Origin of the sequence: Undibacterium sp. Ji83W (assembly GCF_049340385.1) — a bacterium.
In the GTDB taxonomy this organism is placed as follows: Bacteria; Pseudomonadota; Gammaproteobacteria; order Burkholderiales; family Burkholderiaceae_D; genus Undibacterium.
Genome location: NZ_JBMPOZ010000028.1, coordinates 1 through 56,866 on the forward strand (window position 1 = coordinate 1; position 56,866 = coordinate 56,866).

Annotated in this window: 55 protein-coding genes (1 of these 55 cut by a window edge); 27 read left to right on the forward strand and 28 right to left on the reverse strand. The window is 50.6% G+C overall.

Translation table 11 applies throughout. The features are described from left to right. Positions 1-243 precede the first annotated feature (243 nt). The 4 genes from ACO0LD_RS28625 to dusB form a co-directional block, all read right to left on the reverse strand. On the reverse strand, positions 244-525 hold the full coding sequence (locus ACO0LD_RS28625) for a GIY-YIG nuclease family protein (RefSeq protein ID WP_423012406.1): 282 nt from the start codon (positions 523-525) through the stop codon (positions 244-246). Between the two features lie 93 nt (positions 526-618). Beyond that, positions 619-2,184: a bifunctional phosphoribosylaminoimidazolecarboxamide formyltransferase/IMP cyclohydrolase gene (gene purH, locus ACO0LD_RS28630; RefSeq protein WP_423012408.1), complete on the reverse strand. Its 1,566-nt coding sequence runs from the start codon at positions 2,182-2,184 to the stop codon at positions 619-621. 47 nt (positions 2,185-2,231) lie between these two features. Next, the gene (locus ACO0LD_RS28635; RefSeq protein WP_110258221.1) at positions 2,232-2,465 is read right to left on the reverse strand and encodes a helix-turn-helix domain-containing protein; all 234 of its coding nucleotides are present in this window, start codon (positions 2,463-2,465) and stop codon (positions 2,232-2,234) included. Between the two features lie 92 nt (positions 2,466-2,557). After that, entirely contained in the window at positions 2,558-3,568 is a 1,011-nt protein-coding gene (gene dusB / locus ACO0LD_RS28640; protein ID WP_423012410.1) for a tRNA dihydrouridine synthase DusB, read from the reverse strand. 334 nt (positions 3,569-3,902) lie between these two features. On the opposite strand from dusB, the gene ACO0LD_RS28645 reads away from it, so the two are divergent. Further along, the gene (locus ACO0LD_RS28645) at positions 3,903-5,231 is read left to right on the forward strand and encodes an NAD(P)/FAD-dependent oxidoreductase (RefSeq protein ID WP_423012412.1); all 1,329 of its coding nucleotides are present in this window, start codon (positions 3,903-3,905) and stop codon (positions 5,229-5,231) included. Positions 5,232-5,336: 105 nt separating this feature from the next. Here the strand turns inward: ACO0LD_RS28645 and ACO0LD_RS28650 are convergent, their stop codons facing one another. Continuing rightward, entirely contained in the window at positions 5,337-6,917 is a 1,581-nt protein-coding gene (locus ACO0LD_RS28650; RefSeq protein WP_423012414.1) for a hypothetical protein, read from the reverse strand. Positions 6,918-7,301: 384 nt separating this feature from the next. Here ACO0LD_RS28650 and ACO0LD_RS28655 point away from each other — a divergent pair, with 384 nt between their 5' ends. The 3 genes from ACO0LD_RS28655 to ACO0LD_RS28665 are packed head-to-tail and all read left to right on the forward strand — an operon-like array spanning position 7,302 to position 9,762. After that, a complete protein-coding gene (locus ACO0LD_RS28655; RefSeq protein ID WP_423012416.1) occupies positions 7,302-7,958 on the forward strand; it encodes a hypothetical protein in 657 nt (218 codons plus the stop codon). 11 nt (positions 7,959-7,969) lie between these two features. Next, on the forward strand, positions 7,970-9,022 hold the full coding sequence (locus ACO0LD_RS28660) for a sensor histidine kinase (protein WP_423012418.1): 1,053 nt from the start codon (positions 7,970-7,972) through the stop codon (positions 9,020-9,022). Continuing rightward, complete coding sequence (locus ACO0LD_RS28665; protein WP_423012420.1) at positions 9,019-9,762, forward strand: LytR/AlgR family response regulator transcription factor; 744 nt, start codon at positions 9,019-9,021, stop codon at positions 9,760-9,762. The genes ACO0LD_RS28660 and ACO0LD_RS28665 overlap by 4 nt, the downstream gene beginning before the upstream one ends. A gap of 129 nt (positions 9,763-9,891) precedes the next feature. Here the strand turns inward: ACO0LD_RS28665 and ACO0LD_RS28670 are convergent, their stop codons facing one another. The 7 genes from ACO0LD_RS28670 to tyrS all read right to left on the reverse strand — a co-directional run bounded on the left by ACO0LD_RS28670 (position 9,892) and on the right by tyrS (position 15,138). Further along, a complete protein-coding gene (locus tag ACO0LD_RS28670) occupies positions 9,892-10,512 on the reverse strand; it encodes a hypothetical protein (RefSeq protein ID WP_423012422.1) in 621 nt (206 codons plus the stop codon). 188 nt (positions 10,513-10,700) lie between these two features. Then, positions 10,701-11,078 (reverse strand): ArsR/SmtB family transcription factor, encoded by a 378-nt coding sequence (locus ACO0LD_RS28675; protein WP_423012424.1) that lies wholly within the window; start codon positions 11,076-11,078, stop codon positions 10,701-10,703. Continuing rightward, positions 11,065-11,544 carry an SRPBCC family protein gene (locus tag ACO0LD_RS28680; RefSeq protein WP_423012426.1) on the reverse strand — a complete coding sequence of 160 codons (480 nt, stop codon included), beginning with the start codon at positions 11,542-11,544 and terminating at the stop codon, positions 11,065-11,067. Before ACO0LD_RS28680 ends, ACO0LD_RS28675 begins: the two co-directional genes overlap by 14 nt. After that, on the reverse strand, positions 11,541-12,032 hold the full coding sequence (locus ACO0LD_RS28685; RefSeq protein WP_423012428.1) for an SRPBCC family protein: 492 nt from the start codon (positions 12,030-12,032) through the stop codon (positions 11,541-11,543). Before ACO0LD_RS28685 ends, ACO0LD_RS28680 begins: the two co-directional genes overlap by 4 nt. A gap of 512 nt (positions 12,033-12,544) precedes the next feature. Further along, positions 12,545-13,213 (reverse strand): histidine phosphatase family protein, encoded by a 669-nt coding sequence (locus tag ACO0LD_RS28690; protein WP_423012430.1) that lies wholly within the window; start codon positions 13,211-13,213, stop codon positions 12,545-12,547. Between the two features lie 26 nt (positions 13,214-13,239). Beyond that, positions 13,240-13,686: a D-aminoacyl-tRNA deacylase gene (dtd, locus tag ACO0LD_RS28695; protein WP_423012432.1), complete on the reverse strand. Its 447-nt coding sequence runs from the start codon at positions 13,684-13,686 to the stop codon at positions 13,240-13,242. Between the two features lie 183 nt (positions 13,687-13,869). Next, complete coding sequence (tyrS, locus tag ACO0LD_RS28700; protein WP_423012513.1) at positions 13,870-15,138, reverse strand: tyrosine--tRNA ligase; 1,269 nt, start codon at positions 15,136-15,138, stop codon at positions 13,870-13,872. A gap of 267 nt (positions 15,139-15,405) precedes the next feature. On the opposite strand from tyrS, the gene ACO0LD_RS28705 reads away from it, so the two are divergent. From ACO0LD_RS28705 to ACO0LD_RS28730, 6 genes are all read left to right on the forward strand, one after another. Then, a complete protein-coding gene (locus ACO0LD_RS28705) occupies positions 15,406-16,776 on the forward strand; it encodes a peptidoglycan DD-metalloendopeptidase family protein (RefSeq protein ID WP_423012434.1) in 1,371 nt (456 codons plus the stop codon). A gap of 18 nt (positions 16,777-16,794) precedes the next feature. Beyond that, complete coding sequence (locus ACO0LD_RS28710; protein ID WP_423012436.1) at positions 16,795-17,328, forward strand: GNAT family N-acetyltransferase; 534 nt, start codon at positions 16,795-16,797, stop codon at positions 17,326-17,328. Between the two features lie 53 nt (positions 17,329-17,381). Next, positions 17,382-18,524 carry an anhydro-N-acetylmuramic acid kinase gene (locus ACO0LD_RS28715; protein ID WP_423012438.1) on the forward strand — a complete coding sequence of 381 codons (1,143 nt, stop codon included), beginning with the start codon at positions 17,382-17,384 and terminating at the stop codon, positions 18,522-18,524. Between the two features lie 146 nt (positions 18,525-18,670). Then, a complete protein-coding gene (locus ACO0LD_RS28720; RefSeq protein WP_423012440.1) occupies positions 18,671-19,321 on the forward strand; it encodes a DsbA family protein in 651 nt (216 codons plus the stop codon). After that, on the forward strand, positions 19,318-20,235 hold the full coding sequence (locus ACO0LD_RS28725) for an aldo/keto reductase (RefSeq protein WP_423012442.1): 918 nt from the start codon (positions 19,318-19,320) through the stop codon (positions 20,233-20,235). Before ACO0LD_RS28720 ends, ACO0LD_RS28725 begins: the two co-directional genes overlap by 4 nt. A 261-nt stretch (positions 20,236-20,496) precedes the next feature. Beyond that, complete coding sequence (locus ACO0LD_RS28730; RefSeq protein ID WP_423012444.1) at positions 20,497-22,830, forward strand: putative bifunctional diguanylate cyclase/phosphodiesterase; 2,334 nt, start codon at positions 20,497-20,499, stop codon at positions 22,828-22,830. 415 nt (positions 22,831-23,245) lie between these two features. On the opposite strand, the gene ACO0LD_RS28735 is transcribed toward ACO0LD_RS28730, so the two are convergent. The 3 genes from ACO0LD_RS28735 to ACO0LD_RS28745 all read right to left on the reverse strand — a co-directional run bounded on the left by ACO0LD_RS28735 (position 23,246) and on the right by ACO0LD_RS28745 (position 26,486). After that, positions 23,246-24,133 carry a LysR substrate-binding domain-containing protein gene (locus tag ACO0LD_RS28735; protein ID WP_423012446.1) on the reverse strand — a complete coding sequence of 296 codons (888 nt, stop codon included), beginning with the start codon at positions 24,131-24,133 and terminating at the stop codon, positions 23,246-23,248. Between the two features lie 189 nt (positions 24,134-24,322). Next, positions 24,323-25,747 (reverse strand): FAD-binding oxidoreductase, encoded by a 1,425-nt coding sequence (locus ACO0LD_RS28740; protein WP_423012448.1) that lies wholly within the window; start codon positions 25,745-25,747, stop codon positions 24,323-24,325. Between the two features lie 184 nt (positions 25,748-25,931). After that, complete coding sequence (locus ACO0LD_RS28745) at positions 25,932-26,486, reverse strand: hypothetical protein (RefSeq protein WP_423012450.1); 555 nt, start codon at positions 26,484-26,486, stop codon at positions 25,932-25,934. 148 nt (positions 26,487-26,634) lie between these two features. Between ACO0LD_RS28745 and ACO0LD_RS28750 the strand changes: the two genes are divergently transcribed. Together ACO0LD_RS28750 and ACO0LD_RS28755 are read left to right on the forward strand one after the other, a co-directional pair. Further along, positions 26,635-27,186 carry a cob(I)yrinic acid a,c-diamide adenosyltransferase gene (locus tag ACO0LD_RS28750; protein ID WP_423012452.1) on the forward strand — a complete coding sequence of 184 codons (552 nt, stop codon included), beginning with the start codon at positions 26,635-26,637 and terminating at the stop codon, positions 27,184-27,186. 54 nt (positions 27,187-27,240) lie between these two features. Continuing rightward, positions 27,241-28,524, forward strand: coding sequence for a hypothetical protein (locus tag ACO0LD_RS28755; protein WP_423012454.1), 1,284 nt, complete (start codon positions 27,241-27,243; stop codon positions 28,522-28,524). A gap of 241 nt (positions 28,525-28,765) precedes the next feature. Here the strand turns inward: ACO0LD_RS28755 and ACO0LD_RS28760 are convergent, their stop codons facing one another. Both ACO0LD_RS28760 and ACO0LD_RS28765 read right to left on the reverse strand, forming a co-directional pair. Then, complete coding sequence (locus ACO0LD_RS28760; protein WP_162060769.1) at positions 28,766-29,548, reverse strand: 3-hydroxybutyrate dehydrogenase; 783 nt, start codon at positions 29,546-29,548, stop codon at positions 28,766-28,768. Positions 29,549-29,566: 18 nt separating this feature from the next. After that, positions 29,567-30,316, reverse strand: a complete 750-nt coding sequence (locus tag ACO0LD_RS28765) for an acetoacetate decarboxylase (protein WP_423012456.1) — start codon at positions 30,314-30,316, stop codon at positions 29,567-29,569. A gap of 396 nt (positions 30,317-30,712) precedes the next feature. Here ACO0LD_RS28765 and ACO0LD_RS28770 point away from each other — a divergent pair, with 396 nt between their 5' ends. Beyond that, complete coding sequence (locus ACO0LD_RS28770; protein ID WP_423012458.1) at positions 30,713-31,360, forward strand: DsbA family oxidoreductase; 648 nt, start codon at positions 30,713-30,715, stop codon at positions 31,358-31,360. Between the two features lie 108 nt (positions 31,361-31,468). On the opposite strand, the gene dxs is transcribed toward ACO0LD_RS28770, so the two are convergent. The 3 genes from dxs to ACO0LD_RS28785 form a co-directional block, all read right to left on the reverse strand. Further along, positions 31,469-33,313, reverse strand: a complete 1,845-nt coding sequence (dxs, locus tag ACO0LD_RS28775) for a 1-deoxy-D-xylulose-5-phosphate synthase (protein ID WP_423012460.1) — start codon at positions 33,311-33,313, stop codon at positions 31,469-31,471. A 369-nt stretch (positions 33,314-33,682) separates the two neighbouring features. Continuing rightward, positions 33,683-34,570, reverse strand: coding sequence for a polyprenyl synthetase family protein (locus tag ACO0LD_RS28780; protein WP_423012462.1), 888 nt, complete (start codon positions 34,568-34,570; stop codon positions 33,683-33,685). Continuing rightward, positions 34,567-34,860, reverse strand: a complete 294-nt coding sequence (locus ACO0LD_RS28785) for an exodeoxyribonuclease VII small subunit (RefSeq protein ID WP_423012464.1) — start codon at positions 34,858-34,860, stop codon at positions 34,567-34,569. Before ACO0LD_RS28785 ends, ACO0LD_RS28780 begins: the two co-directional genes overlap by 4 nt. Positions 34,861-35,339: 479 nt before the next feature. On the opposite strand from ACO0LD_RS28785, the gene ACO0LD_RS28790 reads away from it, so the two are divergent. The 3 genes from ACO0LD_RS28790 to ACO0LD_RS28800 all read left to right on the forward strand — a co-directional run bounded on the left by ACO0LD_RS28790 (position 35,340) and on the right by ACO0LD_RS28800 (position 38,964). Continuing rightward, positions 35,340-37,652, forward strand: coding sequence for a DUF1631 family protein (locus ACO0LD_RS28790; RefSeq protein ID WP_423012466.1), 2,313 nt, complete (start codon positions 35,340-35,342; stop codon positions 37,650-37,652). 290 nt (positions 37,653-37,942) lie between these two features. Beyond that, positions 37,943-38,524 (forward strand): hypothetical protein, encoded by a 582-nt coding sequence (locus ACO0LD_RS28795; RefSeq protein WP_423012467.1) that lies wholly within the window; start codon positions 37,943-37,945, stop codon positions 38,522-38,524. A gap of 17 nt (positions 38,525-38,541) precedes the next feature. Continuing rightward, a complete protein-coding gene (locus tag ACO0LD_RS28800) occupies positions 38,542-38,964 on the forward strand; it encodes a DUF7684 family protein (protein ID WP_423012468.1) in 423 nt (140 codons plus the stop codon). A 64-nt stretch (positions 38,965-39,028) separates the two neighbouring features. On the opposite strand, the gene ACO0LD_RS28805 is transcribed toward ACO0LD_RS28800, so the two are convergent. Together ACO0LD_RS28805 and ACO0LD_RS28810 are read right to left on the reverse strand one after the other, a co-directional pair. Then, the gene (locus tag ACO0LD_RS28805; protein ID WP_423012469.1) at positions 39,029-39,985 is read right to left on the reverse strand and encodes a lipase secretion chaperone; all 957 of its coding nucleotides are present in this window, start codon (positions 39,983-39,985) and stop codon (positions 39,029-39,031) included. Between the two features lie 68 nt (positions 39,986-40,053). After that, positions 40,054-40,986 (reverse strand): lipase family alpha/beta hydrolase, encoded by a 933-nt coding sequence (locus ACO0LD_RS28810; protein ID WP_423012470.1) that lies wholly within the window; start codon positions 40,984-40,986, stop codon positions 40,054-40,056. 599 nt (positions 40,987-41,585) lie between these two features. Between ACO0LD_RS28810 and ACO0LD_RS28815 the strand changes: the two genes are divergently transcribed. The 7 genes from ACO0LD_RS28815 to ACO0LD_RS28845 all read left to right on the forward strand — a co-directional run bounded on the left by ACO0LD_RS28815 (position 41,586) and on the right by ACO0LD_RS28845 (position 46,866). Next, complete coding sequence (locus tag ACO0LD_RS28815; RefSeq protein WP_423012471.1) at positions 41,586-42,269, forward strand: fatty acid hydroxylase family protein; 684 nt, start codon at positions 41,586-41,588, stop codon at positions 42,267-42,269. Continuing rightward, positions 42,241-42,396 carry a hypothetical protein gene (locus ACO0LD_RS28820; protein WP_423012473.1) on the forward strand — a complete coding sequence of 52 codons (156 nt, stop codon included), beginning with the start codon at positions 42,241-42,243 and terminating at the stop codon, positions 42,394-42,396. Before ACO0LD_RS28815 ends, ACO0LD_RS28820 begins: the two co-directional genes overlap by 29 nt. Before the next feature lie 47 nt (positions 42,397-42,443). After that, the gene (locus ACO0LD_RS28825) at positions 42,444-43,124 is read left to right on the forward strand and encodes a GntR family transcriptional regulator (protein ID WP_423012475.1); all 681 of its coding nucleotides are present in this window, start codon (positions 42,444-42,446) and stop codon (positions 43,122-43,124) included. 20 nt (positions 43,125-43,144) lie between these two features. Continuing rightward, positions 43,145-43,603 carry an SRPBCC family protein gene (locus tag ACO0LD_RS28830; RefSeq protein ID WP_423012477.1) on the forward strand — a complete coding sequence of 153 codons (459 nt, stop codon included), beginning with the start codon at positions 43,145-43,147 and terminating at the stop codon, positions 43,601-43,603. A gap of 308 nt (positions 43,604-43,911) precedes the next feature. Beyond that, complete coding sequence (locus ACO0LD_RS28835) at positions 43,912-45,012, forward strand: aromatic ring-hydroxylating oxygenase subunit alpha (RefSeq protein ID WP_423012479.1); 1,101 nt, start codon at positions 43,912-43,914, stop codon at positions 45,010-45,012. Positions 45,013-45,071: 59 nt separating this feature from the next. Further along, positions 45,072-45,992, forward strand: coding sequence for a DMT family transporter (locus ACO0LD_RS28840; RefSeq protein ID WP_423012481.1), 921 nt, complete (start codon positions 45,072-45,074; stop codon positions 45,990-45,992). Positions 45,993-46,020: 28 nt separating this feature from the next. Next, a complete protein-coding gene (locus ACO0LD_RS28845) occupies positions 46,021-46,866 on the forward strand; it encodes a sulfurtransferase (protein ID WP_423012483.1) in 846 nt (281 codons plus the stop codon). Between the two features lie 181 nt (positions 46,867-47,047). Here the strand turns inward: ACO0LD_RS28845 and ACO0LD_RS28850 are convergent, their stop codons facing one another. Further along, positions 47,048-47,749, reverse strand: a complete 702-nt coding sequence (locus tag ACO0LD_RS28850) for a ZIP family metal transporter (protein WP_423012515.1) — start codon at positions 47,747-47,749, stop codon at positions 47,048-47,050. On the opposite strand from ACO0LD_RS28850, the gene ACO0LD_RS28855 reads away from it, so the two are divergent. Continuing rightward, the gene (locus ACO0LD_RS28855) at positions 47,685-47,819 is read left to right on the forward strand and encodes a hypothetical protein (protein ID WP_423012517.1); all 135 of its coding nucleotides are present in this window, start codon (positions 47,685-47,687) and stop codon (positions 47,817-47,819) included. The two genes, ACO0LD_RS28850 and ACO0LD_RS28855, sit on opposite strands and share 65 nt — an antisense overlap. A gap of 247 nt (positions 47,820-48,066) precedes the next feature. Here the strand turns inward: ACO0LD_RS28855 and ACO0LD_RS28860 are convergent, their stop codons facing one another. From ACO0LD_RS28860 to ACO0LD_RS28875, 4 genes are all read right to left on the reverse strand, one after another. Then, positions 48,067-50,067 carry an ankyrin repeat domain-containing protein gene (locus ACO0LD_RS28860; protein WP_423012485.1) on the reverse strand — a complete coding sequence of 667 codons (2,001 nt, stop codon included), beginning with the start codon at positions 50,065-50,067 and terminating at the stop codon, positions 48,067-48,069. A gap of 122 nt (positions 50,068-50,189) precedes the next feature. After that, positions 50,190-51,542 carry a glutathione-disulfide reductase gene (gene gorA / locus ACO0LD_RS28865; protein WP_423012487.1) on the reverse strand — a complete coding sequence of 451 codons (1,353 nt, stop codon included), beginning with the start codon at positions 51,540-51,542 and terminating at the stop codon, positions 50,190-50,192. An 81-nt stretch (positions 51,543-51,623) separates the two neighbouring features. Further along, the gene (locus tag ACO0LD_RS28870; RefSeq protein WP_423012489.1) at positions 51,624-52,505 is read right to left on the reverse strand and encodes a dienelactone hydrolase family protein; all 882 of its coding nucleotides are present in this window, start codon (positions 52,503-52,505) and stop codon (positions 51,624-51,626) included. A 125-nt stretch (positions 52,506-52,630) separates the two neighbouring features. Then, the gene (locus tag ACO0LD_RS28875) at positions 52,631-53,038 is read right to left on the reverse strand and encodes a lysozyme inhibitor LprI family protein (RefSeq protein WP_423012491.1); all 408 of its coding nucleotides are present in this window, start codon (positions 53,036-53,038) and stop codon (positions 52,631-52,633) included. A gap of 220 nt (positions 53,039-53,258) precedes the next feature. Here ACO0LD_RS28875 and ACO0LD_RS28880 point away from each other — a divergent pair, with 220 nt between their 5' ends. Genes ACO0LD_RS28880 through ACO0LD_RS28890 form a run of 3 tightly spaced genes read left to right on the forward strand, consistent with a single transcriptional unit; the run spans position 53,259 to position 56,064 of the window. Next, entirely contained in the window at positions 53,259-53,957 is a 699-nt protein-coding gene (locus ACO0LD_RS28880) for a hypothetical protein (RefSeq protein ID WP_423012493.1), read from the forward strand. A 56-nt stretch (positions 53,958-54,013) separates the two neighbouring features. Beyond that, positions 54,014-54,631 carry a hypothetical protein gene (locus ACO0LD_RS28885; protein WP_423012495.1) on the forward strand — a complete coding sequence of 206 codons (618 nt, stop codon included), beginning with the start codon at positions 54,014-54,016 and terminating at the stop codon, positions 54,629-54,631. 50 nt (positions 54,632-54,681) lie between these two features. Continuing rightward, complete coding sequence (locus ACO0LD_RS28890; protein WP_423012497.1) at positions 54,682-56,064, forward strand: M16 family metallopeptidase; 1,383 nt, start codon at positions 54,682-54,684, stop codon at positions 56,062-56,064. A gap of 41 nt (positions 56,065-56,105) precedes the next feature. On the opposite strand, the gene ACO0LD_RS28895 is transcribed toward ACO0LD_RS28890, so the two are convergent. Next, on the reverse strand, positions 56,106-56,866 hold the 3' portion of the coding sequence (locus ACO0LD_RS28895) for a M14 family zinc carboxypeptidase (protein WP_423012499.1). It continues 148 nt past the right edge of the window; only the last 761 of its 909 coding nucleotides appear in the window; its start codon lies off the right edge, out of view; it ends in the stop codon at positions 56,106-56,108.

Below are 56,866 nucleotides of genomic sequence, written 5' to 3' on the forward strand. Positions count from 1 at the left end.
TGGCAAACTTGGTTAATAGAATATCCTTCTATCTTGAAATTCGTCATTCCTGCGTAGGCAGGAATCTAGTGTCGTTTGTGGTATACCGAGGTGCTAATTGCTCAAGAAGATATTTCTTGCATGCTGACGTTGATAGTATTTACAGATGGTATTCGTGATCAGTCAACGCCACTAGGCTCCTGCCTGCGCAGGAGCGACGTCAATTAAGTGCGGGGGATTTAACGAATCACGTTTCTGTCAGAGTCAAACAATATCCAAATACAAATCCCGCCAATAAGGATTGCTCTCTTCAATCAACCTGATCTTCCATTCCCGCTTCCATGCCTTGATCTGCTTTTCACGCTGAATGGCAGAAAGAATCGAATCGACCTGTTCAAACCAGACCAGTTGATGAACCTTATGTCGGGATGTAAAGCTGTCAACGAAATCGTTCTTATGCTGATAAACACGAGCTATCAAATCGTTGGTAACACCGACATATAAAGTACCATTTCGAGCACTGGCCAGGATATAGACGTAAGCCATAAAGGTGAGAATGCAGAATAAAAAACGGCTCTGGGTGAACAGAGCCGCTTTAAGCAGAATCGCTAATTGATCAATGTTGCAATCAACATCATATCAATGACGGAAATGACGCGTACCGGTGTACACCATAACGACACCACGTTCATCCGCAGCATCTATCACTTCCTGGTCACGCATGGAACCACCCGGGTGGATCACGCAAGTTGCACCAGCATCCACCACTACATCCAGACCATCACGGAAGGGGAAGAAGGCGTCAGACGCGACTGCAGAACCAGTCAAAGTCAAACCAGCATTTTGCGCTTTGATGGAAGCAATGCGGGCAGAGTCTATGCGGCTCATCTGGCCCGCGCCTACACCCAGTGTCATACCATTGCCACAGAAGACGATGGCGTTTGATTTCACATACTTGGCCACGCGCCAGGCGAACATCATGTCAGCCATTTGCTGTGGCGTAGGCTGCAATTTCGAGACGACGCGCAGTTCTTCCTGCAAGACATTTTTGGCATCCGGTGCCTGCACCAGCAAGCCACCACCGACGCGTTTCATATCATATTGATTGAAGCCCGCACCCAGGGAAATCTCCAGCAAACGCACGTTTTGTTTCGCAGAAAAAATTTGTTTTGCTTCCGCAGTGAAGGACGGCGCAATCAGCACTTCAACGAATTGCTTGGCGACGATTTCGGCTGCCTTGCCATCGAGTTCGCGATTGAAGGCGATGATGCCGCCAAACGCAGAAGTCGGGTCTGTCTGCAATGCCTTGCTATAGGCTTCAAATGGTGTCGTGCCCAAAGCCACGCCGCAAGGATTGGCATGCTTGACGATGACGCAGGCAGATTCAGCGAAAGACTTCACGCATTCCCAGGCTGCATCGGCATCAGCGATATTGTTGTAAGACAGTTCCTTGCCTTGCAATTGCTTGTAGTTGGCCAGCGAACCTTCCAGGGATTTCAAGTCGCGGTAAAACGCAGCGGACTGATGCGGATTTTCACCGTAACGCATTTCCTGCACTTTTTCAAAATGCAGGTTCAGGGTTTGCGGATAAGCGCTGCGTGTGGTGTGTGCCTTGTCTTCACCCAGGCTGGTCAGGTAATTGGTAATGGCACCATCGTATTGCGCGGTGTGGGCAAATACTTTTTTCGCCAGAGTGAACTTGGTGTCATAGCTGACGACATTTTGATTTGCCTTCATCTCTGCCAGCACGACGGCATAATCAGCAGGATCGACAATGACGGTGACGTCTTTGTGGTTCTTGGCAGAAGAACGCAACATGGTAGGGCCGCCGATGTCGATATTTTCTATCGCATCTTCGAGTGAGCATTCGCCCTTGGCGACAGTTTGCTGGAACGGGTACAGGTTGACCACCACCATGTCTATGGTAGGGATGCCATGCTGTTCCAGTGCCGCCACATGTTCAGGAAAATCACGGCGCGCCAAAATGCCGCCATGCACTTTAGGGTGCAGGGTCTTGACACGGCCATCGAGCATCTCGGGGAAGCCGGTGTAGTCAGCTACTTCGGTAACAGGCAGGCCATTGTCAGCCAATAACTTGGCTGTGCCACCCGTGGACAAGAGCTTGACACCGAGCGCAGACAATTCACGTGCAAATTCGAGCACACCGGTCTTGTCGGAGACGGAAATGAGGGCTTGTTTGATCATGATTTTTGATGTGAGTAAGGAAATCGGTGTCAAGCCTCGCGGATGGGTCAGAGCAAACCGTGTTGCTGCAATTTCTTGCGCAAGGTATTCCGGTTAATGCCCAACATATCGGCGGCTTGTGACTGGTTGCTGGAGGCGCGCGTCATGACCATTTCTAACATCGGTTTTTCAACGGCTAACACGACCATGTCGTAAATATTGGATGCGGGTTGCTCGCCTAGGTCACGGAAATATTTTTCCAGATTTTTGTGGACGGCGTCTTGAATGCTATCTTTGCTCATGCTGTTTTTATCACTGTTCGGTTATGCCAGGCGGCGGGTAGTCCATGCTTCATGGACGGCAAGACAAATTGTTTTTGTAAAAGTGCTTTGTCTTATGCTGCCAGTTTTTCTTCAAAGGGGCGGTATTGTAACCGCTCCCCAGCCATGTGATCAAAAAAACTGCTGACGGCGGCAAGTTGTTCATCACAATCCGTCAGTAAGTTCATTTGTTGCCGGAAATCTTCACCACCTACCAGGTCTTGCACATACCAGCCTATGTGTTTGCGTGCCGTTCGTACGCCAAGATAGTCACCATAGAAGGCATAGTGCGCTTTCAAATGGGCATCCATGAGTCCACGAACTTCAGAAATCAAGGGGGCGGGTAAATGCTCTCCGGTATCGAGGAAATGGGCGATCTCGCGAAAGATCCACGGTCGGCCTTGCGCCGCCCGGCCTATCATGATGGCATCCGCACCAGTGGCCTCTAATACATATTTGGCTTTTTCCGGTGTGGTGATGTCGCCATTGGCAACTACGGGAATATTGACTGCAGCCTTGACGGCAGCAATGGTCTCATATTCGGCATCACCCTTATAAGCATCGGCACGGGTGCGCCCATGCAGGGTCAGCATTTGTATGCCAGCCGCTTCTGCCATGCGGGCAATGTTCAGGGCATTTTTATTTGCCCTGTCCCAGCCGGTACGAAACTTCAGCGTGACGGGCACATCGACTGCACCGACTACCGCATCCAGTATCTGACCAACCAGGCTTTCATGCTGCAACAAGGCAGAACCACACCAGGCATTACAGACTTTTTTGACCGGGCAGCCCATGTTGATATCGATGATTTGCGCACCTTTATCGACATTATGTTTGGCACATTCGGCCAGCATTTGTGGATCAGCACCGGCAATCTGCACGGCCTTGGGTTCCATTTCGCCTTCATGGTTGGTACGGCGCGTGGATTTTTCTGTTTCCCAGAGCTTGGGATTGGACGCTGCCATTTCAGACACGGCATAGCCTGCACCCAGTTCTTTGCATAACTGACGGAAAGGCCTGTCAGTCACGCCAGCCATGGGAGCAACAAAAATATTATTACGCAGCACGTAAGAGCCGATTTGCACGATCAGGGAAGGGGGAAATTCGAAGAAGCGCTATTCTACCTGAATCCTGCCTAAATATTTGGCAAAATCGTTACCACTCGTAAGGAATATTTTTATCTATATGACATGCTGATGCGATAGTATAAATCTAGCAAAACCAGATGGCTTTAGAATTGCTTTTCTAAATTACTATCGTGTTCGGCTTACCAACCTAAGGCAGAGGACTTGTGTGTATACTCTGCTTATTATTTGTCATATTGACTCCTGACAAAAGTGCATTCCCGTGGCCCTGATTGCTGGACTGATCGATGGATCGTCGCCAAGGGAATACATTTTTTATATTAAGGGAGTCGTCGTGAACACGCAAAACAAGGAGGCAGTACATAGAATTACCATCGTTGGCGGTGGTGCAGGCGGGCTGGAGTTGGCGGTGCGTTTGGGCAAGAAATTAGGCAAGCGCGGCAAGGCCGTCATTACGCTGGTCGATGCCAGCCGTACCCATTTGTGGAAACCTTTGTTACACCAGGTTGCTGCAGGCACTCTCGACAGCCACGCCGACGAGCGCGAATACTTTGCCCTGGCACGTTCCAATCATTTTGATTTCCGTTTGGGTCGCATGGATGGGCTCTCACGTGACAAGAAAGAAATCTACCTTGCTCCCACCCTGGATGAAAATGGCATAGAGTTATTGCCACGCCAGGCCATCACTTATGACAGCCTGGTCATCGCCCTGGGCAGCCAGACCAATGACTTTGGTACGCCCGGTGCACGTGATAACTGCATCATGCTTGATTCACTCGCGGCGGCAGAACGCTTCCATCAAAAACTCATCAATTGCTGCCTGCGTGCACAAACCCAGGCCCAGGCTGTGGGCGAGGGGCGCTTTACCGTCACCATCATCGGCGGTGGTGCTACCGGGGTAGAACTGGCGGCAGAGCTGCACATGACCACCAAGATATTGTCCAGCTATGGCCTGCTCAACTTCCATCCAGAAAAAGATTTGAAGATCGTCATCGTCGATGCTGCCCCGCGCCTGCTGCAAATGTTGCCAGAGCGCCTGTCAGAATCTGTCGCCCGTGAATTGCGCAGCATTGCCATCGAAGTGCACACCAATGAAAAAGTCGTTGAAGTTTCCAAGGCTGGCGTGCAAATGGCCAGCGGCAAATTCATTCCCAGCGGCATCGTGGTGTGGGCAGCTGGTATCAAGGCTCCCGAATTTTTGAAGGACCTGGACGGACTGGAATGCAATCGCATCAATCAACTGGTGGTTAACCGCAACTTGCAAACCACGCGGGACCCATCGATTTTTGCCCTTGGTGATTGTTGTGCCTGCCCGCAAGGCGAGGGTTTGCCTAGCGTGCCACCGCGTGCCCAGTCTGCCCATCAGCAAGCCAGCACGCTGGCCAAGTCACTGGTGCGTCAGTTGCAGGGCAAGTCCTTGCTGGAGTTCACTTACAAAGACCATGGCTCGCTGGTGTCGCTGGGTAATTACAGCACTGTCGGCAGCCTCATGGGTGCCATCGCCAGTGGCTCGGTCTTCATAGAAGGGACATTGGCAAAATGGATGTATTGGTCTTTGCATAAGCATCATCAGGTGGCGGTGAATGGTTTGTTTCATACCTGGTTGTCCACCTGGGCAGAGACCATAGACAGGGTGCGTAATCCGCGTATCAAGCTGCACTGATACTTATTGATTGATTTCCTGGTGGTGTGTTCCAGGCTTTGCGGCACAGACTGTGCCGCAAAGTTTTATTTCAGACAGAACGCAGGCCGAATGCAGGTTGATCAACTAAATCTTGTTTTTCTGCTGTTTGAGATAAACAGCGTTTTCTGGTCTGAACATCGTCTGGTTGATTTTCTCTTCCAGTTCATCAAAAGCACGCGTTGCCATACTTGTATAGGTCTGGCTTTGCGCAGGATCCTCGGTGGGATTCAAGCTGGGTTTAATGTAGGGAGTATTCGGGTAATCAGGCGTGTTTACCTGCAAATTAAACTTCCAACGGTCTTTACTTTCAGGTATCACAATAGCCGTATTGAAGCGTAGGCTCAGACCGGCATAAACCTCGTTCGTGTTGGCAGATGCAAGCAGTTTGCCAGATGGTTCTACCTGATAAGTGATTTCTAGCGAAGGCCTGTTGGCATTCACATCGGTTGCAGCACTAAAATTCAAAATATCGCTGGGGAAAATGCTGGAAAACGCTTTGCTGATATTGTTGGCAATGCGCGCTTCTCTGGCAGCAACGCTGTCATCTGAAAAATAAGTTGCTACCGGGACTATTTTTTTATCCTTGATAGTCTTTTCACGGCTCTTCAGACTGGCATCCAGTTGCCCCAATTCTGTGGCCGTAGGCCGCGTAAATTTGATATGGACATTAGGATCGTCATGCTCTTCAGAGAATTTTAGCAGCGACTCGACAGAGCGCAATAATTTGGCGTCCGCGTTGACGGCCTGTGCTTTGAATTTTTGCAAGGCATTGAAATACAGCATATGAATTTCTTCTTCAACTTCCGGCAAAATATCTGTGTGCGGAAAGCGCGCCTTTAGCTTGCGCAATTGCGTGACCGAGTTGTCATTGAGCGCTTCCTTGAACACCACGTGGGGCAGTTCATCCTGCATCTCTGTCACTTTGAATTTGCCATGGGCTATGTAGCCGAGATAGGCGTTTTCTGTCTGTTGTTGTTTCGCATGCAGATACATCTTCTTGTCAGCAACTGCATTTCGCCCATACCAGAACAGGGCGGCCAGAACTGTCGCCAGCATGATTAACAACAGAGGTAACTTTAGATAGCTCGACAGCTTCAGAACTTGCTTATTCTTGCCTGAATGGCCCAATGCATCTTTCCACTTGTTTTTTCGCACGTCCAGCAAAGGGTCGTATCCATACAGGCTGGCGATATCACGTTGATGAAACGCCTCCCGCGCTTTGGATTTGTAGTCATTAAATTTTTTCAGCGCAGCTTCAGCCTGGCTCAAATTGCTGATAATCAGATTTTTTTGTGAACCATCATAAAAGATGAAAGAAAAAACAGTCCTCTTATATTTACCATTTTGCTCGTCATGCCTGGATTCCAGCTTGCGTAGTTGCGCCAGATCATGCACGGCAATTTTACTGCTGCGCATATCAACCAGTGCCAAGGGAAATAAATACCAGCCAGGAAGAAAGCGAAACTTTGTGTTCAGTTGCATACGTTGCCAAATCGCATGCGCTGCATACACCACACCCAAAAACAGTACGGCATACCAGAAGAGTAAACCAGTGTCTTTCCATGCCTTATCTTGCAGGGGGTTGCCAAGGTTGGACGCTGCCAGCAGATAAATAAAGAAAGTGCATACTGCCAGAATAAAGCCATGCAGCAAGTACCAACCCATACTGGACGTCACCTGTCCATGCACCAGAAAGTCTGGGCTTCTGACCGATCTGATCAAATGCTTTTTGACGTTACGGGGCAGTGCATCATAATCGAATTGATAGAAGACTCGCACCAGGACTTTCCTTAAACTTAAAATGGCAGATTAGCCAGAAGGGTGCACATATATTCCACATATACTCACCGCATTTGCTGACTTATACTGCGCCTTTGGAAATGAAATACAAAGTTGGCAGTATCGTCATTTCCCATGCTATGGTCAATTCACTTGTCTCATTCTGGCGGCCATGCATAAAAACTATTTTTATCACGTCCACTCATCAGAAATTTCCCGCCATTTATCGGCGATGACCGGGAAGTGGTCGCAAAGCGAAGGAAGTCAAACTTGTTCATCCGTATATTGCACATCATCAACAACCCTTATGGAGTAACGATGATGAAACACTGGAAAATCTTAATCGCCGCACCCTTGGTCGCCTTTGCTGTCAACTATTCTTTTGCTGGCGCCGTCAATAGTGGTGTACCTAAAGGCTGGACAGCGAACGGCGCACTTACCACTCATTATGAAAGTGGCCTGGATACGTCGCAAGGCAGTAAAGAGCAGCCCGCCTTTTTCATGGTCGCAAAAGAGGGGATAGCTAATGATGATTTTGCCGCCATCACACAAGTGGTGGATGCTACTGCCTATCGTGGCAAAACCATGCACTTTACGGCGTCGGCACGGCATATGGGCGAGCTAGGTGGTTATGAATTCTGGATCCGGACCATAGATGATAAAGGTGGTGTCTCAATTTCTTCATCCTGGGCGCGCAAGAGTGATACGTGGGAAGCAGTCAGGGTCAGATTGCTGGTGCCAGCTAACGCAACAAAACTGGAGCTGGGCATTGGTCTCAGGGACAAGGGTAAGTTATTAGTGAAAGGCACTACTTTTAACGAAGCACAGGCAAATAATCCTGTTACCGAAAATAAACCATCTGTTGCAACCAAGATCACAATGGGACCATTGGTGACTACAATACAAAATCTGAATTTCTCTGAATAGATCACAAACCGATGTACAAAGATTTGACGATATCGCACGAGCTTAACGACGGTAAGGCCGGCATCTCCTGGCCGCTGTTACCCATATTTGCCGTGCTGGGTTTGCTGGCTTATGCCTGTTTTTCCAGCGCGGTTTCAGCCTGGCTGGCAGATAGCCTGGCGATTTTGTTGGCCTATACGCTGGTGCAAACTGGCCTGTGCCTGTCACAAAAAACGGCGTGGATCAAACATGCCAGCCAGCGCTGGGTCATGCTGGTGGTCTTCATGTTGCTGGCACTGCTAGCAGGTATCTGGATAGAGGCTGTGTTCTGGCCGCCATTGACGGCCAGTCACGCAGTCTGGTTATTGCCAGCAGTGCTCATCGTATTCATCTTTGCCACCGTCTTGCCCGCAGCCATAGACCTGGAAATCAGGCACCGTACCCAGGCCAGCCTGGCCGCAGAAGCCAGCAAGCACAAAATGGAGAGGCAAATGCTGGAAGCCAGGCTGGCCGCGCTTCAGGGCCAGATAGAACCGCATTTTTTATTCAATACCCTGGCCAATACCCGCGCCCTGATACATCAGGATGCTGCAATGGCTGAACAGATGCTGAATCACCTCATCGCCTACCTGCGGGCCGCCATGCCCGATATGCGTCTTAGCACCACTACGCTGGGGCAAGAGCTGGACAGGGCTGCCGCCTATCTGCAAATCTTCCAGATACGCCTGGGCTCACGTTTCCAGTTTTCTGTGCAAGCCACAGATGAAGTCCGCTCCTGCCTGATCCCGCCACTGGCAGTCATGAGCCTGGTAGAAAATGCGATCAAGCACGGTATAGAACCTCAGCCAGGCGACGTGCGCATAGATATCACTGCCAGCAGCGCAGCAGGGCAATTGCAGATCAAAGTCAGCGATAATGGCCGTGGCTTTCAGGATGAACTGGGTAGCGGCGTCGGCTTGCTGAATGTGCAGGAAAGATTGCTGGCCTTGTTTGGCGATCAGGCAGAATTACAATTGCAGCCGCGCGATATTGGTGGCGTGTGCGCCAGCATATCTCTGCCAGCCAGAACAGGTGAACTGGCATGAGCATGAACAATCACAAACCCAAAGTCCTGATCGCCGAAGACGAAGTGATCTTGCGACAAGAATTGCAAAGCGCATTGACACAGCTCTGGCCAGAACTGGACATCATCGCCAGTGTTGATGACGGTATCAAAGCCGCACAAGCCATAGCCGACCTGAGCCCCGATATTGCCTTTCTGGATGTGCGCATGCCTGGCCTGAGCGGTATAGACGTGGCACGCCTGACCCAGCATCCATGCCACATAGTGTTTCTGACTGCCCATAATGATTATGCGGTTGATGCCTTCGACCAGGGTGCGGTGGATTACCTGCTTAAACCCCTGGACTTGGGCCGTCTGGCGCTGGCAGTGCAAAGACTCAAGCAGCGTCTGTCACAACAACCGGCGGACCTGTCTGCCCTGCAAATCAAAAAGCCGCAAGACGCACTGCGCTGGATACAGGCATCGGTCGGCAACCAGATACGCTTCATCAATGTCAGTGATGTGCTTTGCTTCCGGGCTGATTCCAAATACACCAAAGTCATCACTGCCAAACTAGAAGCCTATATCCGCACCACCATCAAGGACCTGGCTGCGCAACTCGACGGCGATAAATTCTGGCAGATATCCCGCAGCAATATCGTCAGCGTGGCAGCGATAGATGCGGTGCAGAGAAGCGATGGCGGGCTGGCTTTGCGCTTGCAGAAAGAGGATGATTGGTTGACGGTGTCGCAGGCGTATCAGCATCAGTTCAGGCAGATGTAGGTACCAAGTACTGATTAAGCTACTGCGCGAAGCCATTTTGAGTTGGCGATGCTCGTCGTACTTGAGTACGAAACGCTTCGCAACCCAAAGTGCAGTTTATCTGATGATGAGAAGCATACAGAATAATTCTTATTCTGGCGCACAGAAATACGGGATATTGACTTCTGAAAAATTCGAACTGACTGGGAGAATTTCTTCTTCACCGTTTTCTTCAATTGTCCCGCCCAGCACTTTTTCTATCAGCAGGATCGATGCACCTTCGAGAAAGACGGTCAGGAAATTTGTCATGCGCTGAACGTCATTGATAAAAACGCTTTGACCATTGATAAGATCGTCTGAATCTATCAACGTGGTCAGCCCATATGAGCTCACTAATTCAGAGCCCATATATAAATTATTTCCTCTGTGCTCTGCACAGATGATTTCTATGCCTACCCCATCCGGGACTTGCTTCCAGCTGGTGCTATGGTCTTTTGTCCCATAGTGAAATGCAAATGCATTACGCACGTTATGGATGGCATTCGATTTGTTAAAGTATTTTTTTAATTCATCGATGGCGTTTTTGGCTTCCAGATAAAGTTGTGGTGTCAGAGTGATCGATAATTCGCCCTTGTGTCCAAACCACGTACTGCTCAATGCTTGATAAGCTTCACACACTTTCCCTGCAAGTATCCTCGCGTATACCATGGACTGTATAACATTGGCATTGCCAACTATCTCAGGCAAGTTCTTGTCAGTATTACTGTTCATGCACCAGGTGAATACTTTGTTCAATGAATTCAATTCGTTAAGCATGAAACCTGACAAGAACAGAAATTCACGTTCAGCATCGCTTAATCTGGCGACCGCATCGCTGGGGAGTTCAATGCGGCGTATGGTAATTGTTTTGAATGTCATGGATGAAGAGGGATTTGTCTTGGCAGAAATAGCATAGCACTCTAATCATTTTTTTCGACAAAGCTCTTCAATCTGCCCAAGGCCATCTCCCATTCGCGGCCTATGGATTCCAATGTGTGTTTGGCTTCGTCTATGCTGGCGGGTTCCAGTTGCCACAGTCGCTCTCTGCCTGCCTTGATGTCGCTGACGACACCTGCTTCTGCCAATACGTTCAGATGTTTGGTGACGCCCTGGCGGCTGATGGCTGTAGTTTGCGTCAGGTGCGAAATCGAGAACGCGCCACCAGTGCAGAGTATAGCCACCAGCTTCAGGCGCGTAGGGTCGCCGAGGGCGGCGAAGACATGGGCCAGCGTGTCGTCGGCAGTGACTCTGCTTGCGACTGATTCGCTGGCCTTGCTTGCTGCTTTATTTGCTGACATGGTTGAGCAGATTTTGCAGTTGTATAAGCCAACCTTCTGTATTCATCTCAAAAGCGGTGCGGCGACGATGCGCAGGCACTTTGTCAAAACCTGATTCAATGACGGTCAGCAAGGTGGCATTGCCTGACGCATCTTTTAAACTGAAACTGACCAGTGTTGGTATTTCCTCAGAATAATCAGCGGTGGTGTCGACTGCATATGGATGCCAGTGGAAAGACATGGCATCTTGCGGCTGTATATGCTGAATGACGATATCAAACATCAAGCCTTCGCAACCAGGGTGGGTAAACAGCCCACGTGTGCGCTGGCCCGGCGCAAATACCTGGCCGCTCAGGTCAACACCAAACCATGCGCCAAATTCTTCTGCATCAGTCAGTGCGCGCCACACGCGCTCACGTGTGCCATTGATGACGATGCTGCGCTCGATGCTATCTGTGTTATTGGTGCGATCAGTATTGTTATTCATGCTGCAGTTCTCCTTTCCGTGGATGGCGTTTGCTGCTGCTTAGCCAGTGCAAACGGTGTGCCTGTGCCAGTTTCCAGAAATTGCTGCAGGCTGGCGAGAAAATGCTGCCAGCCATTTTGGCAAAGCGTAAAACATTGCAGCGAGGGCAGCAGGCCGATGTGCTCGAGGTCCAGCAGTGTCTCGCCCAGTCCTGCATCGCTAATACTGAACACGATGTGAGTGTCCACCCATTCGTCAGCACGGCTGATTGATTCTGCCACGATATGCGCACGGGTGCATAGCCAGCGTACTTTATTGTCTGGCTGTAATTCCTCTATGCGCATGTCCTTGTAGCACGCACTGAATCGAAATTCCAGGGTGTCGCCAACGGCTACCCCACCTTCACAATCCTGGGTCCACCAGGCACGCAAGCCTTCTATGGTGGTCAGGGCTGCATAGACCGCGGCAGGGCTGGCTTTGATGCTGAGGCTTTGCTGGTAGTTTTTCATGATCTGTCTCCATTGTACGATATATGCAACCAAATAGCTGCGTATTTATTATGAGATAGATTTTTAATAAATGCAACCAAATAGTTGCATTAAATTTTATGCACAAATTACTGAATGCAAATGGAAATCTGCTTCATGTGGTTCTGCTGATTAGGAAGATATGCAGATGACTAGTCTCTTATGCCTTCGTGAGACATTCAATCGCTGTGGGTATTTCAATGCTATGAAAATTAATGTGGCGCAGTCTGCTGGCCACCAGTGCGTTCGTTAAGGAAGGGATGATTATTGCTGCCGTAGCACACCACGAAAGCCGCTGGATTCCTGCCTTCGCAGGAATGACCATATGGAGAGTCGCAGGGTTGTCTATATCCTATATATGCTATGCGGGTGACTATAATTTACTGAGTATACCAATGACAATTCAAAAAATTAATGTCGCTCCAGCGCAGGCTGGAGGCTAGCGGCGTTCTACAATAGACAGATAATGCTGATTACTGTCGTAACGCATTACATCAATGCTTCTCGACCTTGCTCTGGTTAATCTCATCCAACCCGTCGGCATCCAGATGCGCAATATCACCCCATTGCACCAGCTTGATTTCTTTGCCCGTTACTTCAAAGCGATTGATACTGGCATTGTAGATGGTGACTTCGCGTGGTGCGTGCAAGGGTAGATCCTTGGCAGCGCGATAAGCGCACTCAAGCACGCCGCCGTGGGCGACGATGGCGATTTTCTTGCCTTCAAATTGCTTGGCATAGTGCAGTACATGTTCCATCACGCGTTTGTGGAACTGGCGTATGGTTTCACCTTCGTTTTCGCCGGGCGGGAATTGCGCATCTGGTTCATGCGCTTGCCAGGCATTGTATTCCTTGCGGTACAGGCTGGGCAGTTCGCTATACAGCTTGCCTTCAAAACCACCAAAGCAACGCTCACGCAAACCCTTGTCTATGCGGGTGCTGACACCTTGCAGGCGGGCGATTTCACCGGCGGTTTGTACGGCGCGCTGCAAGTCACTGGAGATGATCGCGTGCAGTTTTTCATTTTGCAAAGCCCAGGCCAGTGCCTTGGCCTGACGCGTGCCTTCGGCATTCAGGGGGATGTCGAGATGGCCTTGCAAACGGCGTTCTGCATTCCAGGCGGTTTCGCCGTGGCGTATCAATAAAATTTCTGTGGGTTTCATGTTCTCGTTTTGCTTATTTGGCTTATTTAGCTCATTTTGGTCTTGAGCCAGAAAGTGACCGGGCCATCATTGGTCAGTGATACTTTCATGTCGGCACCAAAGCTACCGGTTTCTACCTGCACATGTTTGCTGCGTGCCTGGGCGACGAAGTAATCGAATAATTGCCTGCCCAGTTCTGGCGGCGCAGCCGGTGTGAAAGAGGGGCGGGTGCCGGAATTGGTATCAGCTGCAAGCGTGAATTGCGGCACCAATAGCAAACCGCCTTGTACATCAGCGACACTGCGGTTCATCTTGCCCGCATCGTCGGAGAATACGCGGTAAGCGAGTAATTTTTTCAGCAAGTCGTCCGCCTGCTTTTCAGTGTCTTCGCGCTCGGCGCAGACCAGCACCATGAGGCCGGCATTGATAGCGCCTATGGTGTTGCCGTCGACGACGACTTTAGCTTCGGTGACTCTTTGTAGTAACGCGATCATGGGGGCTTTGGTATTGTTGCTTCGGGCGGGGCGAAGAGAGAAGGAGCGAAATCTCGTAGCTTGGGCAAGATTGTAGGTTGGGCTACGGTTTACCAGCCCAACACTCGGCGTTTAAATGACGTACACGATTATTGAGGCCCAGTGTTGGGCTGATAAAGCGTAGCCCAACCTACATACCTGGAATCAAGCTGTCAACGTCACCTTTGCAAACTTGCGCTTGCCGACTTGCAGCACGAAAGTACCTGCTTCAACCCTGAGGCCTTTATCGCTTATGACGACAGAGTCAATTTTTACCCCGCCCTGTTCCACCATACGCATACCTTCACCTGTCGATGCACACAAATTGGTCTGTTTCAGCAATTGCCCAATGCTCAAAGGTGCACCTGCCAAACTGACTTCTGGCACAACATCGGGAATCTCGCCATTTGCACGTTTTACAAAGTCAACCAGCGCATCTTCTGCTGCCTGCCTGTTATGGAAACGCGTCACGATTTCCTGCGCAATCGCCACCTTGATATCACGCGGGTTCTGGCCTTCTGCCACGGCTTTTTTGTAGGCAGCGATTTGCTCCAGCGAACAGAAAGACAGCAGCTCGTAATAACGCCACATCATCGTGTCAGAAATACTCATGATCTTGGCGAACATGGTATTGGCCGGTTCAGTGATGGCGATGTAGTTGTTCTTGGACTTCGACATTTTCTCGACACCGTCCAGGCCTTCCAGCAAAGGCATGGTCAGGATACATTGCGGTTCCTGTCCATAATCTTTTTGCAGTTCACGGCCAACCAGCAGGTTGAATTTCTGGTCAGTACCACCAAGTTCCAGATCAGATTTCAGGGCGACAGAATCATAACCCTGCATCAGCGGGTACAAGAATTCATGTACGGAAATCGGCGTGCCAGCCTTGAAGCGCTTGGTGAAGTCATCGCGCTCCATCATGCGGGCCACGGTGTACTTGGATGACAGCTGTATCATGCCGCGTGCGCCGAGTGGGTCTGACCATTCAGAGTTGTAGCGTATCTCGGTTTTGCTGGCGTCCAGCACCAACGCGGCCTGCTTGAAATAAGTCTGGGCATTGTCTTCGATTTGCTCGCGCGTCAGCGGCGGGCGGGTGGCATTGCGGCCAGACGGGTCACCGATCATGGACGTGAAGTCGCCGATCAAAAAGATCACGGTGTGGCCCAGATCTTGCAACTGGCGCATCTTGTTGAGTACCACGGTATGGCCCAGGTGCAAATCTGGTGCAGTCGGGTCCAGGCCCAGCTTGATACGCAGGGGTTTGCCAGTCTGTTCGCTGCGTGCCAGTTTTTGGGCAAATTCGGATTCGATGAGCAGTTCATCAACACCGCGTTTGGCTACGGCCAGTGCATGTTGCACTGCATCGGATAGAGGCATGATTTTGCTGGCATTGCCAGTGTTTTCAGATGGGTTGGAATTTTGTTCAGGAGTCATCATTTATGTAAATCAATTTTTTTGTAACACCGCTGGTCGAATTCCAAATCTGAATCCATAATCAGCGTTTGCCAAATTCTGGGTGTTGGTTAATTTGCAGGGATTATCGCTTAAACCGGATGTCAGCAATTTACTTGCTAGTTCCCTGGTTTTATAATCCCGAACTTTAGTGTTGCTGTCTTGATACCTTGCATATTTTATGTGCAAGACCATCTCACTGCAACGATCTCGAATTTTCGATAAAAACAGTCAATTTTAACTTATTGCATGCGTCCAACAGATAAATTACTTCGATTAGTCTCTGGTGGCAGACTGTTGTTTGGCACCACACGCGCTTCGCGCATCGTTTCAGTCTCCGCACTTTTCTTTGCAGTCTGCGCATTTGGCGCGGTCGGTGTTGCTCCTTTGGCACCAGATGCTTCTGACCTGCCGGTCAAGCGCATCAAAGAAGAACTCAGCCTGCCTTCACTGGATGAACAGGTCGCCGCACTTGAAGCGACTGATCAGCAATTCATCCGTGAAGCCACCTTCAAGAGCAGTGAGCAGTTAGCCACGTTCTTGCAGCGCATAGGTGTGGATGACGACGAAGCGGCACAGTTCATCAAATCAGACAGTATTGCACGCGGTATCCTGCAATTCAGGGCTGACAAAACCGTGGCAGTAAAAACGGATGAAGAAGGTGAACTCCTGTGGTTGCAAACAACTGTCTCCGATGGCCCGGACAAACCAGTCAGAAACATTGTCATCAGCCGTGATGGTAATGGCAAACTGACATCTTCCGATATCAGCGCCAAGCTGGAAAGACGTGTGGAAATGGCAACAGCCTATATCCGCACCGCCTTTTATCCGGCTGCCGATGATGCCATGATCCCGTATAACGTCACCGAGCAGGTTAAATCCATGTTCGAGACCAATGTTGATTACCAGCGCCTGCAAAAGGGTGACTATTTCAATATTGTCTATGAAAGTTTCTGGCAAAACGGTGAGCGCGTCCGCACTGGCCGTGTGCTGGCGGGTGAGTTCAGCAATTCTGGCAAGCTGTATCAGGCTGCCTGGTTTGAAGAAACTGGCGGCAAGGGTGGCTATTACACCTTTGACGGCAAATCCCTGAAAAAAGCCTTCCTGAAGTCGCCGATAGAATTTACCCGTGTGTCTTCGGGCTTCTCCATGCGCGTGCATCCTATTTCCGGTCAATGGAAAGCGCACAAGGGCGTAGACTTCGCTGCCGCCACTGGCACACCTATCCGCGCCTCTGCTGATGGCGTGGTTGATTCGGCTGCCTCCAGCAATGGTTATGGCAACCTGGTGGTGCTCAAGCACTGGAACAACTACAGCACGGCTTATGCCCACATGAGCCGCTTTGCTGCAGGCATACACAAAGGCAGCAAGGTCAGCCAGGGTGATATCATTGGCTATGTAGGCACGACAGGCTGGTCTACCGGCCCGCATCTGCACTATGAGTTCCGTGTCAATAATGAAGCCCGTGACCCTATGAGCATCAACATGACAGAAGCTGCACCATTGGCAACTGCTGAAATGGCACGCTTCAAAGGCTTTGCCGGTGACATGAATCATAGATTCAATCTGCTGCACCCAGAACGCATGGCAGAAGTCATGCGCCTGGCGAAGCGTTCATAAGCGGCTATGAGTTAGGCATTGGGCAATCTGTCCACAACTGATGTAATCATACGCAATGCAGAGACAGCAGATGTCTCTGCCTTGACCGTTTTGATACTGCAAGTCTGGCTTGATACCTATGTCAAGCAGGGCGTCAAACGATCTATTGCCGACTATGTCTTGTCTGAACTGACAACCGCACGTACCACAGCTTACCTCGCACAAGACCATACCCATATCCTGCTGGCAGAAGTCAATGGCCATCTGGTTGGCTATTGCCAAACCCTGAATGGCAAGCGCAATGCCCAGGTACAGGGCGAACATCAAGCCGAGCTCGACCATCTCTATGTGCATCCCGCATTCTTTGGACGCGGCATAGGCCGCCAGTTGCTGGCTGAGGCAGAAGCACATTTGCGTGAGTTGGGCGTGCAGCAAATCTGGCTGACAGCCTGGGTCGGCAATGACAAAGCCCTGCGCTTTTATCCACGCGCCGGTTATGCCGACATAGGTGCGACTATCTTCCGCATGGAAAATGAAGAAGTTGCCAACAGAATTTTCTGCAAGACGCTGTAATACCTGGCTGCTTCTTCTATACTCATGCTGATCAAAACACAGGTGGAATCAGCATGCCGCAAAATCAAAACAATCCAGCCAAAATCTATATAGGCATGATGTCAGGCACCAGCCTGGATGGTGTCGATGGTGTCATGGTGCGCCTGCCTGAAGCAGATGACGATGCTGGCACCGGCATGCAGATCATCGCAACTGCCTACATCCCTTTTGACATTGAGCTGCGCCAACAGGCCATGCGCTTGCAGCAGGCCAGCGAAAATGAGTTGCATCATGAAGCCATAATGGCAAATGACCTCGCCACAACCTATGCAGCGTGCGTCAAAAAATTACAAGCATCAGCAGAAGGGCATGCCGTGCATGCCATAGGTGCACATGGACAAACTATCCGACACAGGCCAGAGTTGGGTTATACCCGCCAGACCAATAACCCTTCGTTGCTGGCTGAGTTGACGGGTATAGATGTGATTGCTGATTTTCGCAGCCGTGATGTTGCTGCCGGTGGCCAGGGTGCACCGCTGGTGCCTGCCTTTCACCGCGCCGTATTTGGCCGTGCTGGTGCTTCCAGCGTGGTCGCCAATGTGGGTGGTATCAGCAATATCAGCGTGCTGGCTGCAGATGGCAGTACACGTGGTTTTGATACCGGCCCTGGCAATGTCCTGATGGATGCCTGGACGCTGCAACATCAGGGTAAAAGTTATGATGCAAATGGTGACTGGGCAGCACAGGGTGTGGTCATACCCACCTTGCTGGGCAGCCTGATGAATGAGGCTTATCTGAAAATGCTGCCACCCAAAAGCACAGGTCGCGACTTGTTTCACTCTGCATGGCTGCATGGCAAACTGCAGGGCTTTGAAACTGCACTGCCTGTCGATGTGCAGGCCACACTATGCGAATTTACCGCGCTGACACTGACCAATGATATCGTCCGCCATGCGGCCGATGCTGCCCACGTTTATGTCTGTGGTGGCGGGGCGTTCAATCGCCAGCTCATGCAGCGCTTGCAGGCTTTGCTGGCAGCGCAGTCATGCGCAGCACTTGTCAGCAGCACGGACGTACTCGGTGTCGCGCCTGAACAGGTAGAGGCGCTGGCCTTTGCCTGGCTGGCACAGCGCTTTTGCCTGCGTTTGCCGGGCAATCTGGCTGATGTAACTGGCGCCGCAGGCGGGCGTATTCTAGGCGCCCTATACCCCGCTTAGTTTTGTACGGTACGCCGTGCGCACCGCATCCATGCGTGCAAATGTAGACCGGCCGGTGCGCACTGCGCACTCTACCAAATCGCAGGCGACAGCCTATCCCAAGTTTCTATACAATAAGCGATCAATATTTATGCTTTGAGACTCTTATGACGCAACTGATATATGTCGCCGACCCCATGTGTTCCTGGTGTTATGGCTTTGGGCCAGAATTACTGGCTTTTCTTGATACTGTGCCTGACGCAAAAATTGATTTGATCATGGGTGGTTTGCGCGCCTATAACAAGCAAGTGTTGGATGACGCAACTCGTACCACCATCGTGGGGCACTGGCAGCAAGTGGCTGAGCGTAGTAGCCTGCCTTTCAGCGACACCGCCATGTCGCAGTCCGGCTTTATTTATGACACTGAGCCCGCCTGCCGTGCTGTGGTAACAGCGCGCACCCTGACTGACGATGATACCGGGAAGTCTGCATTGGCAGTCTTCCATGCGGTACAGCATGGTTTCTATGCAGAGGGGCGTGACGTGCGTGATCCAGCGGTCCTGGCTGAACTGGCAGTCACCGCCATGAACCGGGTTGAAGGCGAGGGCAGTTTTGATGTTGCCAGCTTTACCGAGACGCTGGTTTCACCCATGGCGCTGTCAGATACGCGGGAACATTTTGAACAGGCAAAAAACTGGGGCATACGCGGCTTCCCTGCGCTGTTGCTGGTGCATAATGAAGCACTGCACATGATCGCTTCTGGCTACACCACACGCGATGATTTGATCTCCACATTTCAGCAACTAAAACAACAATGACGACTAATTTACAGACTTCCGCCATAGCGCCAAACGGGCCTGAATTTTCCCGCATCGTACTCGGCCTGTGGCGGCTCGCGAATTGGCAAATGACGCCACAGCAAAGAGTGACATTTCTGGAGCAGGCTTTGGCGCTCGGCATCAACACCATAGACCAGGCAGACATCTATGGCAATTATGAAAGCGAACAACTGCTGGGCGAAGCCATCGCTTTGGCACCGCATCTGCGCGATAAATTTCAGTTCGTCAGCAAATGCGGCATCAAACTGGTGTCTGACAATCGTCCTGCCCATGGCATGCAGCATTACGATACCAGTGCCGCACATATCATTGCTTCTGCCGAACAATCCTTGCACGCCATGCAAATAGAACAGCTGGATTTGTTGCTGATACACAGGCCAGATCCCCTGATGGATGCTGATGAAATGGCGGGCGCATTCAGGCAATTGCAAGACAGTGGCAAGGTCAGGCATTTTGGTGTCTCCAATTTCACCAACAGCCAGTTTGAATTGCTGGCATCACGTTTCCCGCTGGTGACCAATCAGGTGGAGTTGTCCTTGTTGCATATGCAGCCCCTGCATGATGGCACGCTGGATTTATGCCAGCGCCTGCGTATCGCACCGATGATCTGGTCCGCCCTTGGTGGCGGCAGCCTGTTCCGTCCTTTGCATGAGCAGGATGAACGCGGCCAGCGCATCAGCACGGTGTTGGCCCGTATTGCGGCAGAACTTGATACCAGCCCCAGCACTATCGCCCTTGCCTGGATTTTGCAACACCCATCCAGGCCGCTGGTGTTAAGCGGTTCAGGCCGTATTGCTGCCATTGAAGAGGCCGTCAGTGCCACTGCCATCACCCTCAGCCGTGAGCAATGGTTTGCTTTGTGGTGTGCCTCAGCGGGTAAAAACGTCGATTAAGTGAGTTTCTGTGCTTGCTGCTTGGTGCAAAGGCATGTCAAGACACTCTGCCTTTGCATCAAGACTGTACAACTACAATATTGCCCAGTGTAAATGTCAATTTGTCGCTTTTTGCCAGCATGGCCGTATTTTCTGTCTGAATAGACAAATGTTGGTATAGTATTACTGTTCCGGCCGCTAAACCAAGTTTGGCCCGTTTCGTGATGTGATTGCAGAAGGACAGGATTTGTGACTGTTTTTCAATTCATCCGCAGTAATTTTATGGCGAACTCTTCGGCACTGGGGGAAACTCATCAGTGGCGCGAGCAGGTGTTGTCGGCTATCCTGTTTTTTGTACTTGCGCTGGGTGGTGCAACGGCCATACCCAGCATTGTGCTGGCTATCAGTGAAAACCTCTGGTCGGTCGTGGTGGTGGATATCTTCGCCCTGGCCTGGGTCGCCACTGTCTGGCGTCTACCATTTTTGACTTATCAGCAGCGCGCCTGGAATTTTTTACTCTTCCTGTATTTGCTTGGTGTCTGGTTCCTGATCAAGGTGGGTCTGACGGGCCTGATTTATTTGCTGGCCTTTCCGGTACTGACTTCTTTGCTGCTCAATATGCGGCTATCCATGCTGGCTTTGATATTGTCTTCTGTCAGCTTGCTGGTGGTGGGCTATATATCTGATTCCAATTTGCATGTCTATGGTTTTGATTCCCACCCCTTCATGCAACTGGTGGTGGTGACCATCAACTTCAGCTTCATTGCTGCCGTCATGTCCATCTCTTGCGGTGTGTTGTTGCAAAGGCTGGATAGTTCACTAGAACATCAGCGCGTCATCACTGCCTCACTACAGCATGGTCAAACTTCATTGAAGGCTGCGAATGAAGAATTGCGCCTGATTGTTGCCGCCGTGGCGCGCCTGAATGACATTGTCATGATCATCAAGGTGGATATTGATGCAATAGGAAAACGCCGCCTGAAAATCGTCTTTGTGAATGACGCCTTCGTGCGCCAGACTGGTTTCAAAAGTGAGGACGTGATAGACAGGTCGCCCGTATTCTTGCAAGGCCCGCGTACCCAGGCAGATGAACTCGATAAACTCAATCAGGCGTTGCTGTCTTACGAATCAGTACACATAGAATTGATTTGCTATACCCATGACGGCAGTGAATTCTGGATGGAAGCCGACGTTGTGCCACTGGCCGATGATCAAGGCTTGTTCAGCCATTGGGTCGCCACTGGGCGCGATATCAGTGACCGTAAAAAAGCCCAGGAACATATCCACAGGCTCGCTTATTTTGATGTACTGACAGGCTTGCCTAACCGCCGCCTGCTGCTTGACCGCATGAGCATTTTGCTGGCGACAGCCAGGCGCAGCAATATGGTCAGCGCCATCCTCTTCATAGACCTTGACCACTTCAAATACATCAATGATGCACGCGGTCATGCAGTGGGTGATGCCCTGCTGAACCTGGTGGCACAAAGACTGAGCAGCAGCCTGCGTGAGGTTGACACGGTTGCCCATATTGGTGGCGATGAGTTCGTGGTCATGCTCTGTCATATATCCAATAATGTAGCGGCGGGTGCCCATGCAGCACAAGCCGTGGCAGAAAAGATACGCCATTCGATATCGCAATTTTTTGATATCAATGGCCTGCAATACAGCACCACCTGCAGCATAGGTGTGACCCTGTTGCCGCGTGAAAATCAAAATTCACACGACTTGCTGCGTGAAGCTGACACAGCCATGTACCGTGCCAAGAGCAGCGGTCGCAATCAAATCGCCTTTTACGAAACCGGCATGCAAACCGAGGTCGAGCAAAGACTGACCATGGAAAGGGAACTGGGTGAAGCGATCTCTGGCGGGCATCTGCACATGTACATACAGGCCCAGGTAGACCGCCTGGGCAGGCCAGTTGGCGGTGAAATGCTGATGCGCTGGATACATCCTGAGCGCGGCTTTATCTCGCCCGCCTTATTCATCCCGGTGGCAGAAGAATCAGGCATGATCTTGCGCCTGGGTGACTGGGTCATGGAACAGGGCTGCCTGGCCTTGCTGCAATTGCATGAGGCTGGTTGGGACATCCCCTTGTCAGTCAATGTCAGCCCCAAGCAATTCCGCCAGCCCGATTTTGTTGAAAAAGTCAGGCGCGTATTGCGCTATACAGGTGCACCTCCAACACGCCTGATACTGGAAGTGACAGAAGGCCTGCTCATCGACAACCTGCAAGATACCATCGCCCGCATGCTGGAATTGACGACCCTGGGCATACGCTTTTCCATTGACGATTTTGGTACCGGCTATTCCAGCCTTGCTTACCTCAAGCGCCTGCCTTTGTACGAGCTCAAGATAGACAAGAGCTTTGTGCAAGATACGCCGGGTGACGCGAATGGCACGGCCATCGTGCAATCCATTTTATCCATGGCTTCGCACCTGGGTTTGCGCGTCGTGGCAGAAGGGGTGGAAACCAAAGAGCAGGCAGAATTTTTGATCGCCAATGGCTGCGCATCCATGCAAGGCTTCCTGTTCGCCCGTCCTATGCCACTGGATAAATGGCTGGTTTTGCAGCAGCAGATAGAGCAGCCAGGGAAGGAGAGTACCAGGGTGGTTTAGTGTGAAAAACTTGCAGGGTGCGCCATGCGCACCATTCGTTTGCATCAAACTTTAAAGATGTGGAAGGCAGGTCCATGTCTAAAAAACGGTGCGCACGGCGCACCCTACAAAACGTGATGCCCTTATATTTTCAAGCATCGCCGTAACGTAGGGCGCATTGCAATGCGCCGCATGGTGTTCCAAGTCTCCGGATAAATATTTATGCCGTGCGTGAGGCACACATGCGGCGCAATATATTGCGCCCTACGATTATCCCTTTGCCAGCGTCACCGTAATTTATTAATCTGAGCAAGTTTGTAGGGTGCGCCGTGCGCACCATTGTTTGCATCAATCCATAGCTCCCAAGAGCATGCAAATATTTCAAAAACGGTGCGCATGGCGCACCCTACAAAACGTGCCGAGCGCATCCCTACCACTACGCCTGCTGATAAGTCGTCTTCATCCAGTCAATAAACAATTGCACCTCAGGCCGTATATTTGCCTGCGCCTCATGCACCAGATAATAGGCATGTGGTGGCGTTGCAAGTTGCGTATCAAACACGCGCACGACTTCACCCTTGCTGATCATATCCTGGGCAAATTGCTGGCGGGTCAGGCCCACGCCATGACCATGCTTGACAGCTTCCAGCAACAAGCCCAGATCGTCAACACGCAAACCAGTAGTCGGCTCAGGCCAGTCCAGGCCCGCGACTTCAAACCATGGTTGCCATGGTTCCAGTGCTGACCGCAAGAGTTTGGCATGACGCAAATCTGCAGGTGTTTGTATGGATGGCAAGGTTTTTAAATATGCCGGGCTGGCGACGACAAAGCTGGGTTCGACGAATAATTTCTTGGTCACCAGGTTAGGATATTCACCCGCACCAAAACGTATCTCGACATCGCTTTCTGACAGGCTCAAGTCGTACAGCGGCACAAACAGATAGACTTCAATCTCTATCTCCGGATGTGCCTCAGTAAAACTGGCCAGGTGTGGCATGAACATATAGCGTGCAAACGTCGGCGGCACCGTTACCTTGACACGTAACTGGCTTTGCGTAACCTTGTTCGGTAGCGGGAAATCAGACAAGGTGCGCAAGGCCACCCGCACAACATCCAGATAACGCCTGCCAAATTCAGTCAGCGTGACACTGCGCCCTTCACGTACAAAGACACGTTCACACAAATGCTCTTCCAATAAACGTATGCGGTGCGACAGCGCAGAAGGCGTGATGCACAGCTCTTCAGCCGCCACCGCAAAAGAACTATGCCGCGCCGCAGCCTCAAAAGCAGATAATGCATGTACCGGTGGTAATCGTGTTGCCATACTCTTTCCTGATTTGTTTTATGTAGCGCATTCAAACACATTTCAAAAAGTCACCAGTAAATCAGATCATCGCAATAAAGACACAGAGGAATTCTGCATATTCTTCATTTGCTTTTCTCTGTGCTTACTCTGTGTCTCCGTGTCTCTGTGGTGAATGGTTTTCGTCGATAAGCCGACAAGAATCTTTGTTTACTCTTTTGCTTCATCCCACGCAATAATCTTGCCGGGATTTAAAATATTCTTTGGATCAAACGCATGCTTGAGCATACGCATCATGTGTATTGCATCTACCCCATGTTCTTCAATCAAAAATCCCATCTTGTGTATACCCACGCCATGCTCGCCCGTGCAGGTACCATCCATGGCAATTGCACGCGTCACCATGCGCTGGTTGATGGATTCTGCCACTGCAATTTCATCCTGGCTGTCCGGGTCTACCAGCATCAGCACATGGAAGTTGCCATCACCGACGTGGCCGATGATGGAATAGGTAATGCCGTGATTTTCACAATCAATCTGGGTTTCGCTGATACACTCAGCCAGGCGTGAAATCGGTACGCAGCAATCGGTAGAAATCGAACGCGAACCGGGCCGTAATTGCAACAAGGCAAAATAAGCATTATGTCGCGCAGCCCAAAGGCGGCTGCGGTCTTCTGGCCGGGTCGCCCATTCAAAATCACCCGCACCGTTGGCGGCGGCAATCTCCTGTACCAGTTCTGCCTGTTCCTTGACACCATGTTCTGTTCCATGAAATTCAAACAGCAGCAAAGGCTTGACAGGCAAGTTGAGCTTGTCATGCGCGTTGATGGCGCGCACGCCATTCGCATCTAGGAATTCTACCCGCGCAATTGGCACACCCATCTGTATGGTCTGGATAACGGTATTCACCGCATCTGTATTATCAGGAAAGCTGCACACTGCAGCCGAGATTGCTTCTGGCAAAGGATAAAGCTTGACCGTCACCTCGGTGATAATGCCCAGCGTGCCCTCGCTGCCAACAAACACCCGCGTCAAATCGTACCCTGCAGATGACTTCTTGGCACGCGAACCCGTGCGTATGATGCGGCCATCTGCCGTCACCACCGTCAACGCCATGACGTTTTCACGCATGGTGCCATAGCGCACCGCATTTGTGCCCGACGCCCGCGTGGCTGCCATGCCACCCAGGCTGGCATCTGCACCAGGGTCGATGGGGAAGAACAGGCCAGTATCACGGATCTCGGTATTCAACTGCTTGCGCGTCACGCCAGCCTGCACGGTAGCCGTCAAATCCTCGGCATGTATCGCAATCATCTTGTTCATCTGCGACAAATCTATCGTCACACCGCCATGCAGGGCCAGGATATGTCCTTCCAGCGACGAACCGGCACCATAGGGTATGACAGGCACATCATGCGCATGACACAGCTTGACAACCTCGGCGACCTCTTGCGTGCTCTGGGCAAATACCACGGCTTCTGGTGGCATGGGGTCATAGGAGGATTCATCGCGACCATGATGCTCACGCACCGCCAGGGCGATGCTGCAACGGTCTTCCAGCAGGGCTTGCAAGGCATGCAGCAAACCGGCGGGCAGGGGCTTTCTGACACTCGCCAAAATGGCAGGATGGTTCATAATGCGGTCCGTACTGGTGATGGTGGCCTCTATTATGCTGTGTCCTGCCAAATTTTGCCGTATCCTTTCAAAGTTCCTGGCTTATTTTATTTGCCGGTGGCAATTCACACTCAAGCCCAGGTTGCTCGGGCTGAGTTACTAAGCGGTACCAGACGGTACCAAGGGGCATTCTGCAGCCGGGCACTTATCCCAATTGCACGGCTTGCGCGTTGGCGTCCGACAATTTGAATAGCAAATCTTCAACAGCGGCTTCTGACACCGAGCCAAGATCAATGCTGACTTGCAGCCCATCGCCTTCTGGCACGATGGCAGACATGAAATGCACTACACCATACAGGCCTTCAGCATTCTTGGGATTTTTATCCTCACCATCAAACCACGTCGTGAACCATTGCACCAGTGTGGCCTCGGCAAGCTCAGGCGTCAGCCCGCTGATCTGCAAGGGCAGCCAGTCCCAGGTGAAGGGAACAATACTCACTTCAGTAGCCGACAGTTGAAAACTCAGGGGTTCAAATTCCAGCTGGGTCTTGGCATCCACCGTGTGTGACTGCCCAGCAAATTCACCCTCTGCAGGTATCCAGTCTGCCCGGCAGGGTAAGACGGGGTTGCCTTCCACGGTGAGCGTGCCATCAGCATTACGGTAGGCTGGTTCAGCATGGACATTGTCTTTATTAACAGCAGCCGCAAGCACGGCAATATAAGAAGCGCGAATCGCGGCGAATAATTGTGTAAGTGTCATGGCGCGATTATATTGATAAGACGCAAGCAGGGCAATGATGCCGGGCAATCACGCGGTAATACCAGATATGCTGTATATGCTGTGCTGAGGCAAATTTTGCCGTATCCTTTCACACTTCCTTATTTATTTTTTACTTATTTTATTTGCCATGGGTAATCGACTCTCAAAAATCGCAACGCGTACCGGCGACAAAGGCACCACTGGCCTGGGTGACGGCAGCCGCATCGCCAAAGACGCCCTGCGCGTGCACGCCATGGGTGACGTGGACGAACTCAATTCACAGATTGGCGTCCTGCTGTGCGAAGACATGCCAGAGCAGATGAAGCAGGAATTGTTTTCCATCCAGCACGACCTGTTCGACATGGGCGGCGAACTCTGCATCCCCGGCTACACCATGATCACTGACGCACAGGTCGAAAGACTTGATGCGCTGCTGGAAAAATACAATGCCGACCTGCCACCACTAAAAGACTTCATCCTGCCCGGAGGCTCCCGCGCCGCCGCCATCGCCAACGTCTGCCGCACCGTCTGCCGCCGCGCAGAACGCGCCATCGTTAGCGTCGGCAACGCCGAGACCATTAACGATGCTCCGAGGCAGTATATGAACCGCTTGTCTGATTTGCTGTTTGTGTTGTCGCGGGTGTTGAATAGATTTGCGGGGGGGAGTGATGTTTTGTGGGAGAAAGAGCGTCAGCGCTAGTCGAAACCTTATATAGAACGGAATACTAACTGTGAATTAACGAAGGGTGGATATATGCTCGAAGATTTACCTGATGTTCCTCCAGCGGTTTGTCTATTAGTTACTGCATACACAGAATCTAGCAATTGGATGCATTTGCGTAAAATCATAAAATCTATGATGAAGGATCTTCGAGATCAGTCAATCGCGTACGAGATTAATAGTTTTAGCAAAATACCCATTAAAGCCAGCTCATTGCAATTTGACGTCCATCTTCATGGAGGGCTTGATCTTTTTGATGGGAGTGGAGCATGCGCAGACTTGGCCTGCCGCCTTCAGGCGGCAGATCGATTGATTCGGAGTATGGGATTAATTTCAGATCGTATTTGGCTAACGGATACTATTTCAGAAAAATTCGTTGATTTCGGGCGTGTTACCAACGAAAAACTAAACGAAATTGTTGCTGACACGCTGGTGCTCGCAAGGCTTGCACCGTTAATTTTTGCTGGTATTGTACGTTTTCGATCTCCATGGCGATCGACATGCGAGGGCTGCACATCAAGTTTTGACAATAATGTAGCTTTGATTGCCAAAGAATTAGCCAAAAAATTCCCTCGCGAAGTTAAATTTTCTGACAAAAAAAACGGAAATTACACCATAGATACGGGGAATTTCTTTGAGCCATCATTGATGATGCACAATATTTTTCCTGAAGAGAGAATTCCAAATTTAAGAGATTCGAGAGAGGCAATTATTTATAGCCAAGTGCGATCCGCAATGTGGGTTAGCCGAGATGCGTCGTTGTTTGGTGGCTCTATGTTTTCCAACTCTAGAATTGGAATGGCTGGAATTCTTCACCAAGAGGGAAGATTTTCAGATCGTCGGCAACTCATGATGCTGGATCGTGATAGATCAATTCAGGTACCTTGGGTCAGTGAGCTAGATGCTATGCAAATACTAGAATTGCGGCAAGAAGCGGCTGATGCATTGCCAATGTTTCGAGAAAAAATGGCAAAGGTACTCGCGATTGGATCAGGGCAAGAAGATGATGATTTGGGTGCTTCTAATGAATTTGTTCAAGAATTGCGTGAACAAGTTGAAGAGGTGAAATCCGAGTTAAGTATAACGCAAAAAAGTTCTGCTCGTTTTTGGAAATCAACTTATGGACTATTAGGTTTCGGTATATCTGCATATGGAGTTTCAACTGACCAGTTAATTCCGGGTGTGGGAGGATTGCTGCCACTAATCAATCTGCTGATTGGTCATGTATCCGGTCATGAAAAGGATGTACTTAAATTGACTCATAAACCGGGTTATGTGCTGGTAAAGGCACAAGACATCCTTTCGCATGCAAATTAGGCAGAATAATGCTCAACCTGCACTTGCCTCTCAAAGCTACAATTTTTACTTTCACCATTTTCAAGAGCATTTAGCAATGCTCTTACATTAAACAGAATGCTCTATAGAGTCTTTGGGATTTAAGTGTCTTTGATTTTTAGTGTGGAAACGCATCAGCACCGCCTGATTTTAATTCCGCCCGAAGGTTGATAGTTGTGTACAAATCTGAACGACGGACTGATGCATTTCACAGAAAACCAACTTACTGCATATGCCACCCATGACTAACCGTGATGGATTGACCCGTCAATGCATTGGTGCCAAAGGCTGCCAGGAATAGCGCCGTTTGGGCGACGTCTTGCACGGTCGTGAATTCGCCATCGACAGTTTCCTTGAGCATGACGTTCTTGATGACTTCTTCTTCTGTGATGCCGAGTTCTTTTGCCTGTTCCGGGATTTGTTTATCGACCAGTGGGGTGCGGACAAAGCCTGGGCAGATGACGTTGGCGCGGATATTGTTTTTGGCACCTTCCTTGGCAACGGTTTTTGCCAGACCGATCAGGCCGTGCTTGGCGGTGACGTAAGGGGCTTTCAGTGGGGAGGCTTCATGGGAATGGACTGAGCCCATGTAGATCACGCTGCCGCCTTTGCCGCCAGCGATCATCGAACGCATGCAGGCGCGGGTGGTCAGGAATGCGCCGTCCAGATGGATAGCGAGCATTTTTTTCCAGTTATCCAGACTCAGATCGACCAGGGGGCTGATGATCTGTATGCCTGCATTGCTGATCAGGATGTCGATGTTGCCGTAGGCAGCGACTGCGTCAGCCACGCCTTTATCGACCTGTGTTTCGTCAGTCACATTCATGGCGACTGCCATGGCGGTGCCGCCAGATGCTTCGATTTCTTTGGCGGTGGCTTGTGCTGCTTCCAGGGCCATGTCGGCGATAACAATTTTTGCGCCTTGCTTGGCGTATTCTATGGCGATTTCTTTGCCTATGCCGCTGGCAGCACCGGTGATGAGGGCGACTTTATTATTGAGTAGCATGTGAATTCCTTTATTTGCTTATTTCTTGGTGGTGGCGAGGTAATCGTACGCAACTGTGCCGTAGGGCAGAGTCAGGTCAGAAAGGATATGAACTGCAGATAATACTTCGAGCACTGGCAAGCCAGCGATGGGGGCAAGGGCGTGCGGGTGCAAATCAAGTGCACCTGGCCCACCCCATGCACCTTTGACAGTGACATCGGTGAGCTGGTACTGCACCAGTTCGCAAATGCGGGGTGTGCCATCGACATGGGGGATGATTTTTAATAAAAAATTCGGAATTTCCATGCCTGCCTTGACGGCAGCGTGATCAAGCTTGGTATGCTTGAAACCCATGGTTCCTGTGGCGATGCGGAAATCGCTGTAATCCAGCGTACCAACCAGCGTGTCTTTATGGACCCTGAGTTCGGGGTCACCCAGTTTTTTAGGAAAGCCCCACAACTCACGCCCTGCCGCAATCGGTGGGTGGTCGTTCAGATACATGCTGTGAACGTAAGCTCCATGCACGCCATCCAGCGTCACAGGGATGACCTGGCCGGACTCGCAATAATGCCCGAACCCTGTTGAGTCTGGCATGTTGATGAACTCAAACTTGACGACAGGCTCTGCCAACTTTAATGGTGCTGGAATGATTTTTTCCAGCAACTCAGGATCAGTACGGTAGGTAATGATCAGGTATTCCCTGTCCGTAAAGCGATAAGGCCCGGGCGGGAAAGCAGTATTGGAATAGGGCATTGCAAAGGCGTTACGGCGGATTTCATCTTCTGTCATTTGTCTTTTCCTTCGCTAATGCGTGGGTGAGTGTGGCAAGTGAGTACTAGGGATGATTCTGTGCTGCGCTTATGGTTCAGTAAAGCTTGGGCAAAATTTTTTGCTTCAAAGTAAGCAATGATCAGGCCTGTAGGCTGGTAGATATAGCCATATATGCATAAAAAAAGTGGGCTTATCTGTTTTTTAATGCATATATATTAATTTGCAAAGAAAACTCATGTGTATCAATTTGTAGGTGGCTGGCGTAGCAGCGTCCGGCAGCAGACACTTGAATTGACTGATAAAGTGCGCATATAGCTTGGCATATCGGTACCTGAGATCTTATCTGAGGCACTATGAATTTAAAACTGCGTTGATAGCTGCGGCATATGGCCTGGCAGCAGAAAGTCAAATAACATGAGTAAAGAAATCAGAATCGACTTCGTCTCAGACGTGTCATGCCCTTGGTGCATCATAGGGCTCAAGTCGCTAGAGCAAGCCATAGATCGAGTGGGTGATAATGCCACTGTGCAATTGCATTTCCAGCCTTTTGAGCTTAATCCGGCCATGGTGCCGGAAGGGCAGGACATTGCTGAGCATCTGGCTGAAAAATATGGTGCAACACAGGAGCAGACCGCCAAGACCCGCGAAATGATACGGGCGCGTGGCGCAGAGCTGGGCTTTGAATTCAACATGGCAACACGCAGCCGCATCTACAATACCTTCGATGCACATCGCCTGCTGCATTGGGCTGAACTGCAAGGGCACCAGCATGCGCTGAAAGTGGCGCTGTTTGAGCTGTATTTCAGCAAGGGTGAAAGCCCGGCTTCGCACGAAGCGCTGGTGCGTGTGGCGGGTGAAGTGGGGCTGGATACGGTCGAGGCCGCACGGATTCTGGCGTCTGACGATTATGCTGAAGAAGTGCGTGAAACCGAGCGCTATTATCACCAGCAAGGCATCAGTTCAGTGCCGGCGATCATCATCAATGAACGCCATCTGATCTCAGGTGGGCAGCCGCCCGAGGTATTTGAGCAGGCCTTGCGCCAGATTGCTGCGCAGGACTAAGACTTCAAGCCTTAATGCCTTAATGCCTTAATGCCGTTCAGCTTAACTGAACGGCATTAGCCCGAGAACAGCCGCTCATATTTGAAGAGCGGTTTTTGTTTGCAAACCCTATATTCCAAATCTTGCGCGAATCGATTTCTCTATTCCTGCTGCATCCAGCCCGCATTGCGCCAGCAGCAAACCTGGGTCGCCGTGATCGACAAAGCGGTCTGGCAAGCCCAGTATCAGCAGGGGTTTGCTGATACCTGCCTCTGCCATGGCTTCAGCGACTGCTGAACCTGCACCACCCATGGTGCAACCTTCTTCCACAGTGACCAGTTCATCATGGCTGGCGGCCAGGGATTTGAGCAGTTCTACATCCAGCGGTTTGACAAAACGCATATTCGCGAGAGTGGCATCAAGTTGTTCTGCCGCTTGCAGGGCAGGGTGCACCAGCGAGCCAAATGCCAGGATCGCGATGCGCTTGCCCTGGCGTTTGACTTCGCCTTTGCCCAGAGGAATGGTGTCCAGGTCTTTGCCTGTTGGCACACCTATGCCAGAACCGCGCGGGTAACGTACTGCGGCTGGGCCGGGGTATTGGTAGGCTGTGCTCAGCATCTGGCGGCATTCGTTTTCATCTGAGGCTGCCATGACGACCATGTTCGGGATGCAGCGCAGATAGGCCAGGTCATAATTGCCGGCATGGGTCGCACCATCGGCACCTACCAGGCCAGCGCGGTCTAATGCAAAAGTCACGTCCAGGTTTTGCAGGGCGACGTCATGGATCAACTGATCATACGCACGCTGTAAAAAGGTGGAGTAGATGGCGACTACTGGCTTCAAACCTTCGCAAGCCAGGCCAGCTGCAAAAGTGACGGAATGCTGTTCAGCGATGCCGACATCGTAATAACGTTTGGGGAATTGTTTTTCAAATTCCACCATGCCCGAACCTTCGCGCATGGCAGGGGTAATGCCTACCAGTTTTTGATCAGCCGCAGCCATGTCGCACAGCCAGTTGCCAAATACTTGCGTATAGCTTTGTTTGGCGGGAGCGGTAGCAGGCTTGATGCCTTCAGCCGGGTTGAACTTGCCGGGGCCGTGGTACAAAACCGGGTCAGCTTCTGCCAGTTTATAACCCTGGCCTTTTTTGGTGACTACATGCAAGAACTGCGGGCCTTTGAGGTTGCGGATGTTTTGCAGTGTCGGTATCAGCGAATCAAGATCATGGCCATCGATTGGGCCTATGTAATTGAAGCCAAATTCTTCAAACATGGTGGCTGGCACGATCATGCCCTTGGCGTGTTCTTCAAAACGCCTGGCCAGCTCCAGCACAGGCGAAGGCAAGACCGATTTGCCGACATTGCGTGCGGCAGCATAGAACTTGCCCGACATCAGACGTGCCAGGTAACGGTTCAGTGCACCGACTGGTGGCGAGATCGACATGTCATTGTCATTCAGCACGACCAGCAGATTGATATCATCATGTACGCCAGCATTGTTCATGGCTTCGAATGCCATGCCAGCCGTCATCGAACCATCACCGATGATGGCAACCGCGTGGCGGTCTTCACCCTTGGTGCGGGCAGCCAGTGCCATGCCGAGTGCTGCAGAAATCGAAGTCGATGAATGTGCGGTGCCAAAGGTATCGTATTCACTTTCGGCGCGACGCGGAAAACCTGAGATACCATTCAACTGGCGCAGGCTATGCATCTGCTCACGTCGGCCCGTCAAAATCTTGTGCGGATAAGTCTGATGACCCACATCCCATACCAGCCTGTCTTCTGGTGTGTTGAAGACGTAGTGCAGGGCGATGGTTAATTCCACCGTGCCCAGATTCGACGACAAATGGCCGCCGGTTTTGGAAACGGATTCAAGCACATACTGACGCAACTCGTCTGCCAGAGGCTTGAGTTGGCTACGCGTCATGCTGCGCAGGTCAGCGGGGGAATTAATGGTGTTTAATAAAGTCGTCATTGTTCTTTTTCATTACTTGGCTAAACGCCCCTGATTGTCAGCTACCTCATACCTGGCTGACTGCCAGAGCTGCTATCGCATATTTGCACTGCATTACTGTTCAGGCTTACTGCTGTTTGGCTACTATCCTTTGGCAAAACTCTCTGCCAAATCTATCGTTCGCTTTACTATTTTTACTGCTGTGGTGCGCATGGCGCACCCTACTAACTGCGTTTATCTGCGGGAACGGATCTGCGCAGATGGATTCCAGCCTGCGCTGGAATGACGTAAATATTATTGCCCTTACCCGTAGGGTGCGCCATGCGCACCGCTTACTTCACTACAGGCTTTATTACCATGGTGCGCCATACGCACCCTACAACATAAAAATCATGCCTGGCGTTGCACGATCAAATCTGCCAGCTCATGCAGTAAACTGGCCTTGTCACCAAAATTATCCAAGGCTGCATGCGCATCATGGCACAGTTGCGTAGCCAATGCGCGTGAAGCGTCCAGCCCCATGAGGCTGACAAAGGTCGGCTTGTTATCTGCCGCGTCCTTGCCCGCCGTCTTGCCCAGGGTGGCAGAATCTGACGTCGCATCCAGCACATCGTCCACCACCTGGAAAGCCAGGCCTATGGCGGCTGCATAGCGGTCCAGTGCTGCGGTTTCATCTGCTGCCAGGGGTTTACCGCACATGGCACCTAATAATACAGAAGCACGCAGCAGGGCACCGGTTTTCAATCTGTGCATCTGCTCAAGTTGTTCGCGGTCCAACGCAACGCCAACGCTGGCCAGGTCAATCGCCTGACCGCCGCACATGCCGATGGAGCCAGAGGCACGCGCCAGCAATTGCAGCATCGCCAGTTTGGCAGTGGCATCGCCTTCACCTTCTGATAGCACCAGAAAAGCCTGTGCCTGCAAGGCGTCGCCTACCAGCAATGCAGTTGCCTCATCATATTTGACGTGTACCGTAGGTTTGCCACGGCGCAGGGCATCATCATCCATGCAGGGCATGTCGTCATGTACTAATGAATAGGCGTGGATCATTTCCACTGCGGCTGCAGCGCGGCTCAGCAAAGCGGCAGGGGCATCAAACAACTGGCCTGCTGCATATACCAATAAGGGGCGTACCCGTTTGCCACCATCCAGAGTGGCATAGCGCATGGCGGCATGCAATTGTTGCGGGACTGTATTTTCGTCTGGTAAAAACTGTTTCAGGCTGGTTTCACACTCTGCCTGGGTTTGTCGCATCCAGTTACCAAATTGTTCACTCATGTTGTTTCCTCACCGCCGTTGCTGCCGCCATTGTTGCTGGAATCGACAAATGGCTTGAGCATGCCAGCTTCCAGCACCTTGACTTGTTGCTCTACTTTTTCGAGTTGGGCTGCACAATATTTCACCAGTTCAGAGCCACGTTGGTAAGCACTTACAGAGGCTTCGAGCGGCAGTTCGCCTGCCTCCATGCTGGAGACTAGCTTGTTGAGTTCTGCCATGGCATCTTCAAAGGACAGACCTTCCAAATGAGCTGGAACAGATAGATTTGCAGTTGCTTGTTTTTTTGTCATAAAGAAATGTTTGTTTCGCGCCGTTAACAAAAAAAAGTGAAACCAAACGTAAAAATCGGCGGGAAAAGTAAGGTAAACAGAGTTCAACCTGCTATTTTAGAGCAATCCCAAGAAATTTACTGTTTATTGCAATCATGGCAATCAATTTTAGGAGACTTGCTCGAAGCTGTTGCAGTTTTTAGATTTGTTCTCAAGTTATACTAAAATTTTGTAGAAATTGCGTTTCAAACATTTCCATGTGGAAATTAACGGTATATAGTACGCTCATCCAGTTTGATTAATTTTTGTGCAGATTAGCTGTTTTCCAACTATCCTGAACAATTAGCAAGCAGCCTTAAAAAAGCAATTGTGTCATGAGTTTGTCTTAATTCTTTGCAATTGTAATGCGCAATTTGCACTATAGTATTACTTGTAAATATTTTCTTACTTTCATTGTTCTAATTCTAGTCTAAGCAAAATAACCCGATCTCACTGTTGCCATGTCCACGACCGCCACCCCAACCAAGCCTACCGGTACTGTTCTGCAGTCCCGTGATGCAGTCTTGCGTGCGCTCATCCCGCTGGCGAATCATCTGGTGGCATCTCAAATCGATGCATTCTCTGCCCGTCTGGCAAATGCTTTCCTGGCTTTGTCTGAACAAAGCATGGATGCACGTGAAGCTAATCTGAGCTTTAATGCTGGACAATTGCTCAAGAAAAATGGCTATGCCTTTTTTTACCTGGCCTCGGCAGGGTTTGAAGCCGTATTCCGCAAAGAAATCGACGCTCTCCTGCAAGGCGTCAAAATCGTGGCAAGCAATGCTGATGTCGCGCTGACACTGGTCACTTATGAAGAGATGGACAAAAAGCTGGCCCTGAGCCGTGCTGGTCGCACACTGGAACTTGACAGTGCCGAGCAATATGCCGCGCTGAACATGCGTTTCGCCCATTTGATGGAGCATGACGCATTAAGCATTGCGCAAAACCCCTTCCGTCCAGAAATTTTCCTGCACACCATCTATTCAGCCTGGTGTGAGTTTGACCCCGAAGTCAACACCCACGAACTGGTCTTGCCACTGTTGCGCGCAGACATACTGTTTGATCTGGAACCAATTTTAAATGCGCTTAATGAAGCGCTGATTGCCAAGGGCATTTTGCCTGACTTGCACGAGTCCTTCCGCATACGCCGTAACCGCAATTCAGAAAGACGTAAAGAAGCAGTGCCTGGCGATATCTCGCAAAAACTCAGGAACCTCTTGTCTGGCAATGCCCAGGCTGGTGCAGCGAATGAGGCTGTTGGTCACGCTGGTGGTGGCGGCGGTGGTATGAATGCAGGCGGTGGATCAGCAGGTGGTTTCGCTGGTGGTGCTGGTGATTTTGGTGGGCAGCCAGGTGGATCTGGTCATATGGGTGGTGCACCAGATGGTGCAAGCGGTTCCGCAGCTTATTCCGGCTTTGCCCAGGCGGGTGAACCACAGACTGTAGCGCGCGCAGAATTGTTCCAGAAACTGGCTGATCTGCAAAAGAGCGTCAAGCTGCAGCAAATGATGGCCGGCGCGCAAGACGTTTTGCGCCTCTCGCAAATGCGTGAGCAAATGCCGGAAATTGCCAATACCGGCATAGAAAAAAATACCCTGGATTTGCTGTCACAAGTTTTTGACAGCGTCTTCCGTAATCAAGCTATTCCGACACAGATCAAGGAATTGATTTCGGTCCTGCAAATACCTGTCCTCAAGGCAGCATTGATGGACAAGGAATTCTTTTTCCAGGAAGAGCATCCTGCCCGCCGCCTGGTAGACTTGCTGTCACGTTACAGCCTGGCCTGGGATCAGAAAAAAGGCCAGCAAGATCCCCTGTTCCAGACCATGCAGCGCAATGTCCATCGTGTGCAGCAAGAGTTTGATCAGGAAGTAGCCCTGTTTGATGAAGTCGTCAACGATCTCGAATCTTTCATCCAGAAAGAAGAGAAAGAAGCGGCAGAGGCATTGCAACTGCCCATCAAGACAGCGCTCAAAAAAGAAAAAGTCAAACAAGCCAATATTGCCGCCACCCACGAAGTGTCATTACGCGTGGGTACCGGTGAAGTGGTCGCCTTTGTTGAAACCTTCCTCGAAGATCGCTGGACCAAGGTATTGACCCTGGCCTATAGCGTCAAGGATGAAAAGCCTTACGCCGTTGAAGACGCCATCAAAACCATGGACGACCTGATCTGGAGCGTCAAAGCCAAGATCACCCTGCAACAGCGTCAGGAATTACTGAACCGTCTGCCTGCTATCCTGGCCCGCCTGAACAAATGGCTGAGCCTGATCAAGTGGGAAGATGCAGACCGCGTACAATTCTTTGCTGACCTGGCAGAATGCCACGCCTCCATCGTCCGCGCACCGCTAGACCTGTCACCAGAACGCCAGATAGAAATTGCTGTCGAAGTTGCACAGCAAGCCGCTGAACGCAGGATGGCAAAACGTGCAGAAGCAGATGGCAAGGCGGAAGCAGAACCAACTCCACCGCCGGATGAACACGTCGACACCGTCACTGAACTTGAACGCGGCGTCTGGCTGGAATTCACCAAAAAAACCGGTGGCACCAACAAAGTCAAGCTCGCCTGGGTCAGCCCCATGCGCAGTCTGTACATCTTCACGACAGGCGACAAGGAAAAAACCTTCCAGGTCACCGCCGAAGAACTCGAACAAACCTTCCGCGAAAAACGCGCGAAGATACTCCAACTCGACCGCGTCGTCGACCGTGCCCTGACCGAAGCCCTGGAAAACACGCCTGACGAGCAAGAGGCTGAAGAAGAGATGAGTCTCGTCTGATTTTCGCTGCTAAATAGTAGCAGGTAGTAGTAAGTACTACTAAGAGTACGAGCTAAAGCATCTGAAATAAAGCCCCTTCAAGCTGTGTCAAAGCTTGATTAAAATGGCACACTCACTGTCCCATCACCAATTCTCTTAAAGAACACTTGCCTGGCATTCGCTTGCTTATGTGCTCAGCGATATTTTGATGCCGGCACCTTCTTTATTTTCACGCAATGAGATTACTCTCCTTCTTGATCGCCATAGTTTGGGCGACAAACGCCCACGCGGCAGATCAGCAACTGAGCTGCATGGACGCATTTCTTACCCGCGATGCAGAAAGCAAGCTGATCCAGCAGCATCCAGCACAAGCACGCAGGCCCAGTGAACATGTGCTGGAAGTGAAGTATGCAAATGGCGCAAAACGTTTTATCGATAAACCGCCGCATGAAAGCCTGGGTGGTACGCACTGGTTTTACTGTGGCTACAATGCAGCACAAAATCTGCATCTGATAGGTCACACGGTAGATTCATTGTTCAGTGGCGTCATCTTGCGCCATAGTGATGGCCTGACTTTTAGGGCCGGCCACACGATACTGATGTCGCCAGAAGGAAAGAAATTTCTCGCCATCGAACAGCCGGACGGTCTTGATGGTGAAGAGTGGGCAGTCTACAAGCTGTACGGAAAAAAATTGTGGCAAGGATACGCAGGTATCCTGAGCACACCTGTGAAAAATGATCCTGTAATGGTGATCGCGCAATTTGTTAATCCTGCCTGGCGCGATGATAATGTACTCGAAGCAGATTTGAGTTGTGCAGATATTGTCAAAGGGAAGGTGAGTTTGCATGTAGGTAAAGCCGCGCCACGCTGGTCTTTACCGCCTGCTTGTTAAGACTTTATTCCTTTACCATGACAAATAATCCCATTTATCTGCATCTCAAGCCAGGTGCTGAGCCAATCGACATTTCAGCATTGTCGCCCTATCTTGCCGTCATCGTGATTGAAGCGGATGTTACGCCGGAATGGCGTTCTATGATCAGCAAATGGCTAGCCAACTCAGGTTGCTTGTACATGTTAGCCTGGGGACCTGAATGCTCTTTGTGGGACGATGCTGTCGATTGGGCAAATATAGAACAATTTGACTATATGCCTATTCCTGACGATAGCTTCATCATTACATGCTGGTTTTCACATCATAATCTGGAAGATGTATTTGAATTCGCCAAGGTCACTGCGAAGCACCCCACCATAGAATTTATGCACACGGTGTTGCTTCATATTTCCAACCAAAATGATGAAGCTATTTTTCTGAAGAAATATGCAGAAGCCTGAGCCAAAGGAGTTGCACCTGCAATTTTTGACCGGCTTAATTCTTCAATGTGAATAGCTATGCATCTCACTCATACGCAGGCAATCTGCGCTGTTCATCCGCATTGAAATACTGCTTGCGTACCTGATCCAATGCGGCCTGTTTTTCAGTCGCGCTGTGGAATGCCATTTCGGTATTCAGTTTGTTTTTTTGCTCCAGGTATTGTTGTATGCGGGCTTTCCAGATGCTTTCTTCGCGGTCGACTTCGGCCAGCCTGCTGGCCGCTTCTGGTGAGGTAGCGGCAGCGCGCATTTTGTAGATGTCTTCATCACTTGCGCCTGTGGCGCGCAGGTTTGCTGCCTGTTCTTCCAGGCGTATTACCTGGTAGGGTGCATTTTTTTCTTCTCTCAATGCGGCAGGCAGGGCATCGTCGAGGGCTTTGAGTTGTGCCTGCTTCTGTTCTGAACTCAGACTGGTGTTTTCAGCGACGTCCATGCGGTTCAGGGCATCGATATCATAGGCATCATCAAAACCAAACATGGCCTGGTTTTCTTTTTCACTGAAGAAGCGATGGCGGGTTTGCTGCATGGCAGACCAGCGCTGGCGGGCGGCTGTGGCCATTGTGATTTTTCCCGCATTGATGTTTTGTGCATTGGCTTCTACGCTGACCAGTGCTTCTTTGTACTGGATGTAGCGGGCCAGCAGATTCTTGGCTTGCAGGGCGGCATTGCCGCTGAGTTTTTGATCCAGCACTCTTTCAATTTCGGCGCGTATCTCGGGTAGTTTTTTCTCGCCGGTGGCGGCCAGGTAGTAATCAAACAGCAGGCGCAGTTCTGCGCTGACTTGCAATTGACTGGTATCATTTTGCCCGATATTGCCGTCGTGGGTGGTGCCTTCAAACGAGCGGACGAAGTCAAAGCTTTTATCGACCTTGCGTTGCTTGATGGGTTCGCTATTGTTCTCTGATTTCAGGGAAGTAAAAACGAAAAAAACCGCGACGACCAAAGCCGTCGCGCCAGCAAATGCCAGATTGGCTGTTCTCATAGACTCCCGCTCCTTCTTCAAATTTACATCTTCTTGCGTGGACTATATTCAGGGGCTGTATTGCAGATTTACAGGCCTTGATTTTTCAAGCGGTTTGCATGTTGACGATACAGGGTAACCGGATTGGTTTCAAAGATATTTGTCAGGCCTATGGTCTGATTCACTTCGTCCAGATGGTTCATTGCATAATCATCACGTATTACCTTGCCCAGATGGGTGGAGCAACTGGCGACCAGTCCGTCATTTTTTTCACCAGAAAAAGCCAGTGAAGTCAGTGCCAGGGCTGGGTCTATGATGTCAAGCACATTGGTATAAGGCTTGGCACCACTCCATGAAAAATAAGCCACACCGCGTGCCGTATAGGCACCTTCACCGCATGCTGTTGTTGGCACTCCTTCAGGGTATTTGGCGTTGAACTTCAGCGAGCCAGCCGTACTCAGCGAATTGGCTGCGGCCAGTGAATCTTGTGACAGGGTGGGTTTGCCTGACAGGAAGCTGATGACTTGTGCCAGACCATTCGTGATCGATACCAGTACGGTATTCGATAATGAACCTGCCGGTGCTACACCAAGCAAGACGTCTGCCACCTTGGAACCGCGGTTGACACCGCCTACCGAGGTTGCTGATGCCACCAGGTCAGGCCTGACCGAGGCCACATAACGTATGGTAGGTCCACCATGGCTATGCCCGATCAGATTGACTTTGGCAGCACCCGTGACTGCCAGGATTTGCTTGACCTGGGTCAGCAATTGCTCACCCCGGACTTCGGTGCTGTTGGCTGCTGCAACCTGGGTGACATAGACTTTTGCACCATCACTGCGCAGGGCGGAGGGGATTCCATACCAATAATCTACCGGGCCGATGTTGTCGAACCCGAACAGGCCGTGCACCAGCACGATGGGATATTTTGTCTCCGTATAACCTGCTGCCCAGGACGGTGCTGGTAACACCATCATGGCCATGACGAACATCACTACACTTTTTACCATTTGTTTTTTCATTTTGTCTCTTTCATTGTTATCGTTGAAATGAAACGCAGCGGTGCCTATGTGCCTGCCTCTGTGAGCAGATCTTGATATGGCAAGCTCAGGCTAGGTTTGTCACGCTGGATTAGCAAGTTGCTATGCAACATAAAACAGCTGGGAAAATGGATAGTGTTGGAAATTTGTGACGGCGCAACCGCAGTTGTAAATAGTTAAATCATTTATATGCACTCTGTAGATGCACAAGAAAGACTGACATAGGCAGGGTTTTAGATGAAATTCACTAAAGTGAGCTCTTGCGTTTTTGACAGGCAAGAATTGTAGGCGCATCACAACAAGCCATATCAGCAGGTTTTGCGCTGCTTTTGATTTTTTTCTTGAGTGCGTCTGCGGTGATGCAGCGTAAACACCAGCTGCGCCGGGCATTCCAGCTACTCCACTTTATGCAAACCTTATCGCTGCCAACAATCTGATGGCTTGCATCAGCCATGTTGGGCAAACACTGGATGAGCAAAATAAACCTGCACAGGCACTTTTCAATCTTGCAGAATGATATATGATGAACATATGATATATCAGTTGTTCTGCAAAAATTAAAACTATCTGGAGATAACAACATGGATGACAAGCAGCGTTTGTTTCGCAGCCAGTATCAGGCTGCCACCAGTCCTTATTACAATGGGGTTTTGCATGGCATGTTCGTATTTGGGCTGGGTATTGCGCTTATCGCAGCCGCGTTAAATCAGGTGCCCGCGGCCAGCTGGGCTTGGCTGGGTGTACCCGCGACCTTGCTGTTCGCCAATCTGAATGAATGGTATGTGCATAAAAACCGCTTGCACAAACGCGGCAAGAACCGCTTGTCGCAATTGATCTGGCATCGCCACACCAAGGAGCATCATCATTACTTTACTCATGAAGAAATGCGGGTGGCCAGCACGCGTGAATACCGCATCGTGTTTTTCCCAGCCTATGCCTTTGTCCTGATCGCCATACAAAGCATTTTGCTGGGCCTGGTCTGTGCCTTGGTGGCAGGACGCAATCTTGGCTACATCGTGTTTGCTACCGCCATCGCTTTCTATCTCCTGTATGAAGCCATGCATTTTCTTTGCCATGTTGATGAAAACAGCCTGGTCAGGCATCTGCCATTGGTGAACACCATGCGCAGGAATCACATGGTGCACCACACCCAGGCACTGATGACCGACTACAATATGAACCTGACATTTCCCTTTGCCGACTTGTTGCTGGGTACATCAGACTTGCAGCAGCAGTTTGCTGGGCACGGTCTTCAATGGCTATAGTTCACAACACTTGAAACCGGTAGTGGCCAGACGCTATCAGGAGCTGGGCATGCAGCCACCAGTGCCGCATTCGCAAGCACCACTGGAACCAACCGATGTGGCGATGATGTCCCCTGACGCCAAATAAACCCTATGTAACAACAGTTAAACAGTTATCTACTTCATCAGCAGACCATGGATAAAACAGAATTCAGCAAGCTTTTCCCCATCATAAAAAACGAATCACAGGCGGCGCGTGCTTATCGCCTGCTGGAATTGCGCATCGTCTCGCTGGACCTCAAACCGGGCCAGGCGATTACTGAAAGTGAACTCTGTGATTACCTTGATCTTGGCCGCACACCTGTGCGTGAAGCTCTGCAAAGACTGGCGCAAGAATGGCTGATCAAGGTCTTGCCAAGGCGCGGCATGATCGTCAGTGAAGTTGACCTGCAATGCCAGATGCGCCTGATAGAAGCCCGCCGTGCGATGGAAGGCAGCCTGATACGCATCGCCACCCGCAAGGCCAGCAAGGATCAACGCGAACAGTTTCGCACTCTGGCAGCAGGCTTCCGCGAGGCCGCTGGCAAGGCTGATGAATTCATCCTCAGCGAAACAGATAGCGCCTTTAATCAGTTGGTGTTTGAAGTAGCCGGGAATGAATTTCTGGTCTCGGCCTTGCAGCGCATGCATGCCTTGTCTCGTCGCTTCTGGAAGATACAGTCACAGTTTGAAGACATCCTGCATGTCACCGCCACGACCCATGCTGACCTGGCCGATGCAATTGCAAGTGGTGATGCCGAGGCTGCCATCACTGCCACTGAAAAGTTGCTCGACAATGTAGAAGCCTATACCCGCGCTGCCCTCGACAGAAGTTGAATTGGACTCAAGAAAACGCCATGAGCACACACATCTACAATGCCATAGAAATACAGCGACCCGTCCCGCAAGTATTTGACTACGCCTGCAGTCCCACGCACTGGCCGGACTGGCATCCCTCATCCCTGAAGCTTTACATGGATCATGCAGGCATCGCCACCAGCGGAACCCGGTTTGAAGAAGACGTGCGTGCCGGTGGCCGCACCGGGCATCTGGTGTGGACTGTGACAGAATGCGTAGATCAGCGCCGCTGGACGGGGCAGGCAACAGTCGATAACGGTGCCCGCCTGACGGTCAGCTATCATTTGTCAGAGACTGCTACTGGTACTTTGTTTGAACGACACCTGCATTATGAGTTGCCAAACCTGATGTTGAAAATCCTGAATTTCCTGATCTTGCGTCGTCGTATTGCGAAAGAATCGGCGCTGTCATTGCGGCAGTTGCAGGGTGTTTTGCAGGAGAGCAAAAACTTAGCCTGAGAAATGCCAGTTTTTTTACCTTTTCCCCCTTGAACGCAAATGTTTAGTAAGAAATTCGTAAAGCGAGTCTTGCGAACTCCAGCTCCACATTCGCTTGAGATCCAGCAATCCCTGATATTTTTATATCATTTCATCGTCATTCCAGGCCATTTTTTTTAAGTTCGGGTATAATTCCCGGTTCTGTCCAAAATTTCCTCTTCAAGTCGTTTGATCGTTTGAATTTTCGTCTGGATTGAAAGTCCTTACGGAACAGGTTTTTGTGGATTCTTTCTCTCTTAGGTTGGTGCAAATTAATTTGGGGGGTGGGGATGTCCGATCTGGCTTCTTTGTCTACACTCGCGCGTTCTGACGCGCAACTTCCGGTTCACGTGTATTTTGATGAAACGCTGTTACAGCGCGAAATCAAAGATTTATTCCAGTCTGGCCCACGTTATGTCGGCCATGAATTGATGGTGCCCAATGTCGGCGACTTTGCCACGCTTGCTGCCGAAAACGAAGGCCGCATGCTGGTGCGCAGCGCCCAGGGCATAGAACTGATGTCGAATGTCTGCCGTCATCGCCAGGCATTGATGTTCAATGGGCGCGGCAATACCAATAATATTGTCTGCCCGCTGCATCGCTGGACTTATGACCTCAAAGGCGAGCTCATCGGTGCGCCGCATTTTGCCGACACGCCTTGCCTGAATTTGCAGCGCACGCCACTGCAAAACTGGAATGGTCTGTTATTCGAGCAAAACGGCTACAACGTCATGGAACGCATGTCCAAACTCAGTGTTACCCAGGACCTGGATTTCACTGACTATATGCTCGACCATGTCGAGGTCCATGAATGTGATTACAACTGGAAGACTTTTATTGAAGTCTATCTGGAAGATTATCACGTCGAACCTTTCCACCCTGGTCTGGGCAGCTTTGTCTCTTGCGATGACCTGAAATGGGAATTCGGCGAAGATTACAGCGTGCAAACCGTGGGCGTGCACAAGGGCTTGCAAAAGTCTGGCTCGCCAACTTACCAGCGCTGGCAAGAGCAGGTGCTGAAGTTCCGTAATGGTGAAACACCCAAATATGGCGCAATCTGGCTGACGCTGTATCCCAACATCATGGTTGAATGGTATCCGCATGTGCTGGTGGTATCTACCCTGTGGCCAACAGCTACCGGCAAGACCCGTAATGTGGTTGAGTTTTATTATCCTGAAGAAATCGTCTTGTTCGAACGTGAATTCATAGAGGCTGAACGTGCCGCCTATATGGAAACCTGTGTCGAGGATGATGAGATTGGCCTGCGCATGGATGCCGGGCGCAAGATTTTGTTTGACCGTGGCGTCAATGAAGTTGGCCCATACCAGTCACCGATGGAAGATGGCATGCAGCATTTCCATGAATGGTATCGAAGAAAAATCGCGGTGTAGTAATGCTAGAGTAAATATGGGAGGCCTGTGCCTCCCTTATCTTTTGGAGTCGTGTTTTTATGCAGTCTTTATGGATGCTGGTTGCCAGCTTTCTGTTTTCCATCATGGGTGTCTGCGTCAAGCTGGCATCGGTTGATTATTCCACCGCTGAAATTGTCGCCTACCGAGGTGCGATAGGTATGTTGATGATCGCCATGCTGGTCAGGTTCCAGGGTGGCACTTTAAAAACACGCATGCCTTACCACCATCTGGTGCGCGGCGGCGTCGGCGTCATCTCATTATGGTTATGGTTTTATGCCTTAGGAAAATTACCGCTGGCGATGGCAGTGACACTGAACTACATGTCCCCCATCTGGATCGCCGCCATCTTGCTGACAAGTGCATGGTGGCGCAAGCAGCGCAGCCTGACGTGGCAACCCATTGCCGCCATCCTCATGGGCTTTGTCGGCGTGGTCTTGCTGCTGCGCCCCAGCATACACAATGACCAGGTCGTGGGCGGCGTTCTTGCCCTGATATCGGGCATGCTGGCAGCCTGGGCATATATGCAAGTCAGGCAGATGGGTTTGCTGGGTGAGCCTGAATATCGCGTGGTGTTTTATTTCTCCCTGACCTGTGCCGTGGCCGGCTTGATGGGTACCCTGATAGGCAAATCTGTGTATGCCGCAACGGGTGAGGTTACCTGGCATCATCTGGACAGCAGGGGCATCATGCTCTTGCTGGCGATAGGCGTCACAGCCGCGAGCGCACAAATGGCCATGACACGCGCCTACCGGCTTGGTAATACCCTGGTCACAGCCAACCTGCAATATGTGGGCATCGTGTTTTCCAGTGTCTGGGACGTGTTGATCTGGAAGGTCAGCCTGGCCTGGTTGAGCTGGGTGGGTATAGCCGTGATTTTATGCAGCGGCCTCATCGCAACATTCTATAATGCCAAAAGCAATCGCAAATCCATACCCGGTGACGCCATCAGTTCAGAATAATCATCAGCTTATTTTTCAGGAGACCAAGATGTACACAACATTGATCAGTGCAACAGAGCTGGCATCCCACATCGCCGACACCAACTGGGTCGTGCTGGATTGCCGCCATGATTTGATGGACACCAATGCCGGGCAGGCTGCCTATGACCAGGGCCATATCCCCGGTGCGCAATTCGTGCATCTGGATCAGCGCCTGTCGGCTGCCAAAGTTGGTGCAGATGGTGTCTTCCGTGGCCGCCATCCCCTGCCTGAAAAAACTGACTTTATCGCCACTCTGCAAGCACTGGGTGTGAATGACAATAGCCAGGTCGTGGTCTATGACGCCCATGGCGGCATGTTTGCAGCACGTCTGTGGTGGATGTTACGCTGGGTAGGTCACAAGGCCGTGGCGGTGCTTGACGGTGGCTTGCCAGCATGGCTGGCAGCACAGCAAGCAGTGACTACAGAAGTACCCGCCGCTCATATTGGTAATATCAATGAGCAGGCAACGCTGGTTGGCACAGTCGATGTCAGTCAGGTACTGGCAAATATCAGCAGCGCTGCCAAGACCCTGGTGGATGCCCGCGCTGCCGATCGTTTCCGTGGCGAGAACGAAACGATAGATCCAGTCGGCGGCCATATTCCTGGTGCCAAAAACCGCTTCTTCAAAGATAACCTGCAAGCGGATGGCCGTTTCAAACTGGCAGAGCAATTGCAGCAAGAATGGTCTGCCGTAGTTAGCGATGCCAGCCAGGCCATCATGCAATGCGGCTCAGGCGTCACAGCCTGCCATAATTTGCTGGCGCTGGAAGTGGCAGGTTTGCAGGGGGCGGCTTTGTATCCGGGATCGTGGAGTGAGTGGTGTGCAGATGCGTCCAGGCCGGTGGAGCGTTGAGTAGAGTTTGAGCCGACGATATGCGTAGGTTGGGCCGGGCCTCGCTAGGCTACGGTTTACCAGCCCAACACTGTGCCTTGGCTAAACGAATACGTGATTTGTAAGCCGAGTGTTGGGCTGATACCCCGTAGCCCAACCTACGATGCCCGGCCCAACTTACGAGACGCGCAAATTTCAATGACTACCTGTGGCTTGTCACAAACAACACCAGCACCACCCCCAGTGATATCAGGATAATTTGCGGTATCGTTTCTTTCAGCGTCGCCCGCCTCTGCATTTGCGGCATCAGATCACTGACTGCGATATAGATAAAACCCGAAGACGCAAACACCAGCACATAGGGGATCATGCCGCTGGCGCTTTCCAGCGTGTAATAGCCAAGCACACCACCAACCACACCCATCATGCTGCAGATCAGGTTATACATATAAGCACGCATGCGGCTGAAGCCAGCATTCAGCAAGACGATGAAATCGCCTATCTCTTGCGGGATTTCATGGGCAATGATCGCCAGGCCGGTCACCAGACCCAGCTTGGGGTTGGCCAGAAAAGCGGCAGCGATCAAAATGCCATCGGTGAAATTATGCAGGCCATCACCCACCAAAATCATCCAGCCAGCTTTGCCCGCTTCATGCGCATCATGACCATGTTCATGATGGTGGCCGTCGCCCTCGTGATGATGTGAATGCCGCAGGATGGCGAATTTTTCGAGCAAAAAGAAAGCCAGTAAACCACCGAGCAGGCAGGCGAACAGGGTGCGGGTGTCCGCACCAGACTCAAAAGCTTCAGGCAAGGCATGCAGCAAGGAAGTGGACAGCATGATACCCACCGACAGGCTGACCATGCGCTCCACGACTTTGGAGAGCAGTGAAAATGAAAAAATGGCAGCCGCAGTGATGCTCAGGACACCAGCAATCGTGGTAGCAAACAGGATGGATAACAGCGTGGAATGAATTTTAAGCCTCGGGAATTTGCAACCAGGTTGCAAATTAGAACATATTGCGGGGGTTTCTGCAAATCCGGCCTTCACTTGATGTTAAGTCGTCGCCTTTCGCATCGTCATAAATTCCTCTGCCAGTGCGGTATGCCTAGTTAAGCTTGCATCCGCTTCGAGGATGCAAGAGTGGTACTACAGGCCTTTCGAAGCACTGCCGACAGGTAGTGAAGAGCAGGCTATCGTGTAGCGAAATTAAAATCTAGCTATTTAACTTTGGCGCAAATCTCGCGGCCAATTTCCAGCGCTCCGTTTTTGCTTAACCATGCTGCCACCGCATCTGCCTTCAGGCAATTGGCCCAGGCCAGTACTGATATACCGTTTTTATCAACGGCATTCAAATTGAGTTTGAATTTTGAAGTTGCCATCATCTCCAGCATATCAGGCTGGTTTTTGATGATCGCCTGCCAAAAACTTAATGAACCATCCTTGTTCACATTATTTGGATCGGCACCAAATTCCAAAAAGGTTTTCACCAGGTCCGCCCGCCCGGATTTGAGTGCGTAGTCCAGGGGATAATTCAGGCCACAGGTCGTACATCCCGAGGCAATATTCACATTATTGTATTTTGTGAGCATGGCGCGTATCAGGTCTTCGCGATGCGGCTCATAACCCTCAAAACGCAAATACAAGGGCAGTAATTCGCCAGAGGTCTTGTTCTTGCCATCGTCGTACGCGTGATTTTTGTCTAGTTGCAAGCCGTGCGCTATCAATTGCATCGTACTTTCAGGACGCATGTGTGCATATACACCGATGTTCTCTGGCCTGTTCTGCCCAAACATATGATTGATATCTGCACCAGTGCCGACTAAAAAATCCACTTCCTCCCAGTCAATTTTCTTTTCATAATCACGGGTGGCAAGTATGCGGCTGAGAACGGCTTCGGCTTCAATCTGGGGCAAGAGGGTTTTAGCTTTTGTGGACGCATGCTGCGCCAGCGCTGCTGCCAGCAAGCTGGGGTAGGCTGGTGTATCCCAGGCGCGCGATAAAACTTCTCTGCGCAGTGGATCTGCGCCACGCTTCAGTAGCTGCAGTACAGCATCTGCGTTTTTAGTGGCTACAGCATTGCGCATCAATTCCCTGTCATTGATTGCGTCAGCACCTGCCTGTGGAAACAGAAAATCCAGGGTGGTTGCAGGCACTGTGCCCAGATCAGGATACTGCTGCAATAATTCCATCGCTACTGGCGACAAGGCATAGCCTCTTGTCTCTGGTCTTTCGCGAGAATTGCTCAAGAAGCCTTTTTTATTGAATTTTTTTAATACACGCAGTGCTTGCGCTGCTGGCATGAACCGTGTCAGTTTCAGCAACTCGGTATTGGTGTGGCTGTTTTCATAGGGAGCAGGTACAGTCAGGCGAGGGAAGACAGCTTGATCGAACAAATCATAAAATTCTTTTTGCAAAGCCACGACCATGTTCCAGTCATGATTTCCCCTTAGAAGTGCTATGCCTGCATTCAGCCATTGCGCGTCGCCATTTTCATCACGCGGTATTTGGCCTGCCCGCAGTAGCTCACGGAAATTCTCCAGGGTGGCAGTTCTTTCTTTTTCATCTTTTGTCACCATGCCAGGAAATTTGAGCATTTCTGCATGCAGCCACTGGCCACAGATAAATTCCAGTTGCATTTGCGGCGAGCGTTTCCTGAACCAGTCTTTGGTGCTGGCACGCAAATTATTAAAAGCCACCTGCTTCATGTCTGGCAGCTTTTTGCCAGGGCATAGTGCCGCAGCGCCAGCTACTTCTTTGCCATCAGGCCTTTTCTTTAAAGGCTCAGGTGTGGCTGGAGAAATACCTCTGGCGGCAACCGGGTACAAATCAATCGCTTCCAGCATGAAGCCTTGCATGATGTAATAGACGTAGCCTGTCGTCACCTCCCTGTCTATATAAGATTTTTGTGTGGGTGAACTGACTTGCACGGCTGTTCCAACCGGCAGTTTCATCAGCACACCGCTGTCCACCCATATCGCGCATGAAGTCTCGGGCAGGCTTTGCTCTTTTAGCAACTGCAACAGTTTGTCCTGCGCGACCAACGCACTCTTGTGAACATTGGCATCCCACTGCTGGCTGTCAGTTGACATGCGGTAGGTAAGTTCACCCTGTGTTTTCTCTATCCTGATGATGGCGGGGCCATTTTTTTCGCTGGCAAAATCACCCAGCAAGGTATCGCTGCACGCAGCATGGGAGTTTCTGGAAAACAGGCCAAGCATGATGGCGAGAAAAAACGGGAGATGGAATTTATGCAAAGTCGTGTGGGTAGGGTGAGTTCAAGAAAAAATACTAAGATTACGAAACACCGACAATATTTCCATGCCGGACCAGTTTCCCTAAGCTACACTACCGCAGTCCTCATCGTCACAAATTCTTCGGCTATCGTGGGGTGCACACCTATCGTGGCATCTACTTGTGCCTTGGTCACACCACATTGCATGGCGACGGCAAAGCCCTGGATGATTTCACCCGCATCCGACCCCACCATGTGCATGCCCAGTACGCGGTCGGTGTCAGCATCGACGATCATTTTCATCAGGCAACGCTCGGTTGAGCCCGACAGGGTGTGCTTGAGTGCCTTGAATTCGCTTTTGAAGATGTTGACATGCGTATGCTTTTCGCGTGCTTTGGCTTCGGTCAGACCCAGTGTTGCCACATTCGGGTGGCTGAACACTGCAGTGGGAATGTTTTCATATGACATCAGCTTGCGGCCATGCTGGAACAGGTTGGCCGCAACGACCATGCCTTCTGCCAGAGCTACCGGGGTCAATGCCACACGGTCGATGACATCGCCTATGGCATAAATATTGGCGACATTGGTGGCGAAATGTTCATCGACAATAATCGCACCATTCTCGCGTGTCTGTATGCCCACATTGTCAAGGCCCAGACCTCTGACATTGGGTTTGCGGCCGGTGGCAAACAGGATGCAATCGCTTTCCAGCGTGCGGCCATCGCTGAGCCTTACCTGTTTGTTGTCACCTTGAGCGGTGATAGACGCAATGCTGGTATCGAGTGCAATGTCCACGCCTTTCTTGCGCATTTCAGCAATCAGGAAATGGCCCAGGTCAGCATCCATGCTGCGCAAGATTTGTATCCCGCGTTGCACCAGTGTCACCTTGCAACCCAGTCCGTTCAAGATTGAGGCTAGCTCTACCGCAATATAGCCACCACCTTGCACTACCGCATGGCGTGGCAGTGCAGGCAGGTGAAAGAATTCATCTGAAGTAATACCCAATTCGCTGCCAGGCAATTCTGGTTTGACGGGATGGCCACCGGTGGCGATCAGGATGTGGTGCGTACTATAGCTTTTACCGTTAACCACAACCGTGTGCGCATCCACAATCTGGGCATGACCAGCGATGATATCCACGTTGGCAGTTGTCAGTATCTGCTTGTAGATACCATTCAGCCTGGCGATTTCTCTGTCCTTGTTGGCGATCAGGCTAGCCCAGTCAAAGCGCTGCTCACCCACGCTCCAGCCAAAGCCGGCAGCTTCTTCAAAGTCGCTATGATAATGCGCGGCATACGACATCAGTTTTTTGGGGATACAACCGGCGTTCACACAAGTGCCGCCCAGTGGGCCGGATTCAGCCAGGGCAACCCGGGCACCATACTGCGCAGCAAAGCGGCTGGCACGCACGCCACCAGAACCGCCGCCTATCGTGAATAAGTCATAGTCGTAAGTGTGCATGCTGCGGTCCTGGGATAAGATGAAAGAGGCAGATCTGGCAGGTAGCTTGCACCAGATCCGCTTGTGACAGAGGGAGAGTGATTACACTACGCCATTGGCCTTGAACCAGGCCAGCGCACGGCCCCAGCCATCCTTGGCATCGGCTTCGTTATAGCTGGGGCGATAGTCAGCATTGAAGGCATGGCCAGAATTTTCATACACCTTGAATTCTGATTTGCTATTGCCCTTTTTGAGTTCCACTTCCATCTTGAAGACAGACTCAACCGGAATACCCTGGTCTTTGGCACCATACAGGCCCAGCACAGGTGTTTTCAGGTTGGCAGCGATATCGATAGGGTGCTTGGGCGTCAATGTCGAGGCGTCGCCGACCAGCTTGCCGTACCAGGCCACCCCGGCTTTGACATTCGGGTTGTAGGCAGAATACATCCAGGTAATACGGCCACCCCAGCAAAAGCCAGTGATGCCCAGGCGCTTGGTGTCGCCGCCATTATTGGCTGCCCATGCAACTGAAGCATCAAGATCACCCATGACTTGCGCATCAGGCACCTTGGAAATAATTTCCTTGATCAGCTCAGCCACACTGGCGGCATTTTTTGCATCACCCTGGCGCACAAACAATTCAGGCGCAATTGCCAGATAACCCTGCTTGGCGAAGCGGCGTGCGACATCGGCAATATGTTCATGCACACCAAAAATTTCGGAGATCACCAATATCACAGGCAGATTGCTCTTGCCTTCAGGCTTGGCAAAGTACAAGGGTACTTCTGCACCAGCGACAGTCAGTTTCGCCACGCCATCTGTCAGACCGGCACGGTCAGTCTTGATCATGGTCTGCGCGCAAACCGGCGCCACCGCTGCGGCAAAGCCGACACCGACGGCAGTCTGGATAAAACTGCGGCGATTGACTGTCGTATTGTCTTCGGTGGTACCAACCAGGCTATTAAAGTCTTCGCGATGCTGCATGGTGTTCTCCTGTAAGGTTTCTTCGTGGATGTACTTGTATGAAACGCTGGATAAAACAGCATTGCATTGTACAACCGATTATGAAAGCCTACCTGTCAGCCTCACTGGCGCTCAGGGTTGGGGCTTCAGGGGCGGAGTAGTACAGGCGGCGTGCTGTCTGCATAGGTCAGGTAGGCTTTCCACACATCATGGGTACGGCTTTGTGTCAGGTCCAGCTGGCACTGGGCAGACTGGCGAAAGCGTATGCTGCCTTCTGCCCAATAAGTGTAGACATCACCGCAATGAGCTGCGCGGTATTGTTCCCAGGTTTTTTGCGCGATATCGAGGTTGAGCTTGGCATCTGGGATCTTGTTAATGCGGCTCTTGGCAGCCTGCAGATAGGCCTCCAGTTTCTTGTCTGCCTTGGTAACTTCGGCAGCCATGCACTGGGCTTCTTCCTGGGTATTTTTCGCTGTTGCACACAAGATTTCAGCATGGCTGGTGGTTGCTATCGCACAAAGCAAGGATGCCAGTGCAAATTGTGCGGATTTCATAAGATCCTTAAGGTTCTTGAGTCGTCACAACAGATATCGGCACCAGAATGGTGTTGAATAAATAGTAACATAAAGATATTATCAGGGCTTACCTAAAATCAATTCATTCTTGGCGGCAAATTTTTACTGACTTGACCTATTTGATGCAGAATAACGTTAAAGGCCATCGGTATGCCGGATGTTCTTCATGAAATTTATTGGATAGTCGGCTAAGGGATTTATGAGCTTATCGTTTTTTTATTCTAGGCATCAAAAAATTGCACTATATGTGGCGGCCTGCCTGATCTTTTTTGCATGCTCAAGTAACTTGAGGGCAACTGAGTCTGAATCACCGGCAACTGAAAAGATAGCTTCCATTTCGAATGGCCGCTATCGTATTTCGGGCGGACTGACTTTGGAAACTTACAGCGAATTTGAAGCTGCGCTAAAAAGACATCCAGAGATTCAAGCTCTGGAATTTATTGATTCCGAAGGTTCTGCGCGTAATGCCGATTCTATCGTGAATTTATTCCAGTTGAAGATAGATGAATTACATTTGACTACGTACGCCAAGGGTTACTGCGTCTCGACTTGTGGATTTATTTTTCTCATGGGACACAAGCGCGTGTTATTAAAAGGGAGCGAAGATAAGCCCACCATCATCAAGTTGCATCCAATTTTTAATTCGCAGCTCAATGAATTTGAAACATTTTCTACCGATAAATACATACAAGAAATTAGTAGCCGTAGTGGCGGCAAGATCAGCAAAGAATACCTGAAGAAAATGTATCTGACCACAGACCGCCGTGGCGGTCTTATCATCAAACGTGAGGCGGGTGCAAATGGCAAACACATTTTCTTTCAAGCCAAATATGGTGATCAATTAGATGCACTCTCTTCGCAAAGCTTGGCAGAACTTGGGCTGGCAACTGAAGACTGAAGACTGAAGACTGAAGACTGAAGACTGAAGCGCATTGTGCAAAAGAACTTACCTCAATGAAAAAAATAATTTATTCCTTGTTGATGTTGTTTTCTTCAACTGTATTTGCGACTGAGAATAAAACCCGATACATCATGAAGGGTTTTATCGATAGCCCAAAAATTCAGGAACTGGAAACAGAGTTGAAAGCGAATTCTTCAATGCGGGAAATTGAATTTGTCCAATCCTTTGGTATCTACAAGAATGAAATTGAATTGACCATTAAGATGTTGGCCCTGGTTGATCAATATCATCTGCATACCTTCGCCCGCGGAAATTGCGCATTCGCTTGCGCCACCATATTTTTATATGGGTATCAGCGCACTTTACTTCCCAATGCTGAAGGAAAAAGTACGCGTCTGTTGTTGCGCCCGCTGCTTTCCAGGGATGATGAATTTTTGAAAGAACAGACGGAAGATTTTTTCAAAAAGATAGTCGCACGTAGCGGTAACAAGCTACCAGCAGAATTTTTATCATGGCTCTACCGCGTCAAAGATGACTTTGGCGCTATTCATATTTTCAACAAAGCAGATGATCAGAATCGCTTTATATTTTTCCAAAGTATAGGTAAGGGGAAACTTGAGGTGATGAGCGAATTAAGTCCTGAAGATATCGGCATCATGGTGCAGCATTGACGTAAGTTAATAAAAAAAATTATGAAAATTTCTAAAGAGCCTCCTTATTTATGATCCATCCTATTTTTTCAAAAATCCTGTTGCTCAGTCTTATCTGGCAAATACAGGCAAGCAGTCTGGCCGCTGACTCAGGGAGTGTCCTGACTGCAGAAAATAATGACACGCAAGTGCGCTTCGTTCGCACCATTGAAGGTGTGCAAGAGTATCAATTGAAGAACGGCTTGCAGATTTTGCTTATGCCAGACTTCAAATCCAGTCTTTACGTCGTTAATCTGGTTTACCGCACAGGTAGCGCCGGTGAGCTTGAAGGAGGAACGGGATTGGCGCATATGTTTGAGCACTTTGTTGCGCAGCGCAGTTCCTTGCTTTATCCCAGATTGGCAGAGGATTTAAAAGCAAAGCATATCAACCGTCTGGGCATTACCAGCAGTGATTACACCTACTATAGAACGAACTATATTACCAGCCGCAAGGAGCTCGAATGGGTGCTCGATTTGGATGCTGAGCGCATGAGTCAGTTCAATTATAGTGAAGACAGTTTGAAGACCGTATTGCAGGAAGTCTATGAAGAGATAGATAACACGATCAGCAAACATGATGCAAGTTTATTGCGAAAAACCGTGATTGCCATGAGACCAGGCCAGGTAAGCGGGCGCGATATTCTGGGTAAAAAAAGCGATCTGGCAAATGTCAACCTGGATAAGCTCAAAGCTTTCTGGCAAAGCTATTATCGGCCAGATAATGCAAGTTTGATTGTCGCTGGCAATTTTGATGTCGCAGAAATGCTGCAGCTCATTCAAGCCCGGTTTGCCAGCATACCCAAACCTGAATCTGCACTCAAGCGCAGGCGATTTGAAGATATGGCTCAGATCTCGGCGCAGGAAATTAGCATAAGCTATAAACGCACGGCACCTGGCATTATCAGTGCCTATCGTGTTGCACCTTTTGGGTCTCCAGATTTTGTCGCTGTCTATTTGATTGCGCGCATACTGGACCAGCGACGCATAGCGAAAAAATCTACAGACAGTGCGATAGAGGAAAAGATCGCCGCTTTTGTAACGCCCTACCTGGATGACAGTATTCTGGCTTTCAGATCAATATTGCCATATGGGTCTGGTAACTTGCTTCCTGATGCCAGGGGCAGGTTGTTAAGCCTGGAAACTGAAATTCTGGAGCATCCTTTTACGCAAGACGAACTGGATCGTGCCAAAGTAGTCATGGCGAAGGCTTTTCAGTCACGCAAGAACGATGCAGATCGTTATGTAGAATCATTTCCGCTTCATATGGTGGCAAATGACTGGAGTTGGAATTTTACTTTCAGGGATAAGACTGAGAAGATATCTCTGGAAAAAGTACAAAGCCTGGCTCAGCAATGGCTGATGCCAAAAAACCGTACCATGGCTTTTTTGCGGGAAGATGAGGCGGCACAATAAATCTGCTCATGCAGGGAAAACGATGCGCCGCAGATGCAGGGTCAGGGATTGCGTGCGGTCTTTAAGGGTGCTGCCACGTTCTGCCGTATCCACGTCTGCATGTCTTGCCAGATGCGCTGAACTTCAGCATCTGGCGGCATTTGCGTCGCATTTGGCAGTTCTATGGTGACGACCGGTATATCCTTGTGCAGGCCGCTGTAGTTGCCCAGTGAACCTGGGTAGACGCCGACGCGGTTATAGATCAGGCGGCCAAAACGGTTGGGTGGCGTGGTCGGGCCATCAAAGTCGAGCACGCCAAAAGGGGCGTGGACAGAGATGATGACGTCGGGTTTGTATTTTTCTATGGTCTCATAGACCCAGCGGCTCTCCGGTTCTGAGATCGGCGCTTTGCCCGGATAGCGGCGCGGGTCGCTGCGGGTCACGCGGGCCCAATAGCTCGGTGCTTCTTTTTGCCAGTTGGGGGTGGGGAAGTTGCGGTTCAGGTCTATGCCGCGGGCATTGACGCGGCGTGGCTTGGGTGCCAGCAAGCCATCAGGATTCACCACTGGGGCGACGCGCCAGTTAAATTCCAGTGGGCTTTTTTGCATGGTTTCCATCCATTTGAAAACGATGGAGGACGCCGTTTGTTCATCACCATGGATGCCACCCAGCAGCAGTATCCGTATCGCTTGCGGATGTTTTGCATCTGCCTTGATATCGCGGGACAATACTGGGAAACCATTGAGTGAATTTGCACCAGTGGGACTGAGTTTGCTGTTCTTGCAGTCAGTCAGGCTGACTTTGGGCAGGCGCGCTACCAGTG

What these genes read in the sequence shown, in the direction of transcription:
- ACO0LD_RS28670 (WP_423012422.1), bottom strand. Translation starts at nt 10,512, where the DNA reads ATGAACAGTAATACTGACAAGAACTTGCCTGAGATAGTTGGCAATGCC.
- ACO0LD_RS28740 (WP_423012448.1), bottom strand. Translation starts at nt 25,747, where the DNA reads ATGAACCATCCTGCCATTTTGGCGAGTGTCAGAAAGCCCCTGCCCGCC.
- ACO0LD_RS28845 (WP_423012483.1), top strand. Translation starts at nt 46,021, where the DNA reads ATGTACACAACATTGATCAGTGCAACAGAGCTGGCATCCCACATCGCC.
- ACO0LD_RS28705 (WP_423012434.1), top strand. Translation starts at nt 15,406, where the DNA reads ATGCGTCCAACAGATAAATTACTTCGATTAGTCTCTGGTGGCAGACTG.
- gorA (WP_423012487.1), bottom strand. Translation starts at nt 51,542, where the DNA reads ATGCACACTTACGACTATGACTTATTCACGATAGGCGGCGGTTCTGGT.
- ACO0LD_RS28635 (WP_110258221.1), bottom strand. Translation starts at nt 2,465, where the DNA reads ATGAGCAAAGATAGCATTCAAGACGCCGTCCACAAAAATCTGGAAAAA.
- ACO0LD_RS28780 (WP_423012462.1), bottom strand. Translation starts at nt 34,570, where the DNA reads ATGAGTGAACAATTTGGTAACTGGATGCGACAAACCCAGGCAGAGTGT.
- ACO0LD_RS28875 (WP_423012491.1), bottom strand. Translation starts at nt 53,038, where the DNA reads ATGAAATCCGCACAATTTGCACTGGCATCCTTGCTTTGTGCGATAGCA.
- ACO0LD_RS28805 (WP_423012469.1), bottom strand. Translation starts at nt 39,985, where the DNA reads ATGAGAACAGCCAATCTGGCATTTGCTGGCGCGACGGCTTTGGTCGTC.
- ACO0LD_RS28835 (WP_423012479.1), top strand. Translation starts at nt 43,912, where the DNA reads ATGTCCGATCTGGCTTCTTTGTCTACACTCGCGCGTTCTGACGCGCAA.
- ACO0LD_RS28755 (WP_423012454.1), top strand. Translation starts at nt 27,241, where the DNA reads ATGCTCGAAGATTTACCTGATGTTCCTCCAGCGGTTTGTCTATTAGTT.
- ACO0LD_RS28790 (WP_423012466.1), top strand. Translation starts at nt 35,340, where the DNA reads ATGTCCACGACCGCCACCCCAACCAAGCCTACCGGTACTGTTCTGCAG.
- ACO0LD_RS28690 (WP_423012430.1), bottom strand. Translation starts at nt 13,213, where the DNA reads ATGAAACCCACAGAAATTTTATTGATACGCCACGGCGAAACCGCCTGG.
- ACO0LD_RS28720 (WP_423012440.1), top strand. Translation starts at nt 18,671, where the DNA reads ATGACGCAACTGATATATGTCGCCGACCCCATGTGTTCCTGGTGTTAT.
- ACO0LD_RS28665 (WP_423012420.1), top strand. Translation starts at nt 9,019, where the DNA reads ATGAGCATGAACAATCACAAACCCAAAGTCCTGATCGCCGAAGACGAA.
- ACO0LD_RS28870 (WP_423012489.1), bottom strand. Translation starts at nt 52,505, where the DNA reads ATGCAGCATCGCGAAGACTTTAATAGCCTGGTTGGTACCACCGAAGAC.
- ACO0LD_RS28880 (WP_423012493.1), top strand. Translation starts at nt 53,259, where the DNA reads ATGAGCTTATCGTTTTTTTATTCTAGGCATCAAAAAATTGCACTATAT.
- ACO0LD_RS28800 (WP_423012468.1), top strand. Translation starts at nt 38,542, where the DNA reads ATGACAAATAATCCCATTTATCTGCATCTCAAGCCAGGTGCTGAGCCA.
- ACO0LD_RS28825 (WP_423012475.1), top strand. Translation starts at nt 42,444, where the DNA reads ATGGATAAAACAGAATTCAGCAAGCTTTTCCCCATCATAAAAAACGAA.
- ACO0LD_RS28770 (WP_423012458.1), top strand. Translation starts at nt 30,713, where the DNA reads ATGAGTAAAGAAATCAGAATCGACTTCGTCTCAGACGTGTCATGCCCT.
- ACO0LD_RS28675 (WP_423012424.1), bottom strand. Translation starts at nt 11,078, where the DNA reads ATGTCAGCAAATAAAGCAGCAAGCAAGGCCAGCGAATCAGTCGCAAGC.
- ACO0LD_RS28890 (WP_423012497.1), top strand. Translation starts at nt 54,682, where the DNA reads ATGATCCATCCTATTTTTTCAAAAATCCTGTTGCTCAGTCTTATCTGG.
- ACO0LD_RS28735 (WP_423012446.1), bottom strand. Translation starts at nt 24,133, where the DNA reads ATGGCAACACGATTACCACCGGTACATGCATTATCTGCTTTTGAGGCT.
- ACO0LD_RS28730 (WP_423012444.1), top strand. Translation starts at nt 20,497, where the DNA reads ATGGCGAACTCTTCGGCACTGGGGGAAACTCATCAGTGGCGCGAGCAG.
- ACO0LD_RS28660 (WP_423012418.1), top strand. Translation starts at nt 7,970, where the DNA reads ATGTACAAAGATTTGACGATATCGCACGAGCTTAACGACGGTAAGGCC.
- ACO0LD_RS28815 (WP_423012471.1), top strand. Translation starts at nt 41,586, where the DNA reads ATGGATGACAAGCAGCGTTTGTTTCGCAGCCAGTATCAGGCTGCCACC.
- ACO0LD_RS28650 (WP_423012414.1), bottom strand. Translation starts at nt 6,917, where the DNA reads ATGGGTTGGTACTTGCTGCATGGCTTTATTCTGGCAGTATGCACTTTC.
- ACO0LD_RS28715 (WP_423012438.1), top strand. Translation starts at nt 17,382, where the DNA reads ATGCCGCAAAATCAAAACAATCCAGCCAAAATCTATATAGGCATGATG.
- ACO0LD_RS28625 (WP_423012406.1), bottom strand. Translation starts at nt 525, where the DNA reads ATGGCTTACGTCTATATCCTGGCCAGTGCTCGAAATGGTACTTTATAT.
- tyrS (WP_423012513.1), bottom strand. Translation starts at nt 15,138, where the DNA reads ATGACTCCTGAACAAAATTCCAACCCATCTGAAAACACTGGCAATGCC.
- ACO0LD_RS28885 (WP_423012495.1), top strand. Translation starts at nt 54,014, where the DNA reads ATGAAAAAAATAATTTATTCCTTGTTGATGTTGTTTTCTTCAACTGTA.
- ACO0LD_RS28765 (WP_423012456.1), bottom strand. Translation starts at nt 30,316, where the DNA reads ATGACAGAAGATGAAATCCGCCGTAACGCCTTTGCAATGCCCTATTCC.
- ACO0LD_RS28855 (WP_423012517.1), top strand. Translation starts at nt 47,685, where the DNA reads ATGATACCCACCGACAGGCTGACCATGCGCTCCACGACTTTGGAGAGC.
- ACO0LD_RS28830 (WP_423012477.1), top strand. Translation starts at nt 43,145, where the DNA reads ATGAGCACACACATCTACAATGCCATAGAAATACAGCGACCCGTCCCG.
- ACO0LD_RS28760 (WP_162060769.1), bottom strand. Translation starts at nt 29,548, where the DNA reads ATGCTACTCAATAATAAAGTCGCCCTCATCACCGGTGCTGCCAGCGGC.
- ACO0LD_RS28745 (WP_423012450.1), bottom strand. Translation starts at nt 26,486, where the DNA reads ATGACACTTACACAATTATTCGCCGCGATTCGCGCTTCTTATATTGCC.
- dxs (WP_423012460.1), bottom strand. Translation starts at nt 33,313, where the DNA reads ATGACGACTTTATTAAACACCATTAATTCCCCCGCTGACCTGCGCAGC.
- ACO0LD_RS28680 (WP_423012426.1), bottom strand. Translation starts at nt 11,544, where the DNA reads ATGAATAACAATACTGATCGCACCAATAACACAGATAGCATCGAGCGC.
- ACO0LD_RS28840 (WP_423012481.1), top strand. Translation starts at nt 45,072, where the DNA reads ATGCAGTCTTTATGGATGCTGGTTGCCAGCTTTCTGTTTTCCATCATG.
- purH (WP_423012408.1), bottom strand. Translation starts at nt 2,184, where the DNA reads ATGATCAAACAAGCCCTCATTTCCGTCTCCGACAAGACCGGTGTGCTC.
- ACO0LD_RS28750 (WP_423012452.1), top strand. Translation starts at nt 26,635, where the DNA reads ATGGGTAATCGACTCTCAAAAATCGCAACGCGTACCGGCGACAAAGGC.
- dtd (WP_423012432.1), bottom strand. Translation starts at nt 13,686, where the DNA reads ATGATCGCGTTACTACAAAGAGTCACCGAAGCTAAAGTCGTCGTCGAC.
- ACO0LD_RS28725 (WP_423012442.1), top strand. Translation starts at nt 19,318, where the DNA reads ATGACGACTAATTTACAGACTTCCGCCATAGCGCCAAACGGGCCTGAA.
- ACO0LD_RS28785 (WP_423012464.1), bottom strand. Translation starts at nt 34,860, where the DNA reads ATGACAAAAAAACAAGCAACTGCAAATCTATCTGTTCCAGCTCATTTG.
- ACO0LD_RS28860 (WP_423012485.1), bottom strand. Translation starts at nt 50,067, where the DNA reads ATGCTTGGCCTGTTTTCCAGAAACTCCCATGCTGCGTGCAGCGATACC.
- ACO0LD_RS28810 (WP_423012470.1), bottom strand. Translation starts at nt 40,986, where the DNA reads ATGAAAAAACAAATGGTAAAAAGTGTAGTGATGTTCGTCATGGCCATG.
- ACO0LD_RS28795 (WP_423012467.1), top strand. Translation starts at nt 37,943, where the DNA reads ATGGACGCATTTCTTACCCGCGATGCAGAAAGCAAGCTGATCCAGCAG.
- ACO0LD_RS28685 (WP_423012428.1), bottom strand. Translation starts at nt 12,032, where the DNA reads ATGAAAAACTACCAGCAAAGCCTCAGCATCAAAGCCAGCCCTGCCGCG.